Origin of the sequence: Rhizobium sp. NFACC06-2 (assembly GCF_900101425.1) — a bacterium.
GTDB lineage: Bacteria > Pseudomonadota > Alphaproteobacteria > Rhizobiales > Rhizobiaceae > Agrobacterium > Agrobacterium leguminum.
Genome location: NZ_FMVA01000025.1, coordinates 1 through 53,441 on the forward strand (window position 1 = coordinate 1; position 53,441 = coordinate 53,441).

Below are 53,441 nucleotides of genomic sequence, written 5' to 3' on the forward strand. Positions count from 1 at the left end.
GCAAAATCTCGTTCGCCTGACGAAGCTCCCGGTTCTCCCGCTCCAGTGCCTTCATCTTCTCGGCCACGTCGCTCGGCAGGCCAGCCCGCTTGCCGCTGTCGACCTCGGCCTTCTTCACCCATTCATGGAGGGTATGCGCCGAGCAGCCGATCTTGGCCGCTATCGATGATACCGCTGCCCAGCGGGAGCGATGTTCGGCTTCATGCTCCGTCACCATACGCACGGCACGGGCGCGGACTTCAGGGGAGAATTTGTTCGTCGTCTTGCTTGTCATAGACCCTACTTCTCACGAGTTGGGGTCTCCGGTAAATCCGGTGCGGTTCAGGCAAGCGCGTGCCTGCACTCCCGCTTAAGCCAATGCGATGTACATCTCCTCTCCGTCGTATATGGAATTTGGCGTAGGATGAAATGATGAGCAGATGGCCAAAGACGACGTCTAAGCGTTAGGAATTGCGGACAGGTGTTTGAGCCAGAGGATTGTTGCGGCCAGAGCGATCATGGCTCGATAGTTCCTTGCGGTTTTCTCTTATAGAGTGGCGATGCGGCGAAACTGTTTGAGTTTTGAGAGCAGCATTCGACCAAATGTCCTTGGGCGTAGAGTTGTGTCGTTTTACCTGAGACCCATCGTCCCTCCAATTTTCAGGAGAGTCTTGGGTTAACTTTAGATTTTTATGCGGTTTCTGGCACTTAACGTGAGAATTGGTGGTCGACAAAATCGATGGCGTTCTTTCAATGAGCGATCCATTTCCGATGACCTACGGGCGAAAACAATGATGGCTTTGAGAGCGTTTTCAACGATATCGCGGACCACGCAAGCCAATTGCGAATGTCTTCGTAATTGCACATAATTCGAGATTCTCGTCGTCAGGAATCTCAGATTATCTGCCAAACAAATTCGAAACAGCCGCATTCTTGCGTTTAAGTGCCAAACGACAACGTCGCCCCGACGTGGCCGATGGAGATTCTCTAGGCAGCTGCATGTACTCTATTTCGGGCCATTGGCCGAAATAAATTGACTTTTTGCGGAAATTGCGCGCAATGTTACCTTAATACAGGAAGGCCATAAATTATGTTGCTCGAATTCCGTGTCAATAACTACCGCTCAGTCCGTGACGAGGCATTGCTGAGCATGGCCGCGAGTCCCGACTCTACGTTAGAGAGCACGCATACCCGTGAAACCGGCCTGGAAAAGGTGAAGCGGGTGCTCAATACCGCGGCTATTTATGGAGCCAACGCCAGCGGCAAGACGAACATCATCCGTGCCCTGCAATTCATGCAGAGCATGGTGACAACGTCAAACCAGGTGCAACCCGACCAGCAAAACAACCTGACCCCATTCCGTATGCGGCCAGATCATGAAACTCACCCGACCTTATTCGAGGCGACGTTTCTTATTTCCGGAAAGCGCTTTCAATACGGTTTCGAGTTGACACGGGCCCATGTCCTAAGCGAATGGCTGCTGGTTTACGAAAGTGCGAAGCCGCAGGTCTGGTTCTCCCGCACGTACAATGAGAAGAAAAAGAGCCGCTACGACTATACCTACAGCGATTATTTCACCGGCTCGAAGAAGCTCTGGGAGAGCGCGACCCGAAAAGAAACGTTGTTCCTCACAACGGCCATCCAGCTAAACAACGAGCAGCTGAAGCCCCTCTACCAGAAGTTCGCCGAGGATATGGCCATCTTCCCGGATGGAGGGGGCATAGGTTACGGGTTCTCAGCCAACTATGCGGAAGAAAACTCCCGAAACCTGTCGAGCGTTGTGTCCCTGATCGCTGCTGCCGATACGGGCATTTGCCGAGTATCATTCACGAAACAGCCTGGTCGGCAATTTCATATTAATCTAGGCACAGGTGTACCGGAGGTTAAAGACACGGAAATCGACATTCCGCAGTTTGGCCACCTAGCCTTGGGCGAGGTGTACGAATTTGAGTATGGCGAGGAATCCGCTGGCACGCAGATCCTCTTTAGCCTCTCGGGGCCCATCTTGGATATTCTACAGCGCGGCCGCCTACTGATCGTCGATGAACTTGACCGGAGCCTTCATCCGCTGCTGGTGCAGAAGATCGTTGAGATGTTCAACAATCCGGAGCTGAACTCCAAGGGAGCGCAGCTGATCTTTACCACCCATGACGTGTCCCTGCTCGACGGCAAACTCCGGCGCGACCAAATCTGGTTCGCCGAAAAAGACGCAGCCCAAGTCTCGCATCTCTTCCCCTTGCTGGAGTTTTCGCCACGGAAGGGCGAAGCCTTGGAGAAAGGCTATTTGGGTGGTCGCTACGGCGGCATCCCAATCTTCGGTACGACGAAAGATTAAGATTTGGCCAAGAAGCACCGCTTTGAACGTACTGAAGCACGCCTGATACGCCGACCGGGTCGCAAGAGGTCCTATGACCGGACGCTGATCGTGTGCGAAGGCGAAAAGACAGAGGTCAATTATTTCGAGGCTATCCGCCGCGAAAAACGACTCCCTAACGCCGATATCCGTATTGTGCCGTCCAACTACGGAACCTCTCCGTTGAACATCGTCGAGTATGCGATCGACCTGTTCAACGAAACCAAGGCCTTTGATCGCGTCTACGTCGTCTTTGACCGGGACGACCATCCGAGCTACCACAATGCCCTCGCCAAAGCTGAGGCCACCGACAAAAAGCTGAAAAGCGACGAGGGGAAAGCGGTTCCGTTTACCGCCATCCCGTCGGTTCCTAATTTCGAGCTGTGGGTCCTTTTGCACTTCCGCGACGTTCTCTCTCCCATCCACCGGACCGAGGTCTATGCCGAGTTGCGAAAGCCGGCGCACTACCCGACCTATGCCAAGAACAGCAAGACAGTGTACGAAGACACCAAGGATCGGATTCCCGCCGCCACGGCCCGCGCGGTCAATCTTCGCGCGCAGTTTAACGCACATAGCGGCACGGATCCCTTCACGGACGCCGACGTGCTGACCGGCGAGATGATGAAGATTGCCGGTCGGTTCTCCTAGATCGGCGGGCTTGTAAAGGCGGCCGCGGCGTTTCGGGCCGCGATTGAACAGACGTCATCGGACGAGTTGCCGATCAGCCTTCAGTGGTTCTCCGGAGCGCCCTTAGCGATGAGAGTGACCTTCTAGGTTATTATCTGAAAACTCACGAGGATTCGGATCAGGACGGGCTTTTCCTATCATCTCCGTCTGTGTGACGCCAAACAGACGCTTCGCGCTCCCGTTCCAACTGGTGACAAGCCGTCCAGAGTCTGGCTCACACGTGCCCTTTACGGCACCTCAAAGAGGATCTGACCCCACCTTAAATCGAACACCTTGAACGGATGCGAACCTACGACCCAGTGCAAGACGTCTCACAGGATGGCTGGTGACGGCTTGGCACGTTACAACGATGACTGACGGAAGCTTCATTTCGCTCCTCCCAATTATCTGTTCGGCAGATTGAAGAGTTCTCTGATTCTGTTTGCCAGCGAAATCGCCGGCTTATGCGCGCTGTCTGGCGCTAGCAGCTTCCGCTCCGTCTCAAGTCGTTTTGCCAGAACGGCGCTGAGTTCGTCGGCGATCGCCGGTCGTTCCATCAGGATCGATGCGACATGCGACTGACTGATCTCGAAGGCGACAACCGCTGTCAGTGCCTTGATGGTTCCCGTCTCGGCCATCCCTGTCAGCAGCCCGCCCTCGCCGAACCAGTCACCCGGCGACAAGGTCAGCAGTTCCTTGCCGTCATGATCGATGGTGGCGATGCCGGAGCGTATAATGAAGATCGAATCCAAGATATCGCCCTCGCGGGCGATAATATCGCCTTTCCTAAACACGCGGCGCACCATGGCCTCGCTCAAAACTTCCTTCTCGTCGTCCGTCAGCGATTCTAGAAGCGGAAGTGCGTTCAGCAAGCGCCATGCCGTCCCAGGATGCGGTGTTTGCGGCTCTGCAGTCCTTTCGGCGCGTGCGGGAGCATCCCGTGCGTCCGCCAGCATGACACCGGCGGCCTTGGCGTGCCTGAATGTCAGGTCGAAGACTTCGTTTTGCGCCGAGACCGATTTATCAAGGCTGGACAGGCGGTATTTGAGCTCGAGTTCGATCCCTTGGGCATCGATGGAGGTCACCTTCACAGAAGGAGGCGGATGCCGGACTATGTGGTTTGCGGCCCTCAAGGCCGTTTCCATCAGCTCCACGGCTGCCGCCGGCGTCGTGGACAAAGCGAGCCTTACCTTCAACGAAGCAGCGTGTGACGAATCCGGCTTGCTGCGATTGACGAGTTTCGACTTTGCCAGAGAGCTGTTCGGTATCGTCACGAGATCGTTGTCACCGTTTATCAGATGCGTCGCGCGCCAGTTGGTCTCGACAACCCTGCCCTCACCCCCATCCTCAAGCGCCACCCAATCCCCGACGGAATAGGGGCGGCCGAGATTGAGAGCGATTCCGGAAAAGACGTCGCTCAGTGTGTTTTGCAGCGCCAGACCGAGGATGATGGCGAAGACGCCGGATGTTGCAACCAACGTGCCGACGGGAACACTGAACACGTAGGAAATGATCGAAAGGAAGGCGCCAACATAGATGATCGCGACGATGAGATCCTGAAGGAGCCTCGCCTCTCGCGGCTGCCGCTCGAATATCAGGAAAATCCTGACGAAACCCACTAGGCATGCCGACCCCACCAGCCACCATGCCGCCTTGGCGATCGAGAGGGAGATATCATCGACCTTGTTGGGCCCGAGTGTCGCCGGAGTGAACGGCGCATCGTTGTTCGCATACAGCATCGCACTCAGCAGGATGAAGAGCGCGATCCTGTTCAGCAGCCGGAGGTTCCGGCTGTTCCGAAAGACAATCCAGTTCGTCACTCCAAAGACGATTACCAGTACAACAAGCTGGACAGCAGCGTTGCTCGCGAGCTCCATGTTCAAGATCTCCGATAAGTGACGCTTAGGCACGTTGCTGCGTCCAATTTCGATGTTCGGAGAACGTCCCGGTCGCAGAATTCTGGTTTGCCTCGTCAGACCGTTTTACATCCCTAACGCATTCTGGGTCGCCACTCTCCGCGCCCACTTGACCACTAGGACAGATCCGACGACGGCAAGTTATGAGGGTCCAGTTGGTGCCCGAATGGTTCGAGGCGCGCGTACCTCCAAGGCTATTGCGAACGCGACATACACCGCCACAAGGCCCCCCAGGGTCAGAATCTCCGGCCTCACATCCGACAGCTCAGCGCCGAGTTGGCCGACATTGACAAGCGCGTTGATCGCGCTCGTGCTTGGCACCACAAGGGCAATCGACCGCAGCGGTTCGGGAATGGCATCCCCCGGCCAGGAAAACCCGGAGAGAAACAGAAATGGCATCCCGATCGCGGCGGAGACAAGTTGCACAACGATCGGGCTGCGAAAGAGCCTGGCGACCACCATTCCAAGTCCTGACACAGCGACCACGAAGGGAAGTGCCACGATAAAGATGGCAGCCGGAGAACCAAGCCTCGGAATGCCGTAGAGATAGGGAAGAACGATCAGATAGTAGGAAAAGACCACCGCCTCCAGGACAAGATAGGCAAGCAGCCTGCCGCCGACCCTGACAGCGGCGCTGGCCCTTTCGCAGACCTCCGCCTGATCCGGGTCGGGATACGTGCCGAGCAGGCCGACGCCGATCAGCAGCGTCTGCTGAAGAATGAGCACAAAGGCGGCGGGAAGGATATAGGTGGCATAGCCGCCCTGAGGATTGAACAGCGGGATCGCGGTCGTCGGCATCGGATCGGGGACGACGGCCGCGACTGCCGGATCGACCGAGGCGGCAGTCAGCCTGCCGGTCTCGACCTCCGCCCCGATGGTTTTCGCGAGCGTGTTCACTGCGCCGGAAATGCGGGAGTTGATCAGGAAATAGCTGGCGTCGCCGTAAAGCGCGATCGGAGCGGACCTGCCGTGCAGAAGGTCGCGCTCGAAATATTTCGGGATGACAAGCACGCCATAGACGTTTCGCGCGAAGACCTCCCGTTCCGCAGACGCCTGATCCGGCAGGAGCGCTGCGATGGACACGTCCGCGCTCGCATCGAGCCGCCGGGCGAACTGTCGGCTCATATCGGTCCCATCGAGATCGACGAGGGCGATCGGTACGTCCCGGAGCGCTTCCGTCCGGTATGGTTGCGGATAGAAGACGGAGTAGAGAACAATCGCCAGTACCATGACCGAAAACACCGGCCGCAGCAAAAAAATGCGCCGAAGCTCATGGCGGAAAACCCAGAGCAGTCCGCTCATGCGATCGCCTCCGATCCGCGGGTTGCCATGCGTTTCACACGATCTGCTCGCCTTCCGATGGTTTCAAGCCGCAACGCTGTCATCGAAGCGAAGAAGATCGCCATGAAAAGCAGCACGGCGATCGGACGGATAGAGAGATCAAGCGGCGTGCCGCGAACAGTCTGGTCGACACGGGCCATCAGATACCAGGTGCCCGGCAGGATTTGCCCCCAATGATAGGCGAAGGCGTTCATACCGATCCGCGGAAATCCAATGCCCATGAATCCGAAGGCGGGAGCTGTGATGAGCGTCGCGATGCTGACGGCGCTTTGCATCGGCTTGAGAACAAGACCGATAAACGCACCGAAGAACTGGTTGGCGAGAATGAACAGAGCTCCTGCAGCAAGCAGGAGAAAACGATCGCCTCGAAGAGGAAGTCCAAAGTGGATAAAGAGCAGAGCGTCAGCGACCCCCAGGACGAAGAGAAACACCAGGGTGTAGGGAAGCATTTTGGCGAGCATCGCCGGCCAAAGTCCGCCGCCCAGACGGCGCAACACACGAAGCCGATGGCGTGTCTCCGCATCCCGTCCGATGGAATAGGCCATGGTCGTCACGATTATCGTCTGCAGGATCGCCGGAAGCAATGCCGTCAGGAGGAAGTGGGTGTAGTTCAGGGTCGGATTGAACAGGGGATTCACTTGCACAGGGATCGGTGCAAGCGATGACTTCGCGACATCGACAGGCTGTCCGCGCGATGTCCTGAGCGACAGGCGGATCCCTGCCTCGACACCGGCAAGCGCCGCATTGACGCCTCGTAAGGTCAGATTGCCGGCCGTCATTCGCTGGGTGTTGTAGAAGAAGACCACCTCCGGCCTGCGGTCCGCGAAGACGTCGCGTTCGAGATTCTTTGGGATCATCAGCAGGCCGTGGACCTTCCCTGACAGGATCAACCGGCGACCCTCGCCGAGATCGCTGACGTGCATGACCACGGCGGCGTCCGGCGTCGCATCGACCGTGCGGATGATGGTGCGCGACAGGTCGCTCCCATCGAGGTTCAGGACAGCAATGGGAAGTCGCGTTGCGAGGCCCTCGCTGAACACGATCGACAATATGCCCATCAGCATCAGCGGTAGAACCACCGTCAAAAATGGGAGAAAGGGGCGCTTCCGAAATTGCGCGGCCTCTCTCAGGAAGACGAGGAAGAAACCCGACCTGATGCTGCGGGCGCCAGGCATCTCAACGGCCTCCCCTCGTCCATGAGGCGATGACACTCATTCCGGGACGCAATCCCTCGACCGGCGTTGTCGGCTCCGCGCGCACCTCGAAGGTCCTGAGATCGAAATCGCCCGTCGCCCGCGTTGCCCGCCAGGTGGCATATTGTCCCTGGGCGTTGATAACGGTCACTTTCACGTCCACGCGCAGATTGCCAAGCGCCGGGACGGTAACCGCAAACGTGTCACCGATCTTCAGCCCGTCGAGGAGATCTTCACGCAGATTGAAGGTGAACCACGGGTGACCGATGTCGATCAGCGAAAACAGCGGTGCTCCCGGGCTGAAGTTCTCGCCGAGTTCGGCGACACGGGTGGTTACCTGTCCGTCGATCGGCGCGCGTATGGTCAATTCCGCGATATCGGTCTTCTGCTGATCGAGTGTTGCACGGGCCTGGTCAACCTTCGTGGCGGCAAGCGCCTTTTCCTCCTTGCTGGAACCCGCAACGGCAAGCGCGAGGTTGGCCTGGGCGGCTTCGCGCTTGCGGATCGCAGCTTCGAGATTACGTCTGGCCTCATCGACGGTCGCCTGCGCGACGGCGGCCGTGCTCAAAAGTCTCTCCTGGCGCTGTTGATTGGTCTGGTAGAGGACGACGTCGGCCTCCGCCGCGTCGACCTCGGCCTGCCGCGCGGCAATGGTCTCCGGCCGGGTGCTGTTGACCCTCACAAGGTCGGCTTGTGCAACGCCAAGAGCCGCCTCCGTGGCGTGCATGGCGGCGACCAACTGCGGACTTTCGAGTTCGGCGATGATTTCGCCCCTCTTGACGGTGTCACCGACGTCGGCGTTCAGGACGCGAATGCGCCCCGAAACGCGCGGGCTGATGTCGACGCGATCGGTCGATACCTCTCCCTGCACCACAAGTGGCGGCGGAAGAGTTGCAAACCAAAGCGACACGCCGAGGGCGCCGAGGCATGCGAGCGCGATCAGCAGGCGAAGCACACGTCCCATCATGTCCGCCCCTTTTATGCGTCGCCGGAGTTCACGAAATCGACCCCTGTGACGGCGCTAGAGGACTTGGCGACATCGGGATCGACGCTGGCATGGCTTGGATTGGTCTGGGTGACCATCTCCTCAGCCCTCGCCCGGATGTAAGGTTCCATGTGCGCAGCATGGGTGAGGATCCAGAACTGCTTTGCGGCGATCGCCGCGAAGACCTGATCGGCGACCTCGGACGGTTCCATGGCATGGGAGGACTTCGTCGCGTCGGCATCCTCGGATTTGCCTGCCGTCTCGGACTTCATGATGTTGGTCTTCACCAGAGCGGGGCAGAGCACAGAGACCCCGACGCCAGAGCGGCTTGCAACGAGTTCACGATAAAGCGTCTCCGAAAGCCCGACGACAGCGTGCTTGCTTGCCACATAGGCGGAAGCCGCGGGAATGGTCACGAGGCCGGCGGCCGATGCCGTGTTGATGATGTGACCGGACTTTCTCTGGCGCAGGCCAGGCAGGAAGGCGAGCAGGCCGTTCACCACGCCGCCGACATTGATGTCGAACATCCGCTTCCAGTCGGCCTCGCTGTGGTCCCAGGTGAGCGACAGCTTCGTGATGCCGGCATTGTTGACGACCAGCCAGGGATCTCCCAGCGCTTGCACCGTCTGGTCGTGCAGTCGCTTGATATCGTCGAGTTTGCTGACATCGGTGACGACGGTGATCGTTTCCGCGCCTGCGGCCTCGACGATTTTCTGTGCTTCCGCAAGCCTCTCCTCACTGAGGTCGGCGAGCGCCACCTTCATACCCTGCCGCGCGGCCTCAACCGCAATTGCGAGGCCGATGCCGCTCGCACCGCCGGTAATGACGGCGACCTTGCCGTAAAGAGCCTCGCTCTGACCCTGCGCCATTTTCAACCACCCTGTCCTGTTCGGTAAAACAGAGGGTAAGGCTTAAGCATAGCGATGGAAGTTAGCCGAATGTGAGATGGACGCGACTAACAGTAGCTTCCCCGTTAGTTCGCCCCAGCCGCCCTCGAACGGCTCGTCGAAAACGTTTATTGACGCCGTTCGTAACACAGTGAGAAAATCCGCGAGAGACGCGGAGGGACGTTAATGGACCTGAAATCCGAACCTGCACCTTCTTTGATCCGCCGCCAGATGGAGGTGCTGCGCACCAGCCGCGCGTTCACGGGTTCGGACCGCCTGTTTGCGCTTCTGGAATTCGTGGTCGAGGAGACGCTTGCCGGACGCGGACGCGGCCTCAGGGAGGCGGTGATCGGAAACGCCGTCTACCAGCGCGATCCACCGTACGATCCACGGGTCGATTCCACCGTCCGCGTCGAAATTCGGCGTCTGCGCAAGAAGCTCGAAGAATACTTCTGCGAAGGTGGCGCCAACGATCCCGTTGTGATCACGATCCCGGTTGGCTCTTACATCCCGGTTTTCGGAAACGAGCCGTCTCCGTCCATGGCGTCGGAAGCCGGACAGGCGCGCAGGATATTCAAGCCGGGACAGGGAACCATCATCGTCGTCCTGCCGATAAGATCGTTTGCCGCAAGCGATGAACTGCGTGAATGCGCAGATCATCTCACTGAAGAATTGATCTATGCACTTGGATCCGAACCGGGCATCAGCGTACCCTCGAGAACGACTACCTACACATTTGCGGGCGACACCAAGACACTTGCGGAACTTGCAGCGGATTTTGGGGCGGACGCTGTTGTGCAGGGAACACTTGTCGAACACGCTGGCGCCATTCGCGTGACATTGGAAATTTCCGACAGCCGCGGCATTGTTGTGTCCTCGGATCGCTTCGAAGGCGACATCGAGGCGCGTACGACGCTCCCGGAACGGATCGCAACGACGCTGGTGAGCCGGGTCCGTTTCGACAGCACGAAAATGCGGATGCGCCAGATCAGTCCCGGTCCCTCCGCCGTAGACAGTCATTCGAAGATCTATCGTGCCCGCCAGTTGCTGGACAAACAAACCCCCGAGCATTTGCGGGAGGCGCTGGTGCTCTTCACCCAGGTCGCTGATGCCGCCCCGGACTACGCCCGTGGACATTCGGGCATGGCCGATTGCTATTGCGATTTGTTTCGGCTTGGGATCATCGACCACGACACGGCTCACAGGAATGCAAGAGACGCGGTCACGCATGCGCTGGAGATCGACCCGGAATCGGTCGAGGCGCACACAGCGCTGGCGACGATCCAGGCATGGCTCGAACGGGACCGAAAAGCGGCCGAAGAGAGCTTCCAGACGGCCCTTGCGCTGGGGCGCAGCGCGAGAGCGGCTTGTCTCTACGGCACCTACCTGACGATCATAGGATCCCCTGACGAGGCGGAGCGCATGTTCCGGGAAGCCCGACGCATCGAGCCATTTTCTCAGCAGCAGGACATTGGCGAGGCCGTGAGCCGTTTCCAGGCCCGACGCTTCGACCTGCTTTCTGAAGCCGAATCCGCGATCGACAGGCGTAACAAGCCCTTGGAGGCCGCCTTCTATCTGGCGCTTGGCAATCACTTCGCGGGCAAGCCAGATAGCGCACGGCAGTACGGCGGACCTCTGAACCATTTGCTCGCCACCAATCCGCAAATCGTATTCGCGGATGCCGAAATCGAGGCCTGGCTCGGCGAGCCGGAGCGCGCTCTACGCGTAATTCGGGCCGGCAACCCCAAAGCGAGCCACTTCGCCCACGCCTCACTTGCCTCCGCCGTCGGCGACGCCGAACTCGTCTACACGCACCTCAACCTGGCACTTGATCGACAGGAACTGCCAACCGTCTGGCTGCGCACCGACATCCGCTTCGATGCCTTCCGCTCGACCAGTGAGTTCAAGCAGATTCTCGCCCGGCTCGATGCCCTAAGACTGTCCTGATCCGCATCACTAACGAAGCTCACGGTTCTCTCCGGATACATCTCACTTCCGGCTCAAGCACCGCCATCCTATCGTCGCGGCCAGGATCAACGAAGGCGATGGGACGTGAGCCAGAACAGTCAGTACCGCAACGCGGACCTCATCGTCGACCGCATCCACGGCGTCCTCGGACATTACCCGGGCTATCGCACCCTCCACGCCGACGGCCGCCTCTACAAGGGAACGTTTCGGGCATACGAGGTGGCTCGACGCTTCACCCGCGCCGCACACCTTCAAGGCCAGAAACTTCCGGTCACCGTCCGGTTTTCGAAAGGCGGCGGCAATCCCTATGCGCCCTTCAACGCCACCGTCGGCATGGCAACGCGCTTCTATCTTGAAGACGGCCGGGTCACAAATCTCGTGATGCTGAGCCAGAAGCTCTTTTTCGCCAACACGATCGAGCAGTTTGTCGAATTGGTGAACGCGCTGCAGCCGACCGCTCCGGGCGCGGGTGTCAACAAACCGGGATTGGACGCCTTCCTGGCCAAGAACCCGAACGTGGCGAACGTCTTTAAGATGCGCGCCGCAACCCTCGCCCCCGTGAGCTTCGCCAACACGGAGTTCCACGCCATCCACGTCTTCCGGTATGTCAACGCAGCCGGTGACGTGACCCATGTCCGCTGTCACTGGATTCCCCTCGACGGCGTCAAAGGCCAGGACCCGGACGTCTTGACGCATGAAAGCGTCGACGTCCTGTTTGGCGAGGTTGAGACCCGGCTGAATTTCGGACCCGTAGAATTCGAACTCGAACTCGAACTGGGGCAGCCGGGCGATCCACTGAACGATGCAACCGCCCTGTGGCCGGAAGATCGTGAACGCATCCGGATCGGTCGCATGACCCTGGTTGCGGCGACAAGCGAAGAGGAGATCGGCGACCGTCTGATGAACCATGATCCGACGATGCTCGTCGACGGCATCGAAGCAACCGACGACCCGATCCTCCAGATCAGGCGGGGCGTCTATGAGGCGTCGGCCGCCCAGCGCAGCGGTGGTTGGCATGGAGCGCCGTCCAAATCCGGAGACTGAACCCATGGGCCGGCGAAATCTGGAATATCTTCGGTCGATCGACGCGGCGTGGAACCGCCGGCAATGGGACGATTACGCGGCTCTCCTCGACGATGATCTCGTCTCCTGGATGTCCGGGGATCAGGAGCCTCACCGAAAGGCCGAGCATGTGCTGAGAGCACAACGCTTCTGTGCGATGTTCCCCGACAGTCACGTCGAAGAGGATTACATCGATCTGATCCTCAGTCTCGACGGACACAAGACCTGCAGCGTGGCGGTGATGACCGGTACTGGGCCCAAAGGCGAGGCGCGCTTCCGTATCACCTTCGCCCTTATCTGCAAATGGCACAACGGCCGCATCGTCGAGCAGCGCGAATATATCGACCGGGAGCTGTTCGAAAAGCAGCTCGGTCATTCAACCCCTCACAGTGGAGAACAATGATGAGCGATACTATCGCACCCGTTGAAGAACGCATGGCAATGGCGCAGCCAATCACCGAACAGCCGGATGGACCGGGCAAACGTATCGGAAAGCGCGGCGAATTGACGTTGATCGGCAACGTCGTACCGGGCGGGGCAAAACTCTTTCGCGAGCGCCTGCCACAGTTTCAGGCTGAAGCCGGCTACTGGGAGAGCCGTGTCGGCACCGTTCAGGAATTCCGCGGGTTCCTCTTTGACAACGATACACGCTACATGCTGACAGTCGTCTATGATGGCGACTTTAAGCCTTATCTTACTGACATCGCCAGCCAGGCTCATCCATGGCTTGACACGTTGGCGACCGGTGTCCTTGAAGATTACCCGGGCATCAACACGCCCGAAGTTGCTAAATGGGTCGAGGACCGACTCGTTGCAGCAGAATTCTTTTATGTTAGCAATCCCGATGTCACGGCTCGCGACGTCACCAAAATGAAGAAGCTGTCGAAGGCCGTCAGCGACCTTCTCGACGCGGCATCGTGATGACCGTTGCACTGGAGCTTCACGATATCCAGGGGACGGTTCTGCGCAATCGTCCCATGCCGTATTTCGGCAGCTATCTGGTGTTCAGGATCCACGATCCTGCGCATGCTCGCGAGCTTCTGAGGCGGCTCGTGCCGCGCATCGCGTCGGCGGCCGACTGGGATAATCCGCCAGAGGATGCGTGGATCAACATCGTCTTCTCCTACTCCGGCCTTGCCAAGATGGTGCCAGATGCGAGCATCGTCGCGGGCTTTCCGCCGGAGTTCCGCCAGGGAATGGCCGCTCGTAGCGCATATCTGGGCGATGTCGGAAATTCGTCTCCCGACAACTGGGATCTGCCCCATGCAGGCAACGGCTTCGACGTCGGCCTCCTCGTGATGGCCGGCAGCATCGAGCTGAAGGATGAGAAGCTAGCGATCGGTCACGCCGCGCTCGCAGGCCTTGCGGGAGTCGAACTGTTGGCGCGGCTCGACGTCGCCGTTCCATCGACATTGCGCGAGCACTTCGGCTATGCCGATGGCATCAGCCGCCCCTTTATCGAAGGACAGGGCGGCGAGCCCCTCCCCGGACAGGACATTCTCAAGTCGGGAGAATTCGTTCTTGGATACGAGAACGAGCTGGGGGCGCGTGCCTCTCTCGATGCCCCGGAAGAACTCTGGCGCAACGGCACCTTCATTGCCATTCGCAAGCTGCGACAGGATGTTGCCGCATTCCGGCGTTTCCTGAAGGACTCGGCTCCGGATACGAAGGGGCAGGAGTTCCTCGCGGCCAAGATGATGGGCCGCTGGCGCAGCGGAGCGCCGCTGGCACTCTCGCCGGACAGCGACGACGCGGCACTTGCAATGGACCCGGTTCGCAATAACGACTTCCGCTACGCCGATGACGATCCGGACGGGAAGCTTACGCCCGCCGGAAGCCACATCCGACGGATCAACCCACGTGATGCCCTCAGGAACTCCTTGACCCAGACTCGGCTTCACCGGGTTATGAGGCGTGGCTTTTCCTACGGCCCCGAGCTGGAGGAAGGTTCTACAGACGATGATGGCGTCGATCGCGGCATCGTTCTGGCGATCATCAACGCCGATCCGGGCCGTCAGTTCGAGTTCGTCCAGGCACAATGGATCAATGACGGCGACTTCATCTCGCAGGGCGACCGATCGGACCCGATCGTCGGCAGACGCGACCGCGCCGACGACTATCAGTATCCCGCCTGTCCGGTCAGAAAGCGCGTCGGCGGACTGAAGGAGTTCACCGTGACTCGCGGCGGTGAGCATGTTTTCCTTCCGGGACTCGGCGGTCTTCGCTGGTTATCGAATCAGTAGTGAAGCTGCACAGGGAATGGTCATGGCTTTATATTCTCATAGTGCCTTGGCTTATTGAACTCTCCGCAATCGAAGGTGGTCGTGCAGTCGATGCTGTCCGATACGCGGAGCGCGCTTAGCACGTCTCAGGACCGATCTCGCGGCAGGCGAGTGCGCGCGACGAGGGCGCCGGTCAGAGCGATCGCCACCACAGCCGCAATCCACGCCTGGTAAAGGCCCACGCCGAGGACGAAACCCCGATGACGGGGCTGACTACGTCCGTGACCGCAACGAGCGACTGGATTGCTCCCATGACAACGCCCTGCCGCTCCTGAGGAACCCGAACGGAGAGGGCTGCCATGAAGGTCGGCCGTGCCAGCGCAACACCCGTACTGACGCAGACGACAGCGAAGGCCAGTGTCGGAATATGCGTTGCGAGGCCAGCCGCGATGTAGCCAAGCGAGAGAATACCAAAGATCACAACAACGAGATCCCGTTCACTGAAGACATCACTGATCCTCTTCAACAGGAAGAGCTGGACAACGATGTTGATGACGCCATCGGCGACGAGAAGGTAGCTCAGTTCCTTCGGGCCGAAGGCGTGTCCGTTCCACGTAAACGTGTCTCCCAGGAATACGGCGAGTTGCGAGGTGAAGAGGCCATAGGAGAAATAGTGGCAGAGAAGAACAATGATGAGCACGCGGATGGCCGGCGCTGCGGCGAGCGACGCGAACGACGCCCTTTCGTGGATCTCCGCGTTCCCGACCTCGCCGGTGAGCTGGTCGGGCGCGACACCCTTCACCCCAAAGGTGGTGATGACGATGCTGGTTGCCGTAAAGATCAAGGACAGCCAAATCGGGGCTGTGAGCGAAATATCCAAGACATAGCCTGAGATGCCCGGCCCGATGATACCGCCGAGACCAAGCCCGGCGCTGAGGATGCCGATCGTCTGGCGCCTGTTGGCCGGGGAGCTGTTGTCAGCGACGTAGGCGGCGGCTGCCGAAAAGTTCGCGGCGGTGAGGCCGAGCAGAACTCTGGCCAGCAGGACGATGGCGACGGCATTTGCAAGGGAAAGCAGTGACAGGCTCACCAACGCGCCGGCCTGGCTTCCAAGCAGCACCCTCTTCCGGCCAAACCGGTCTGAAAGCTGCCCGAGGATCGGAGCAGCAGCGAACTGGCTGAGCGCTTCGGCGCCGAGGACAAGGCCGAGAACGAGCGGCGTGGCGCCAAGCTCTCTGAGATAAAAGGGCAGGATTGGTAAAACTGCACCGGCACTTGCAGCGTCGAGGCTTACGATGACGAAGACAGGCAGCATCAACCGCCAGTCCAGCCGTGGCTGGCGGGAGGGCTCCTCTTCGGCACCGATCGTTTTCTGGCGATCGCACATCTCAGGCGCGACCGTGTTGATCGTTAGAATGGCGTGTAAAGGATGTGGAGCGGTCATCAAGGCCAACCCTTTTGAGATATTCCTCAAGAGCGCCGACGTTCTCGGCGGATACGATCGCGCCGACGTAACCGTCGGGGCGGATCAGCGCCCACGAACCAGGCGCCAAGGCGTAAGCCTGCCGCACATAATCCCCATCATCGATAATGTCCGACCCGATGACATGAACATGCAGCCCCCAGCGCGCCGCGATGAGAGTTCCTTCCACCTGATAGCCGAGCAACGTCCAGTGCGGCCCCCTGAATAGATCGAACAGTCGCCGCCCCTGCCCCGCGGCGCCTCGTATCGGCGCATCCGGCGCGCGATCTCCAGCCAACATGCCATGTTTGCGTTCCGGCATTTCCAGGGCGAGGCTTGTTTCGGGATAGCCGATATCGAGCTGGTGCACCTCGCGCCCACGCCGCATCTCGCCGCGCTTCATCGCGTCGAGCAGCCCGGTTGCGAGCCCCAGCATGGCCTGCGCCACGGGCCGGCGTTCCTCTTCATAGCTGTCCAGCAAGGCTTCAGGCGCGCCCGACAGGACTGCCGCCAGCTTCCAGCCGAGATTATAGCCGTCCTGCACGCTGGTGTTCAGCCCCTGACCACCAGTCGGCGGATGAGTGTGCGCGGCATCGCCGGCCAGAAAGACGCGACCCGACCGATAACGATCCGCCAGCCGGGCATTCATGGTGAAGGCCGACGCCCACGAGACGGTTTCGATAACGATGTCGCTGCGGCCGGTGCGCTCGGCAATCAATGCAGTGAGGCCGGCGGGCGACAGGTCGATGTCGCCTTCCATCGGGATAGGCCCCTGAAGCTGGAAGAGGTCAGTGCCCGCCAGCGGGCAAGCGGAGATCTGACGCTGCATGTCCCCCTCGCCGAAACGATGCCAGACATCCCGTGAGAGACCAGAAAGCGTCACATCCGCGACGATGGCGCGCAGGCCGAGCGTCCTTCCGGGAAATTCAATGCCGAGCGCGCGGCGGACGAAGCTGCGTCCGCCGTCTGTCCCGACGAGCCAGCGGACACGCACCGTTTCCTCGCCGGATCGGGCCGCGAGCCGCGCCGTCACACCGTCCCCATTCTGGTCGAAGCCGATGAGCTCCGTGCCGAACTCGGGACGATGGCCGAGTTCAGCCAGTCGTTCACGCATGACCCGCTCGGTCAAGAACTGCGGCACCAACAACGGCAGATGATAGGGTTCGGCGGATGTCGCCGGTTCGGCCTCGACTACGTCGGCATCGACAAAGCTGCCATCGTTCCGATATTCGCGCTGCTTCGGATAGAAGCCGCCGACTGCGACGATGCGGTCGAGAATGCCAAGGTCCTCGAACACTTCCTGCGTTCGCGGCTGAATACCCTTGCCGCGAGAGCCGCGAAACGGATCGTCGAGCTTTTCGATGAGCCTGAAGGAAACACCGCGCCGTGCGAGATCAATGGCGAGCGTCAAGCCAGCGGCTCCCGCGCCGCAGATGAGGACATCCGTTGCGAAATCATTTGTCATGTCGGCCTCCATATGTGTATTATGCACTTAAATGGAGATTGCCGATGCCGTCAAGAATTAATGTGCAAAATACACTCGATTCCGCATCATTACGCGAATTGCATGGAGCGCTAATCGATATCGTCAGTGTAATGAACCGCCCGCAACGCGATGAGTACATGGTCCAAGAGGCCGGCATCGCGCTGGATCGAGCGCTGTTTCCGCTGCTGGTCATGATCGAGCGAATAGGCCCGATCGGCATCGTCGATCTCGCTGACCGCGTCGGGCGCGACTACACCACCGTCAGCCGACAGGTCTCGAAGCTGGAGGAACTCGGTCTTGCCGAACGCCAGGAAAGCGCCACCGACCGCCGCATCCGTGAGGCGGTTATCACAGCCCGGGGCAAGGCTATGACCGACAAGGTTGATGACGCTCGGGACAAGATGGCTCGCGAGATTTTCGCGGATTGGGAGGAAGGCGAGGTCAAGGAACTCATCCGCCTTATGTGCCGCTTTGCAAACGCCGTGAACGGAGCGACTTGAAGGACCGGTCTCGGCGCTGGGTGGAGGGCTTGTGCACGGCGAAAGGGTTCTCGCAATTGGCACTCGCCGTTATTGTTGCGGTGCGGACAGTTCCGAGAAGGTAACTTGCCTTAATGGGATATGAACCGATATCACAGCGTAGCTAATCTTCAAAGGTGCAAAGAAATCAAACGTTTAGAAAAATTGGGCCGTCGCACAGCTCAATCAACATGCCACTACGCTGTGATGGCCTTGATAGGCGAAGTCTCCCTCCGCATATATTGCGGATATTTTTGTTGAGCTGCCTGTGGAAAGGGTTCAGCACATCAGTCTCAATGGCTATTGCGTCAGAACCGCAGTAGACAGCCTTGATCTGAAATTGTTGTGGCTACAGACTTCCACTATGCCAGCGGGATTACCCGATGTCTCAAGACTCTGACAGATCGACCACGTTGGTGTCATGACGCGGAACTCAGATACGATCACCTTTTAAATTTGGTCCTCTCAGCCTTAGGATACGAGAGCTATGTCACCTAGCTCTTTCTCAGCGACAGGCGCTCGGACTTTCGGCAAAGCAGTCAGGAAAACCGCTCTCGGTAGGTGGGTCGGCTCGTTATGCGACCTCTCAGATTGAAGCTATTCCGGCGACCGTCGGGTCGCCGGACCCTTTCTGAACGTCAGATTTAGCCGTGAGGCAGAAACACGCCGCGGAATCGCATTTTGCCGGAAGATAGCCGGTCATATGCTTCGGTGGCCTGATCGAGCGAAAAGGTCTCGACGATCGGTTTGACCTTCCCCTTGGCGGCGAGATCGAGGATTTCCGCCAGGTAGTGCTGTCCACCATGCGTGGAGCCGACAACACGTTGGCGCATCATGTGGAACGGCCTGCCGTCGGAGGGGATCGAGAACGGCTTGCTGAAGTCGAGCCCGCAAAGGACGATGCGCCCGTCAGGTCTTACCCCCGCCATCGCCTTTTCGGCGGTGTCAAAATCGTTGGTCGTGACCAGAAGAATGTCTGCGCCGCCGGCCTCAAGCAGCTCCTTGCCATCGGCGACGACGAGGTCAGCCCCAAGATCGGTGGCCAGCTTGTGCTTGTCCGGCGAATGCGTGATCGCGATGGTCTCAAATCCCAACGCTTTGGAGAACTGCACGGCGACGTGGCCCAGCCCGCCGATGCCCAGCACCGCGACCCGGTCACCGGGCTTGGGCTCCGCATCGCGCAGGCCGCTCCAGGTGGTATAGCCCGCGCACATCATAGGCGCGGCATCCGTGTAGTCGAGGCCGTCGGGCAACAGAACAGTGCCTTCGGCAGAGATCGCGATGTACTCTGCGTGGCCGCCCTGCGTCGCGAAACCGGTCGTTCTGGGTGAATCGCAGTACATAGCCGTCTGGCCGGTCAACGGGCGGTTCTGGCGGCAGTACGAGCATCGGCCGCAAGAGGACTGCACCCAGGTCGTGCCAACCCGGTCTCCCACCTTGCGTGTATGAACGCCCGGACCAACCTCGACGATCTCGCCGACCACCTCGTGACCGGGGGTCTGCGGATAGATATCGCCACCGGCGCCCTGAGTTGCCCAGACGTCTGTATAGCACATGCCAGAGGCGTGAATTTTCACAAGAACAAGCCCCGGCTCCGCCTTCGGAACGGGAACCTCTTGAACCTCCCAAGGCTTGTTCGCCCCGGTCATAACGACAGCTTTCATCTTCATCAAAATTTCCTCTCTTCGGCGGGTCGCTGGTGGGGTTGGCGGTCTGGGAGCCTCACAGCGACCTGGAGGTAGCGTGGACCCCGAGATGCTGCGCCCTGCGCTGATTTTATGACTCGTTGACTATCTAAACAATCTGATCAATTCTTGATGTCATGATGAAAGCAATTCACCAATCCAAGGGCAACGATCTGGCGGCCTTCGCCGCATTCCTTGCGGTCGCGACCCATCGCAGTTTTCGGAGTGCCGCTCAGGAGCTCAACATGACGCCCTCGGCGATCAGCCATTCGATCAAGGTTCTCGAAGAGCGGTTGAACGTCCGCCTGTTCAACCGAACGACTCGTAGCGTCTCGTTGACAGAGGCAGGAGAGCGCTTTGCCGCAAAACTCAGGCCGGCAATGGCCTCGATGGAAGAAGCCGTTCAGGATCTGGAGGGAAATGGTCCCGTCCCCAGTGGCACGGTGCGGATCAATGCCAGCGAAGGGGCTATTCGGCTGGTATTGCGGCCGGTGCTCGCACGCTTCCTGCGCGAGTATCCCCAGGTCCATCTCGACATAGTCAGCGATGGCAGGCTCAGCGATATCGTTGGCGATGGTTTCGACGCCGGCATTCGATTGGCGGAGGCCGTACCAAAAGACATGGTGGCCATCCCGGTGATGGGAGAGGTACGCTTTGCGGCTATTGCGTCACCCGAGTACTTCGAGCGCCGCGGATATCCAGCCGTCCCACAGGATCTAAATAGCCACGATTGCATCCGCTTCCGGTTTGAAAGTGGCGCGATCTATCGTTGGGAATTTGAACGCCTGGGCGTTGTGGAGAAAATCAATGTTTCCGGGTCTCTCACATTGAGTGACCAACCGCTGATGGTGGAGGCCGCAATCGATGGGATAGGCATCGCTTTCGTGCCCGACCATCTTGCGAAAGATGCACTGGAAGACGGCCGCCTCAAGCGAGTTCTGGAAGAATGGTGTCCAGCGTTTCCGGGACTGTGTCTTTATTACTCGGGGCGTCGCCACGTATCATCCGGCCTGAGAGCGTTAATCAAAGTACTTTCTGAAAGTCGTTCCGAAAACTGAGGACTAGGTTTTGTTGACAAGGGCAGTTGCCAGAGCGATCCTTTTGGTTTGGGGAGGCACGGCGACAGTTGGGATTTACGATCTCAGACAATACGTCCTGAAGCTCTTGAGCGGATTCGAACCACTAACCCGTAGCTTTAGATTGTAACCTCTGGAAAAAAGTTCTGTTACGTTGAGCGGTAGGTTAATGTAGCCATTGCCACCCACAGCGGCAAACGGGGCTACTTCTGTCTCAACTGGATTGCGCCGTACACCAGCCGTTGCGGCTACAAGCCGGCCTGATAAATTGATGCGATGACCCAGGATATTCCACCGCTCCTTCATATCGCCCGAAATGCTCACTGGTCTATAAACCATCGTGTCAACTCGACGCTTCCCGGCTATCTCATCATAGCGTCGACGAAAGCCACGAACGATTTAAGTGATCTTTCCGTCGAGGCGCTGAGCTCGATGGGGCGGGTCTTCGCGGTTGTTCAGCGTGCCTTGATGAGCCTAGTCATCTGAATCCGAAATTCGTGTCATAAGCTGTTGTCGACCTTCTGACAGAAGCGCTTGACGGATGCGAGAATGTCGTCTGCCGATTTGGTCCAGCGATATGGCTTGGGGTTTTCGTTGTGGCGCTCGATAAAGCCTTTGATGTCGGCTTCGAGTTGAGCTGTCGAAGTGTGGACGCCACGTCGTGGTTGCTTGCGGGTCAATTCCGCAAACCAGCGTTCGACCTGGTTGATCCAGGAGGCCGAGGTCGGCGTAAAGTGCACGTGGTAGCGTGGCCGCCGCATCAGCCAGTTCTTGATCGATGCAGTTTTATGCGTTGCATAGTTGTCCATCACGATATGCACGTCCAAATCGGGCGGCACGTTCGCATCGATCTGCTTCAGGAAGTCCAGGAACTCGGTGGCCCGATGCCGCTTGTAGCATTTGCCGATGACAAAGCCGGAGGCGACATCGAGTGCTGCAAACAACGTCGTCGTGCCGTGCCGAACATAAGAATGGGTACGCCGTTCAGGCACGCCAGGCATCATCGGCAGCACTGGCTGCTCGCGATCGAGCGCCTGGATTTGGCTCTTCTCGTCCACGCTGAGAACCAGCGCCCGATTGGGAGGCGACAGATAAAGACCAACGATGTCGCGGACCTTATCGACGAACAAAGGATCGCTGGACAGCTTGAACGTCTCAGTGCGATGGGGCTGCAGGCCGAAGGCGTTCCATATCCGGCGGATCGTCGTGTGCGAAAAACCGGCGGCTCCTGCCATCGAGCGGATCGACCAATGGGTCGCATCGGTGGGCGTAGAGCGAAGCGTGCGCTCGATCACAGCCGCAATCTGATCATCGCCGATCGTGCGGGGGCGGCCAGGGCGAACTTCGTCGAGCAGGCCATCAAGCCGATCTTTGAGAAAGCGCCGCCGCCATTTGCCAACCGTGTGTTCATGCACACCGAGTTCGCCGGCAACGACCTTGCTCGCAACTCCGTCGGCACAGCGAAGAATGATCCGGCACCGCTCAGACATGGATCGAGCAACGCGATGCTTACGCACCTGTCGCTCTAAATATTCCCGCTCCGCCTCGCTCAAAACCAATGGTGCCGTCGGTCGGCCAGTCGCATTCGCCATTGCTCAACCTCCCATGAAGAGGCTAAGCGTACAATGTAATGAACTTCAGTTCCAGATGACTAGCCAATAACTCCACGGCAGCTGGCTTGGTTCTGTTTATGGTCGTTAGCGATGGCCGCAGCGCGATGGTTATCCACTTTTCACATCTTCCGAATTACCTCACATTCTTCTCCAGGAAGTCGCGCATGGAGATGTGATGTCCATGCGCATACCCGAATTATCGGCAGGCGAAGCTTTCAGCCTTTTCGAGATCGCCGTGACCGTCATACATGGCTTCGGCAGGATAAAGGCAGAGCGGACGCGTCCTGCCCGGCCATTTGACGCCTGCATCGGCCCGTGCCCTCGCGACCAGTCGGGTTGGCGCCACGCCCTTTTCGACCCATTGTGTCAGGGCACCGAAGGCATCGAATTGATCCGTTCCATAGGCACCCCCCCTCGTATGCGCCATGCCTGGTACGAAGAAGACACGCGCAAAATCACGCGCGGCATCGGCTCCATAGCGTTCTTCAACCTTCTTGTAATAGGCCGCCACATCATACACGGAAAAAGCGAGGTCAGCTGTACCGTTGAAGATGATCAACTTTCCACCATTCGCACGAAATTTGTCCATATCGGGCGAAGCGGCGTTGGTGAAGTCGGTTCCGGCAACCTTGTACACACCGTCGGTCGTCGAGAGCTTCGCAAATTCGCTATCGATATCGGCAGACAGACCATAGCCCAGTAGGTCGGGTGTAATGGTCGGTGGCGTGGTGTAGATGTGCGAAGCCTCCCCGGCAAAGATGGGGTAAAAAGGGTTGCTTGGTTGTTCCGCCATACCGGGATCGAACGGCCACGGCGCATAAATCAGCTTGCCATCACGAGTAAAGGCGCCGGGAAAAAGCTTTTTGAGGTAAGCCGCTTTCGCCTCGGGCAGACAGTCTCGTGTTTCGCTTGGTTTGCAAGCCCAATCGGCAGGATCAGGATGGCAAGTGCTAAAGCGACTGACCATGCCGTCCATGGCACCGTCGAGCATGTCGCAGGCATCGAGGATTCGCTTGGCCACAACGGATTTCTCGTCGGGCGTCAGTGTTTTCGTAATGTCAGGACGTCCGTCCGGTCCCTTGGGAGCAACTGCAGCCGCGATCTGCGCCTGATAAAGAGCCTGAACCGAAGCTTCTGCCAGACGAAAACCCGGCGCACTTGCCAAGATGCCATTGAACAGATCCGGATATTGCTGAGCCGCGATCATAGCCTGTCGGCCGCCGTTCGACGAGCCGTAAAAATAGGAAAACTTCGGCGGTTCTCCATAAAACCGCTGAATGAGACCCTTTGCTGCCGCCGTGACCTGCGGGATCTGCATATTACCATATTCCAGCCTTGCCTGGGGATCCGCACCGAACAGGAAGCGGCCATTCGGCTTGTCAGCAACGGCCTGATGGCCAGAGTCGGTCGTAACGACAGCGTAACCATCGAGCAGCGCGTTTCTGAGATTACCGCCCCCGTTATAAGTGCCCAGGGCCGCGAACAGGACACCATCCACGCCGCTGCCACCCTGATAATAAAATCTCTGGTTCCATTTCGCCGGAAGACGAAGCTCGAATTGTAAGGCGTAGGGTTGCCCGTCAATCCCCGTGCGCTGGTTCATGGCGCCGCGCACAAGGCAATGATCCGGAACAGATTTCTCGGTAACAGGCGGGACGCTCGCCGGGGTGACCTCGGTCAGCGTGACCACACCACCCTTGACACTCGTTCCCTTTAAGGCCGAACAACGCGGTGCGAAATCGTCCGATTGTGCGGCTCGTGCTGTCTCCATCTGATAAGCGCTGGAAAGCATTAAAGCTGTCAGCATTGCAAAGACACTGCGTTTCATGTGTTCTCCTGTTTTAGCAAAAACTGCATAATAACGGGTCCGCAGGGCAGAGGCGCTCAGGATTGAACCGATGGGTCAACCACGCCTCGTCCATTGGCAGCTTCAAAGGGCGAGGTAGGTTTCCTTGAGATCGGCGCGGTTATCCAGTTCTGCGATTGTGCCGGAAAACTGGGTGACACCTTTTTCAAGAATGTAGCAACGATCGCTGATCAGCCGCGCGAAATGCAGGTTCTGTTCGGACAACAGCACTGAGACGCCTTCGCGTTTCAGCAGCATGATCGCTTCGGCCATCTGCTCAACGATCTTGGGTGCGATCCCTTCGGAGGGCTCGTCGAGCAACACAAGATAGGGATTGCCCATCAGGGTTCGACCGATGGTCAGCATCTGCTGCTCTCCGCCGCTCATGCGCCCGGCTGCCCGTTTGCGCATCTCGGCAAGATTGGGAAAAATCTCGTAGATCCGCTCCGGCATCCAGGCAGCGCTGCCGTCTCGTTTGGGTTGGCGCCCGACTTCCAGGTTTTCCTCGACGGTCAGTTCCGTAAAGATCCGGCGATCTTCCGGGACATAACCCAGCCCCTTGCGGGCGATTTCGAAAGGCGCAAGGGTCGAAATGTCGTCATCGCGGAAGACGAGCCTGCCTTCGCGACGGTTTACCAGCCCGAGGATGGACTTCATCGTCGTAGATTTTCCGGCACCATTGCGGCCCAGAAGTGCCACGACTTCGCCACTCATCACCTGGAGACTGACATCGAAAAGAATATGGGCAGGCCCATACCAGCTGTTCAATTTTTCAACATTCAGCATGTCTCAATGCTCCTGCTTGTAAAGAGCGCCGGAGCCCAGGTAAACCGCCTGGACATCCTGGTTCGCGCGCACTTCGGCAGGCGATCCTTCCGCGATCAACTTGCCGCGGTTTAGCACGATGATCCGGTCCGAATGTTCGAAGACAATATCCATGTCATGTTCCGTAAAAAGCACGGCCAGTTGACGTTGCTTGGCAATGCGGGAGGTCAATTGCATCAGCAACATGCGCTCCTTGGTGGCCATACCAGCTGCCGGCTCGTCCATCAGCAGCAGCTTGGGATCGCCTGCCAGGGCAATTGCCAATTCAAGCCGCTTGATATCTCCATAGGGAAGCTCCCGGCAGGATCGGTCCGCCTGATCCTTCAGGCCGATGAGGTCAAGCAGATCGTCTGCTTCCGTTGCGAAATTGCGCCTGAGATTGCCGAAGAAGGAAACAAGAGACAATGGACCGGTTCGAGAACACTGAACCGCAAGTTGAACGTTCTCCCGCACGCTCATCGATAGGAAAGTTTCGGCAACCTGGAACGTGCGACCGACACCAAGGCGCGAGATACGTTCCGGAGACAGTCCGGTTGTTTCCCTGCCGCAGATGCTGATACGACCGAGATCCGGACGAATCTGCCCGTTGAGCATATTGAAGCAACTGCTTTTGCCAGCGCCATTCGGGCCGATCATGGCCAGGAGTTCCCCTGGGGCGACCTCGAGCGATATACCCTGCACGGCCTTTACGCCTTGGTAGCTCTTCGTGAGATTTTCGACTTTCAAAAGAGCGTTGGTCATGCCGCGCCTCCGTTTTTGACCCGTGCACTGACAAGTGTTCTGAATTGCCAACGTCTGGCCTGCCAGGTCTCGATGACGCGGCGGCTGGTGCCGACAATGCCCTGCGGGAAAAGCACCACGAGAAGCACGATGACGGTACCCAGGATCAGTCGGGGGAAATCCATGTTGCTCATCAGCCAGATCGACACGATCTTGTAGACGACGGCACCGACCACGCTGCCCGAGATCGTGTTGAAGCCACCCAGAAGAACCATGATCAATCCATCGACCGAGGTCGCGATGCCCAAGGCATCCGGGAAGATGCTGCCTTTCTGAAAAGCGAACAACACACCCGCAAGCCCGGCAAAGAATGCGCTGACAACGAAGGCTACGTGCTGCACGTGGCGCTGCGAAATACCGATCGTTGCCGAACGCATCGGCGAATCCCGCAAAGCGCGCAGGCTGTAGCCGAAGGGAGAGAAGGTCAGATAGCGGAGAGCGCCAACAACCGCGATAGCAAAGGCGGCCGTCAGCCAATAATAGGCCCATGGGCTCGACGCCCACTCGGAAGGCCACACGCCGACAATCCCGTTGTCGCCTCCGGTGAGATCCACCCACTGGAAAACGATTGACCAAAGGATTTGTGCATAAGCAAGCGTCAGCATCGCAAAATAGACGTTGGACAGCCGGACGCAGAACCACCCCGCAATGACTGCGAAGGCAGCGGCGGTCAACGGCCCGACGATCAGCGCCAGCTCCATAGAGATGCCGAAATACTGGACGCATAATGCAGAACCGTAGGCACCGAGTCCCAGGCTTGCCGCATGGCCGAACGAATCGAGCCCCCCAACGGACATCAGGAATTGCAGGCTGATGGCGAAGATGATGGCTATCATTACCTCGGAGGCAACGCTGATGCCGTAATTGCCCAGAAAGAATGGGAGCAGGATCGCTGCCAGGATGGCGATAGCGCAGGTCATCCGGCCGGCAAGGCCAAAGGGTCTCCACGCGCCCCCCTCGGGCACGGCTGCGCTACGCGAGCGAACGACAGGCTTGCCGAGAAGCCCCCAGGGGCGCAGGATCAGCACGATTGCCATCACCGCGAACATGAGGACCAAAGAGATGCCTGGCAGGATCAGAATGCCGAACGCATTCAACTGCGACACGACAATCGCCGCCAGAAAGGCGCCGCCGATACTGCCGAGACCGCCGATCACCACGATGACAAATACTTCCGTGATGATGGAAAGGTCCATGAAATGCGTAACCGCGTCGCGAGGAATCTGCAATCCGCCCCCGAAGGCCGCCAGAAAGACGCCAAGCGCAAAGACACTGGTAAACAGCCATTTCTGATTGACGCCGAGCGCGTTGACCATTTCGCGGTCTTGAGTGGCAGCCCTAACCAGCAGACCCCAGCGGGATCGGTGCAGCAGGAGCCAGATCAGCGCCAGAACAACCGGCCCGAGAGCGATGAGGACGAAGTCGTAGCTCGGCACGGGACGGCCAAGGACGGAGACGGCGCCGGACAGACCCGCTGCGCGCGGTCCCACGAGATCTTCCGGTCCCCAGATCAGCCGCACCGCATCTTCGGCAATCAGCGTAAGGCCGAATGTTGCCAGTAGCTGCAGCAGTTCAGGTGCATGATAGATTCGTCGAAGCAGGAGGATTTCGACAAAAACACCGACAAGAGCCACGGCAGCGGCCGAAACCAGAAGCGCTGCCCAGAAGCCAAGGGGTGTCTGCCACCTGACCGTCAGACTATAAGCGATATAGGCCCCGATCATATAAAATGCGCCATGAGCGAAGTTGACGATGCGTGTGACCCCGAAAATCAGGGACAGACCGGAGGCAACAAGAAACAACGAGGCGGCATTTGCCAATCCCGTCAGAAATTGAACGACATAGAGTTCCATGGATATCCCCTCGTTCTCCGGCGCTCCTGCTGAAGAACACTCGATTTCACTGGCGGTTGCTCGCCGGGCAAGTGAAGACGAGCCGCAATCCTGCGGCTCGTTGCTAATCGTTTCAGGGACGAAGCTTGGCAGCCTCGGCTTCAGTCGGCAGGAAATCACTGCCGCTCTGGTATTTGAAATCGACCATGACGCCCTTGCCATCCTTCAATGCAGTCTTGCCGACATAAGCGCCGAGCGTGGATTGATGATCTGCCGCCCTGAAGGACGCCGGACCAAACGGCGTGTCGAAGGTCGCGCCCTTGGCGGCGGCAATCAGGTCGTTCACCTCAGTTGACTTGCCTCGCTCAAGGATGGCTGCCGCCGCCTTGATCAGGGAATAACCCACAACGGATCCAAGGCGAGGATAATCGTTGTAGCGCGCCTGATAGGCGTCGAGGAACTTCTTGTGGTCCGCCGTGTCGACCGACGACCACGGATAGCCGGTGACGATCCAGCCCTCGGGAGCGTCCGCCTGAAGCGGGTCGAGATATTCCGGCTCTCCGGTCAGAAAGGACACAACCGACCGACCCTTGAACAGCTCTCTGGTCGTCCCTTCCCGAACCAGCTTCACCAGGTCCGCACCAAAGGTCACGTTGAGGATCGCCTCGGGTTTTGCCGCCTCTATGGCCTGGGTTACAGAGCCTGCGTCGATCTTGCCCTGGGGTGGCCATTGCTCGGCAACGAACTCGATGTCCGGACGCGCTTTCAGCAACAGCTCCTTGAAGACGGCGACAGCGCTCTGGCCATATTCATAGTTCGGCGCGATCGTCGCCCAGCGCTTTGCCGGCAGTTTTGCCGCTTCCTGAGCCAGCATCGCTGCCTGCACATAGTTGGAAGGCCGAAGCCTGAACGTGTAATCGTTCCCCTTGGACCAGACAATGGCATCCGTCAGAGGCTCACCGGCCAAATAAAACACCTTCTTCTGCTTGGCGAAATCGGCAACCGCAAGACCGACATTCGAGAAGAACGAGCCGGTCACCATGACGACGCCTTCTTTCGAGACCAGTTCATTGGCGGCGGTGAGCGCGTCGCCCGGCTTGCCACCATCGTCTTTCGACACCACGACAAGCCTGTTGCCCTGGATGCCACCTGCGGCGTTGACCTCTTCGACGGCCAGTTCCCATCCCTTCCTATAGGGTTCGGTAAACGCCGGGAGACTGGAATAGCTGTTGATTTCGCCAATTTTGATATCGGCTGCCAGGCTCGCCCCGGCCGATGCCATGGCAAGTAAAATTCCGGAAATTCTGATGAATTTTTTCATTTGTCATTCCCTCAGGAGTTTGCCGCTTCAGAGACGGCTTTTGTTTCGGTTTGGAAATCGTGATGACAGTGTTGTTGTTTCAGGCCAGCATACATTACCTGGATGCTGGTCGGGCAAAGACGGGGACCGGAGACCCGTTGGCTTGGATCGTTCGGGTTAATCAGAACGACGCAAGCCACTCCGCAATGTCGGCGGAGTCGGTAACGTCAGCATATTTTTGATGCATGTCGTATAGGTTGGCGTCGTGCGGCGCCTTTGCCCTGTCTGCGCAACAGTCGGCGGGGACCAGCACATTGAAGCCGGACTGTACCGCGTCGACAACCGTCGCACGAACGCAGCCGGAGGTCGTGGCACCTGCCACGATCAAGGTATCGACACCGGCGCCGGCAAGAAGTGCAGCCAGCGCGGTTCCGTGAAAGGCGGATGCCCCTTTCTTGGCAATCACAGGATCGCCGGGCTGAATACCGGTGGCAGCATCGATCTCGACAAGGCGGCTACCTTCAAGCAGAGCTGCCATCCCGCTTGCCTTTCGAAGCCAGGGTAGCAGGGTCACCTCCCCTGGATGATAGGCGATCGTGGTATAAACGACCACAATACCCTTGGCTCTTGCGAGATCTGTCAGTCGGCGCGTGGCGGCAATCTCGGCGCCCATAATGGCCGCCGTGGGATAAAGCGTGTCGGTGAAGCCGTAGGTGAAATCGACAACGACGATTCCGGGACGCGCGCCGCGCGGAACGGGTTGTCCGAAGCCTGCGGACTGGTAAACTTCCTGCTGCGACATGTTTTTCGTCCTTTCCGCGGTAAGAGCGTTGTTCAGCCACGCACCATCTGGATGTCTTTCACAACGATATCGCCATCAATGACAACGGGCTCGTCGTCCAGGAAGAGCGAGCATCCACGCATGGGAATATCGAGATGGCAGGCGGTGTCATTGGGACCACCCAACTCGTTGTTGGGGCCGGTGGAGAACATAACATTGCCGTAGAAGCTGCGCGGTTCCATGCCCATGCCGCCGGGGAAAGCGCCGGGAACAAGATTGTGCCATTTGGCATGCGGGTTCATACCCCAGCCGACATGGCTCATGCCCATGCCGCGCGGATCATTGAAGTCGTCCATGTAGGACTTGACCAGTTGCGCATCAAGCCCGCCACGGATGTCGGTAACCCAGCCCTTTTCAATGGTGTAGATGATCGGCTCACGCACATAGACGTTTTGCGGCAGCAGGATGTCGCCCGGAGCCACCACGATCTGCCCATCGACGCCGTCGTCATCGCCACCGGTGAAAACGAAGCCGGAGGGCCAATGGTCCCAACGACCTGGCTCGTCCGTGCAGGCATACTCCGTGACGGTCGGGTAGGTGTTGAGCTTATAGATGACGTCGGTTCCATGCGGGGAGGTGATCCGCATTACCTTAGCTTTCGACAACATCCCGCCGGCGATCTCGACCTTTTCGCGGATCTCCCTGGTCGGCAGCATGCGTGCCAGCAATTCCGGCGGCTCGACAGCTGTCAGAATGCGTGTGCCGGCGGCCTGTATTGCCATCTGCTCCGGCGAGAACAGCAGGAAGATGCAGTCGATCAACATATCACAGGCTTTCAGCGCCTCCACGGCGTCAGGCATGGCGGCAAGCCCGGTGACGCCGACATTCCAGCCGCCTGTCGGCAAAGGCGACGGAAGCCGCATGTGATACATCAAGGCGCCGAGCCGCTGGCCAGCCGCCATGAAAGCGTCGGCATAATCCAGCCGCTGGTTGCCCTCGGTAAGAACAATGAGTTTCTCACCCTCGCGCACGCCGGACATTTTCAGCTGATGCAGGCAAATTTCGGAAAAGCTTGCGTGGTCCATTTCGATATCCTCTCAATTGGCGGGGCCGTCTGGCCGAAAGTCCAAGGTAGCAGCGAGAAATCCGTCTAGATCATCCCAAGGGATCATATGGCCAGCCTTCTCGACGATCCGCACCTCGACGACCGGCGCGAGCGTTTTGATTTCATCGATATCCTCCGCGCCGATCACCGGGGCACCTCCGGCGACAACTAGGCGCATCGGAAGGGCAAGATGGGGTAGGTCGGCATGGATATCGTCAGTGTGGAAACCGTCATAAGCGATGCGGATGGCGTCCAGCTGACAGGTGTGGAGCCACTCTGCGCGGAGCGCATTCTGCTCGTCCGTCCAGGTCGGACAGAAGCGGCGCATATCGTCCCCGGAACAACCCTTTTGGGCCATCAGGATCGAGTCTTCGTACCAGTTCCAGGCCGAGGGATAAGCACGCCTGCCCGGACCGGAGACCGGAGGATCGACGAGAATAAGGCCTGAAAAGACATCCGGCGCCTGGCGGGCAGCACGAATGGCCGTGCGTGCCCCCATTGAATGACCGAGTACGACGGGCTTCACGAAACCTGCTGCCTTTGCAAGGGCAACCACATCGGCCGCCATGGCATCCAGCGTGTAATCGAGATCACCGCCCTGGCTGAGGCCGCGACCGCGCACGTCTAGCACGTGCACGTCAAAGGCCGTCGCCAAACGTTCGGCAACGAAACCCCAGGTGGTTGCGGGAGAAGTGATGCCTGGCACCAGCAGCATCGGCGGGCCATCACCTTGAAAATGCAGCAAATGATGGCGGATGCCATTTGCCTGAAGATTATATCCCTTTGCCATGACTTCCCCTCCTTAATATGCGCCGGACAAGAGGGTACCGCCGCCGGGCACGCGGGTGCCAAGGTCAAGCGCCCGCAGCATCTGCCATGTCGTCGCGATTGCCGCCGTCAGCACGGGCTTTCCGGTGATTGCTTCCGCCATTGGAACGGCCGGCAGCGAAGGCATCTGAACACAGGCCGAAAGAACGACCGCATCGACATCGTCCGTATTCATGCCTCTGACGATCTCCGGAAGGTTCATCGGGTCATGGGCCGCCACCGCCAGGTTGTCGGGGATCTCAAGCGCCCGCCAGTCGCAAACCTCGATCCCTTCATTGCGAATATAGGCTACGACCAGCTCGGTCAGCGGCTTCATGTAAGGGGCAACGAGCGCGATCCGCCTGGCGCCGATTGCCCGCAAGCCTTCGACCAATGCCCCGGCGGACGTCACGACCGGCGTCGGATTGCCATTCGTCACGGTCATGCCCTGCAGGCGCGACTGGCTCTGGCAGTGGTAGCCCATTCCCATGGCCATAATGGCAACCAGGCAAGCGTAACCCATGACATCGACGCGCGCGTCGGAAAGCTCCAGCGCGCACCGGTCGCTGTCGGCGTCCATGGCGGCCAGCTCCTCCTTCGTCACATGCTTCATCCGCATGCGTGAGGAGTGGAAGGTGAAACGTTCGGGCGAGACCTGTTCGCGGGCCCGCAGAAGCGCCGGAATCTCGGTTTCCATCGTGACGTTCGAACTGGGGACAATCTGGCCAATACGGAAGGTTCTCATGCGTGCTCCATCAAGCTGATGAAGCGAGATTAATTATTCATTTGAAGAATTACAAGATCATTCTTTCGGCATGCGTCATAATTAGGCAATCCACACGTGCACCCAAAAAAACGACGAGCAAAATCCGCCGCTTGCCAGCCAAAACAATTTAAAATAAGGGCTGAACAGGGACGCAGAGAGTGCCCTCTGCCCCCCGGACTCTCAAGCCGGAGCGCGCAGACCCGCAGAAAGAAAGCGCACCAGCTGGTCCAACATTTCATCCTTGCCGAAGGCCGTCAGATGCCCCTCGGTAAGATCCCCGATCCGACCCAGATCATTCAGCATGAAGAGATAGGCACCGACGAGAAACGCCATGCGGACGCTGATAATATCCTTGGGTACATCCGGAAGCACGCGGGACAAGGCAACGATGTAACGCTTGACGGAGGCATCGTACACCTCGCGCCTCAGGCGGAGAGCATGCTCCTCCGGCTCAGCGTGCAACCGCGCCTGCATTGCCACGAAGGCGGCACCATTCGGTCCGGAATATTTCATGTCCCACTGCGGCTTCAGATAGGCATACAGAAGATCTTCGACACTCGGGTTCTCTGTAATTTCAAACAGCCGGTCCAGATTGACATGCCGGTGACCCGCCAGAAGGCCGCCACGCCGCCTGAAGCACTCATCGAAAAGATCGACCTTCGAGCCGAAGTAGTAGCGAATCAGCCCCTGATTGACGCCCGCCTGCGCCGCAATTTCACGCAGGTTGGCACCTTCGAAGCCCAGATCCGCAAAAACCAGTTCGGCATGATCCAGGATCTTGCCTCGCAGATCCAGCTCGGCTCCGGGCGCATTGCCTTTCGAGGGACGACCAGGGGCCCGGCTGTTTTTTTTGCGCTCAACCACTGTATCCTCGCCACTCAATGTCTGCACCCATAACCAAGGCACGAAAGCTGATAATTATTGTTATGTATAATTTTAAATCAGCCGCTTCAACATCTGCAGAAACTGATTGCGCTCTTGTGGCGCAAGCGGTGCTAGGGTCACCTCACTGATATCCTGCACGGCGGGCATCACGGCATCGAGCAACCGGCGTCCGACTTCGGTGATGTAAAGCGTGTAGCGCCGGCGGTCCTCCGTGTCCTTCTCGACGCGAATCAGATCCCGAGACAACAGGCGCGCGACAACGCCCTTGGTCGTTGCCGCATCCATCCCCACCAAGCGGCCAAGGGCGTTCTGGGAAATCGGGTCAGACGCTTCACGCAAGCGATAGAGCGTTGAAAACTGCGTTGGCGTCAGGCCGCCCGCCGTTCGCTCCATGAAGAGCGCCATATGCCGCTGCGTCGCAAGGCGAAGCAGGAAGCCGACCTGCTCATCCAGTACGTAAGGCTCATTCCGGTCGCTCATCGACTAATCCCAAGACTTCTGATTCTGCTAAAGGAACTGCAGCATCCGGTCACCGCGCGTCAAGCCGGGAATCGAAGAGCGATGCTGTCTGTTCCCACCCTGCCTAAAAATACCGCAAAAACAGACACTGCCTCCATCGTGCGCAAAATTTTCGGCGGCCGCCGTCAAATTCATTTGCATACAAACGATTTTTCTGCTGAATTCTCGACAAGGGTCAAGAAAAGCCCAGAGGGAACCATGACAAACACGATCGAGCTGACCGTGAACGAGTCAGCGCGCCTTATTTCAGACGCGGGTGATCGAACGCTTCTTGATGTTCTGAGGGACGAATTGCGTCTCAAGGGACCCAAATATGGATGTGGCAAGGCGCAATGCGGAGCTTGCACCGTGCTCGTCGATGGGCTGCCGGCGCGCGCATGCGTGCTGCGCGCCACACGAGTTATCGGTCGTAACATCACGACCCTGGAAGGACTTGCCGATCCCTCCAGCGGTGAACTTTCGCCCGTGCAGCAGGGCTTTCTCGAGCGCGAAGGTGCGCAATGCGGCTATTGCCTGAACGGGATGGTGATGATAGCAACCGCATTGCTCAGCGCCAACGCTTCGCCGACGCGCGACGACATTCGCAATGCGCTGCGCCACAACCTGTGCCGGTGCGGCAGTCATCTGGAGATCATCGCTTCGGTCGAACGTGCCGCAGAACTGATGCGGGAGCGCCAGCATGGATGACACTTCGCAACCCGGCCTGCTGTCTGTCTATGATGATCTGCCCGAAGGCGCCTCCGTCTTCCTGCAATTGGACCATCACGGAACGGTCACAGGCTACAACGGCCATGTCGATCTCGGCACAGGAATCGAGACTGCCCTTGCGCAGATCGTTGCCGAGGAACTTGATCTTCCCTTAGCCGCCGTACAAATGGTACTCGGCGACACGGCGCGGGTGCCGGACCAGGGACCGACCATTGCGTCCGAAACCATCCAGATCGCCGCGATCCCCTTGCGCATCGCCGCAGCACAGGCCCGTCTTTTTCTGGTCAGCGAAGCGGCCCTTCGCTTCAACGCCCCGGCCGATGGCATCGTCACCGAGAACGGCCGCGCCTGTTGGATGGAAAAGTCTTGTAGCTATGGCGACCTCGTCGCCGGCGAGACGATATCTCTCAAGCTCGACCGACGAACGATCGTGAAGGCCCCTGCGGACTACCGCATCGTCGGGCAAAGAGCAGTCCGGCGGGACCTTCCCGACAAATTGCGCGGGGCCCATCCCTATATTCACGACGTGGATGTACCGGGCATGGTACACGGCCATGTCATTCGTCCGCCCTACGAAGGGCGCGATAGCGGAGTTTTCATCGGGCACAGTCTCATCAGCTACGATGAGGGCGCCGTCCAAGACATGCCGGGCTTCATTGCCATCGTTCGGCAAGCAGACTTCCTCGGCGTGGTTGCCGATCGCGCCGATCAGGCCTGGGCGATCGCGGAGGCCTTGCCGACGCAGTGGCACATGCCGCCCGAAATCCCTGATATGTCCAACCTGCGGCAGGCGCTGAAGGATCATCCCTCCACACCCCGCCTCCTTGATCGATCAGGCGATTTTGCAAGGGCGATCAGCCAATGCGATGTTTCACGCCTGCGTACGTATGTCTGGCCCTATCACGAGCACGGCTCGATCGGCCCCTCCTGTGCGGTGGCGAACTGGAACAATGGTAGGCCAATCGTCTGGGCAGGCACCCAGAACCCGCATATGCTGCGTGGCGATCTGGCTGTTCTGGCGGACATTGCCGCAGAAGATATCGAAATCCGCCGCTACCAGGCAGCGGGCTGCTATGGCCGCAACTGCGCTGATGATGTCTGCGGCGATGCCCTGCTTCTGTCGCGCGCCACCGGTCGACCTGTCCGTGTACAACTGACGCGGGCGCAGGAACATTTATGGGAACCCAAGGGCGCGGCGCAGTTGATGGAGGTGCGGGGTGGACTGAAGTCCGGCGTACTCCATGCCTATGCCCTCGATAGCTGGTACCCGTCGAACCGTGGGCCGAACCTGGCGCTGCTCCTCACGGGCCGGATCAGCCCGGAACCTCGCGCAAGCGACATGGGCGACCGCACGATCATCCCGCCCTATCGTGTGCCCAACAAGCGCATCACTGTTCACGACATGGCGCCCATCGTCCGGGCGTCCTGGATGCGCGGCGTGTCAGCACTTCCCAACACGTTCGCACATGAAAGCTTCATCGACGAGATGGCTTTCGAGGCGGGAGAGGATCCTGTCGCTTTCCGGCTTCGCCATCTCGACGATCCCCGCGAGGCGGAGCTTGTCCGGCGCACTGCAGAGCAGGCGGAATGGCAGGAGCATGGGCGACCACGCCTTCGCCGTGAAGGGAGGATGGCCTTTGGCCAGGGATTTGCCTTCGCGACCTATGTTCATGGCAGCTTTCCAGGCACGGCCGCAGCATCAGCCGCCTGGGTGGTCGATGTCGCCGTCGACACCGAAACCGGCGAGATAACGCTGTCGCGCATCTTCATCGGACAGGATCAGGGATTGGTCGTCAATCCCGACGGCGTGCGTCAGCAGATCCATGGCAATGCCATCCAAACAGCCAGCCGAGTGCTGGTTGAAGAAGTCACCTTCAGTGAGGTTACCCCGACCCCGCAGAGTTGGGCCGCCTATCCGATCCAGACCTTCCCGGCGGTCCCCGACATCCAGACAATGTTGATCGAGCGTCCGGGCGACCCGCCACTTGGCGTCGGTGAAAGTGCAGCGGTGCCGAGCGCCGCAGCCATCGCCAATGCCGTCTTCGACGCAACAGGTGTACGGATGCGCGACGTCCCGTTTACGCCGGAGAAGATGCGGGCAGCGCTGGCATCTAGCGGACTTGCCACCGCCCTGCTGGCAGACACTGCGACCAGACAGGAGAGGAAGCCGAAGGCGCTGCTCAAAAAACTGCTGGGCCTCGGAACCGCGCTTGGCGGCCTATTGACCCTTGGCGCTGTGTCGATCCCGCTTCACCGCGCCATTGCTCCCTCGGCGCCTCCCTCAGCGGAGACCTTTTCACAGGCAACCCTGGAGCGTGGACGGCAGGTCTTCGCACTTGGCAACTGTGCAAGTTGCCACACGACGACCGGCGGCAAAGCCAATGCCGGTGACCGGGCGATAGAAACGCCCTTCGGTACTGTCTGGAGTACCAATTTGACACCGGACCCCGAGACCGGCCTTGGCCAATGGAGCTTCGAGGCCTTCGAGCGAGCCATGCGCCACGGCATCAGCCGCGATGGGCACAATCTCTATCCGGCTTTCCCCTATACCTCTTTTGGGAAAATCAGCGGCGAAGATATGTTGGCACTCTATGCCTACCTCCAAACGCTGACACCGGTGCGGCAGGAGACGCAGAAGGCACAGATGATGGCGCCGGCAAACCTGCGTCCCGCCTTGGCTGCCTGGAACCTTCTTTATCACGATGCCTCGCCTCTCACCGCCAATCCGGTGCGGGATGACGCCTGGAACCGGGGTAAGTACCTTGTCGAAGCTGCCGGGCACTGTTCGGCCTGCCACGCTCCGCGCAATGTGGCAGGTGCCGAGCTGCCGCAATTGTCTGGTGCTATGATCAAGGGCTGGTATGCTCCGGCACTTGCTGGGTCTGAAGCCGGTGCCCGCGGCTGGAATGCCGACACGCTTTTTGACTATCTGCGGCATGGCCATTCCGAAGCGGCAACCGCATCGGGGCCTATGGCAGAGGTGGCAGCCAGCCTGACCGCTCTGCCGGACGAGGATATCCGCGCCATGGCGCACTATCTGGCCTCGCAGATAGATACGCCGGCTCAGGCAACAACGACCAGGCAAGCAGCCTCTCCCCTGCCCGCACCAAGCCTCGCGAGCCGCATGTACGAGAGTGCCTGCGCAGTGTGCCATGAGCCTGCCATCGCCGGGACAGTTACGGCCGCACGCGGATCGCTCGCACAGGCGGCAGCCCTGCGCGCGCCGCGACCGGAGGCACTATTGACCGTTCTCGACGAGGGTCTTCGTGCGCCGGATTTACTGGACCTGCGCGACATGCCCTCCTTCAGGGACGAATTCACCACCGCCGAAAAGCAGGCGCTTGCACGCTACCTGCGGCAACGCTTCGCGCCGGACCTGCCGCCCTGGTGATCAACAAAACCTTCCATTGACCGGAAACTCCACCCGGGGCCTCCGGAAACCCATGACCAATATCATTCGCACACAAATAAATTGAGCTGAAAGGACAGACGATGAGCACTCCTATCGAAAAAGTCGAAATCGCCGTTATCGGCACCGGACTAGGCGGTGCAGCAGCAGCAGCACTACTCACCCAAGCGGGCTTTGACGTGCACTCCTTTGAACAGGCATCCGCCTTCTCCCGGATCGGGGCGGGTATTCACATCGGTCCCAATGTCATGAAGATCTTCCGCAAGATCGGGCTGGAGAAGCGCTTGGAGGAAATCGGCGCTCACCCGGACTTCTGGTTTTCGCGCGATGGAAATACTGGCGAATATTTCTCCCGCATTCCTCTCGGCGATTATGGCCGTCGGGAATATGGCGCCTCCTATATTACCATCCACCGGGGCGACATGCATGCCGAGCAGATCTCGCTCCTCGACAAGGACCGCCTGCACTTCGATCATCGCCTGACGGCGATCGAAGAACGCGATACCGATGTTCTCCTGACCTTCGACAATGGGCGCCAGATTTCAGCGAGCCTGGTCGTTGGTGCCGACGGCATCAACTCGATGATCCGCGAAATGCTGCTCGGCCCGGAGAAGCCCCGCTTCTCGGGCTGGGTGGGCCACCGAGCCGTGCTTAACATGGACCGGCTGCGGACATCGGGACTGGAATTTGAAACCTGTGTCAAATGGTGGTGGGAAGCCTCGCGCCACATCATGGCCTACGCTACCAAGGGGAACGGAGACGAATACTATTACGTGACCGGCGTGCCCGTGGACGGTTGGGAACATGACAGCGGCTTCGTCGACAGCTCGCGCGAAGAGATGGAAGCGATCTTCGGCGGTTCACATCCCGTGGTCCAGGCCCTGATCGATGCCACCGAAACCGTCACTAAGTGGCCCTTCTGGAACCGCGACCCTCTCAATTTGTGGAGCCGAGGCCGTCTGGTGATGCTCGGCGACGCCTGCCATCCCATGCGTCCACACATGGCGCAGGGCGCCTGCATGGCCATTGAGGATGCTGCTATCCTGGCAAGATGCTTGGAAGAATACGGGCTTGCGGGTTACGCGGGCGCCTTCTCGCTGTACGAGGTTACGCGACGCGAGCGGGCAACCAAGGTGCAAACCATCTCAAACGCCAACACCTGGCTGAAGCAGCCGGAAGACCCAGCCTGGGTTTACGGATATGATCCAACGACCGCGCCGCTCGGCTGATTCGGCAGAGGCGGCGCACCGATCCGGCGTATTGAAAGCAAACGGCCTCGTTGCAAGTTTTCGGGTGAACTGCATGTTGGCCGTGGGAAAAGATTTGCGCTTCGAACATCCCGGGGCGCCGTTGCTGTCCCAGCGTAGTTTCGGGCTCTGCTCCAAAAATACGGTTGGTTAGGGAGGTGCCGTTTTCTTCGCCGTCAAGCGGTCTGACCTTGGAAATATGGTGAACAAGGCGAGCGCTTCCGTAAGAGCGCTCGGTCCATTGCCGAAGGCTCGTTCGACAATACGCCTCTCCAGGCTCGGGAAAACCTATGTGTGAATCAGCACCAAAGGCTGACCCACTGCATTTGACCTACCGCCTGTTTACGACGTCATCATCCTTCAGCGCCTTTTCACGGGCGGTTGAATCAATCCGGACCATCGACCTGTTGGTCCCTTTCCGCGCTTTAGGATTTACCTGTGCGCTATTCGATCCAGTCGCGGATTCAGGAAAAAATGATTATTCCACGCGCCGACACTCGCACACGGTACGCGACACGGGACGACACATCAAGAAATGCGATTGGGCGGGTTAGATCTGATCCTCAACCTAACTGCCGCCTTCACCACTTATAGCTCAGCTGTGCCAGGACAGTACGGCGAGCACCGTACTGGCAAAAAAGCGTACTTGCGCATTGGCCGACATAAGTCTTGTCAAAGAGGTTGGATGCGTTGACGCTTAAATTCAATCCTGTTGAATTTCAGCAGGATTTGATCCTCTTTTCCGCCTCACCTTAAACCGGTGAGTTGGATGTACCGGTTTGACCATTATAAGGTTTCTGGCCTCAGCTTGGTCTCGCGGAAATGGAAAAGTGGCTCAAATTCATCCGATAATAGACAATGATCGCGAACGGAGGGCCAATGGCAGTACATAAGAACGTTTCATTCGGTGACGAGATCAAGCGAGCCGCGCAGGCATTGGAGACCGATAAACAGGGCCTCGCCCGGCATCTTGGCCTTCCTGTCGGAACCTTACGGTCGTGGGAAGCCCGCGGAGCTCCGGCTTATGCGCGTCTTGCCCTTGCAGCTCTCGTGGTCAATCTGAATCCCGATGATGTTCTAAACACGTCGGTAAAGTCCGGAAAGTGAAATCCTGCAAGGCAGCGGCCTCCTCGCCGGCTTGGATCATCCACTGAGGCAGCGTCTCTTTGCTGACGGTTTTGTTGGTTTAGGCTGAACCGCGACGTTCGATGCAATCCGACCGGCCCCATTTGTGGCGGCAGTTTATTTGAAACACTTCGCCAGTGTCCAGTTACGGGGCTTGTCATGGCTCCGTGGCAAAACCATAGCAATCTCGATGCGGTAACCGAGCCACCGCTCTGGTCAGATACATGAACGCCAATGGCAGAGATGGTTTGGCGGTCGGCGGATGACCGGGAAACCGTGTAAGAAAGGTGACGTGTTCGAGCGCGGTGTGTCTCAGTCTTTTCCAAAAGCCGTCGGGTGACAGATGCTGATGCTGGCTTCGGTGGGCCTATTTTGGGCCGCGTACATCTCCCTCGGTGCAGGGCGGGGTCAGCCGGCCAGTCGGCTTTCCGTGACACTATCCCGCACTGTGCCAAGCTAATTCGCAAAAAGCCTTCAGGCACTTGCCACGCCAGAAAAGAAGCCGCATCTATCGGTAAGCAAATAGATTTCCGGTCAGCTCTTACAACAATGTCGGAGAGGATTTCGATTACCGCTCCGCGGAACAGATGCAATGCGCATCCGGACATCCCGACCGGCGTAAAGGCCTCAAGTATGAGGCCTCTTCATTCATAGCCGCATGAGCCGGTTCTGGTTGATGAGTTAACGGACGATGGGCTCACCATGGTACCGCCGCTTTGACGGTTTCGAAACGCCGAAGCCCACCTCCATCATAAGGCGCGGGGTTGTCTTTGCCGGAGTTCCCATATGAAATCCGAAAGGATCTTCAACGAAGCCGGTTCCGGCTTTACCTGTCAATTCGACAACATTCTCTGAGCCGTAGTACTCCAGAATCTCTTCTGCAGGATGACCAACAAGAAGCGTGAGCTGATGTTTCAAACGACGGCGATTATGGCTGCCGCGAATATAGACGTGAGGGCCGCTGTCCCTGTCCACGTCCGACAGATAAAAAAAGAACTTCAGCATACGCCAGTCATCAAGATCGAAATGATATTTGAAGGACGCACGGCTCAGGTCTGCCTCGGATGCTGATTTCGTTGGAAAGCTCCACCAGGTCCGTGTGGTAATCAGTTTCGCTTCCCCGCCAAGATAGTGTCTGGCGATCGCGATGAGCAATGGATCCTCCTGGACAGCCAATGCGGCATTGCACCCCATCACTCTTTCGAAATGATGCCCGCTCAGAATCGTACGTCCGAAACGCCGTTCAGCCTCAGTATGTTCTGCGGGAAGGAACTCAAGTTTTCGTTCAAAATTTCCGAAGCAAGGCGTTTCACGACCAAAACTGGACAGTTCCCGTTGAATATCGGGTGGCAGGCACAAGCCGTTAAAAATGCCCGTTCGGCGCAATTCGTCAGCGATGATTTCCGGTCTTAGTTTCCCGAACATCGAGGAAGTCGTTTCCGTTGAACCAGGTACAGTACGGGCTGTGAGCCAATGGGCCTTGCGAAACGGCATCGTGCGGGCCAGCATGAACATGGGTAACCAGGCTGGATTCTCCCGGAAATCAGTTAGATATGTCGGTATACGCGCCGCCATACGCTGAAATTTGCCACCACGGCGGGCAACGGCTTCCAGATCGGGAGTAGTCGGCATCGAAAATCCTCGTAACTATTGACGCAAATTACCTCCCAAGCGTCATCAAATTAGTCACGCGCCCATGATGCTGCAAAGCAGCAAAAATAACCGATGACAACATATAGCCTTCCTGATGGAGCATAAATCCGCGCGTTTCCGTTTCACGGTTCAGACGGGTGATGAGGACCTGCAATCCACGGCAAGCCGTCATCGGTGCCCAAAGTCCTGTTGTCGGCTGATCATGAGCACTTCGAAGATGGCGCCGCTCAAGCTAGGAAATGCCTGCATAGCCTCGAAGGTTCGATGCCGTATCGGTGGAGGCTAAAAGCAGCGCGCGAGCCGCCTCGGGCGAAAGAGGTCGTGAAAGCAGGAAGCCCTGGAGATAGTGACAGCCCATATTCATCAAAATGTGGCGCTGCTCGTTTGTTTCCACACCCTCGGCCGTGATCTTCAAGCCTTTGGCTCGCGCGATATTGATCATCGCGAGGACGAGGGCCCTGCTATCGCTTCTGTGCATCTCCTCGATGAAAGATTTGTCAATCTTGATGCGATCCACCTCAATTTTCTGAACCCGCGAGAAAGACGAGTATCCCGTTCCAAAATCATCGATGGCAAATCTAACGCCAGCTGCGCGCAGAGCTCCGATATTCCGCTCCGATCGACCGTCCTCACCCGTGGCAACGCTTTCCGTTATCTCGATTTCCAAGCGGTGAGCCGGTATTTGCCATTTTTCGAGCGCCGCTATTACGGTCAGCGGATAGGCAGGCGAACATAGCTCCAGAACGGAAGCGTTGAGCGCGATGTCGACATTGGGAAATTCAGCCATCATCGCACAGGCATCTTCCAATATAGCGCCACCGATTTCGTGGATCAGGCCGCACTCCTCCGCCAGCGGAATGAATTGCTCAGGACTTATGTACCCGAACTCTGGATGGTTCCAACGTGCCAGTGCTTCGAAAGAACAGAGCATACCCTCCCCTGCGGAAAAAACAGGTTGATAAAATGTTTCTATCTGCGCGCCGTCATTGACCGCTCTTCGCAGGTCAGCCTCCAAAGCCCTCCTCTTGCAAAGCAGCTCATCCATATGGTCGCCGAATATCGCGTATGTATTTCTGCCGGCAGCTTTCGCATGATACAGTGCAATGTCAGCCTGCCGGATAGCTTCGTTTGCGTCGAAGACGCCTTGCTTCAGGGCGAGACCTACGCTTGCGCCGATGGCGATATGTGTGCCATCGATTTCGAAAGGCGTTCGAAGTTCTTCCACGATGGTCTTTGCGACCTGCTCTGCCTCGGGGAACTCGTTCAGCTTGACAAAGACGGTGAATTCATCGCCACCGATCCGCGCAACGAGCGCGTCGGGCAAAAGGCCCGTCAGTCTCGCAGCAACAAGGGAGATCAATTTATCCCCTGCGGGATGGCCGAGTGAATCGTTCACCTCCTTGAACCTGTCGAGATCGGTGAACAGCACGGCATGCACCTCGCCTTCCCTCGCATTTTGCGCGGCCACCGCAACTCGCGCGTGGAATTCGGAACGATTGGCAAGACCCGTGAGACCGTCATGTGTCGCCTGGTATTGCAACTGCTCACGGCTTGCCTGAAGACGGTTCGATCGTCTCCAGAATGCATTTCCCCCGAAGCTTGCTGCACTGAATATAGCAAGAAATGCCACCGCAATTGCGGGAATGGTGGCCGCGAGAACTTTGTGTCCGGGTTTGAATGGTTGCCACTCGAAATAGCCTACCACATGTCCGGATCTCGACTGCAACGTCAGATATGAAAAACGAGGGTCCGTCGGATGATGAAGCGTGAAGCGCAGATTGCGGAACTGGTACTCCTGGCCCACGGTTGCCGCGAGATCTCCATCCAGAAAGCGAACGGCGACATGCAGATTTTGTTGTCCCGGCTGCTGCTCGATATCTCCCGTGTCGGAAACGATCGGTTTAACGCTGACGATTGCCGGACGTGAGCCAACGTAAACGATGTCCGCTTCGCCAATGGACAAGACCTTGCTGCTCGTTCCCTCCTCATCGCCTGCAACAAGCCGCTCCTTCAACCTCTTTGCCAATGGCAGATAGGCGGCCGATAAACCACCGCTGATCCGGGCATCATTGGGATCGACAACAAATTGATAGATTGGATTGACATCCGCTGTCAGTACGATTGCTGCATCGTGCCCGAAATAGGTATTCATCCATACGCCGAGATTGGTGTCCATCCAGTCGCGATTTCGAGCGATGGAGTTGCTGACCGCATCATCCCAAACGGTGACACTTTCCTGATCATGAGCGATTGATGACTTCAATTTGGAAACCGTCAGAGCGACGACATCGCGTTGTCTCGCCACTGCGATCGCGTCGCTTGCGGCCGCTGCCCAATAGAGCGATAAGAGGAGAAGGCCACATACCGCCATCGATACCATGACGGGCAGGCTAAATCTCCAAAACCATTTCGACTGCAGCAGGGTTAGCATTCGTTCATATCCGCCTCTGTTTTGTCCACCCTATGTGAATGAAACTTAAAACTGCTGGAACCAATATAGTTAACTATGGCTAAGAAGGCGCTCGTACGGCGCCGTACAGAGCGATCTGCTGCCTTGCATAAAAGTGTATTGATTCAGCGAAGAACATAGCAGCCCGAGTCCTGATCGAGACTGTTGAGCGCAGCAGCGCCACGGCGGGGAGAGACGCTGGATATGTCACACGCCATGGCAGCCTGCGACATCGCATCGACAGAGGACCGGTCCGGTAAATGATCTTTGACATTTCATCCTCCGAAGGTTGGACGGATGGCACTGAGTGCCGAAGAAGTACCTTCGATGGTACGTCGGATACATTCGGTCGGGAAATGCGCGAAGCCCGCAAAGGCAATTTAAGAAAGATCTCCTGCCGCCACCGCGGGGCCAAAGGGAAAGGATGTAGTGTCAGATCGTAAGTTTCGGCCTTGCTGTTCCGCAAGGAGCCCTACTCAAAGGCTGGACAAGAAGATTCCCCTCGCCGGTGTTACGCACCCCATGTGGCCGCCCATATGATATCACCGGATCAAGCCCGCGGCGGGCGGCTTGATCCGGCGATAATGCCGGTTATGACTCCGGCAACGGGTTGGCGTCTGTCGGCGCCAGACTGGTAAATGACAGTTCAAAAAATCGCCGTCATGGACGTGGTGACTGAATCTAACCCCCTCATCGCGGAAGGGGCAGTACCTCAAGGTTGCCGCAGCACTATCGGCTGGTATCTCAGTTCTGGGCTTCCTCTTCGAGAGCCTCGCGAACCTCCGCGATTTTGCCTGTGTCTGTTCCAGCGCCCAGAATGCTCTTCGCCTCCGCGATCTCCTCGCTGGTCACCGGTCTGTTTGCCAACTGTTCCAACGCCGAAACCAGCGCAGTCTCGCTAAGCGCGGGATCCGTCGGCACGGCCGTTACCCCATACTGAATTTCGAATTCAGCATAAGCCTTCACATAAGCTGCAAGCGCTGCCATCTTGGGATCGTTGGAATTCAGATAGGCATGAAAATTTCTCTTCATCGAATTCAGGCTGCCAGTGCCCGACTTTGCGCTTTGCGTTTTCGATTTCTCGCCGTGTGTTTTTGAGGGCTTGTCTGAATGATGCGATTTCAACGATGCCGAAGAGCCCTTGTTCGCGGATGAGTTGGAGGAAGCCCGATTTTCGCCGGCATCGGATTTCCCTCCACCATGGCCTCCCCCGTTGCCACCGCCGTTCCCACCACCGTTGCCACCGCCATTACCACCGCCGTTTCCGTCCTTGGCAAAAGCAGCATAAGTGAAGCCGACGGTATCTCCTGCCATCGGGGCAACGGCGAGGACAAGACTAAGGCTTGCGGTACCGATCACAGAGCGGATTTTCATGAGCAGGTCCTTCATAAAGTTGGGCACCGCCCCTGTCAGAGAGCCGCGGTCCCAGCAAATCGTTACGCACTACAATATTGCCGAAATTTCAGGTTTCTACTCCGCTCGGACCTATGCCTTGAGCATTCCGACCATAGTCCGATTGATCGCGCCCAATGGTCCCTGATTGTATGGACCGGAGAACTGGCTCATCTTCGGGACAAACCGTTGCCTCCTTCGGGAGACAACGGTTGACACTCCGCTTTGGCGGGATAGCTATAAAGGTTGGGGGAGATGAGTGCTGATCATGCGTGTTCTGCCGACAAGCCGTGAGTACAAAGTGCCTCTGGCAAGTCTGGTCGCACGCTGGAATTCTCAATCCCTCGCAAGGCAGTTCCTCTTTGCGGGTGGTGTTGTCGCGATCTGTGCGATGGTTGTCGTGGGTTACTTCGTTTCCAGCCTGATCGAAAACGCCGTGACGCGTAATTCCGCGGCGACGACGGCGCTTTATGTGGATAGCGTGATCGCCCCTCTTCTGCCTGATATGCAAACCACCCAGGCTCTGGACGATTCGATAACGCGGGCCCTGGACGAGACACTTGGCCAGGGCGCACTTGGAAAGCGCCTGTTTTCATTCCGGCTCTGGCGCAGCGATGGAACAATTCTCTATTCCAGCGACAAGAACCTTTCCGGCAAGCAGTTCCCGCTTTCTGATGACCTCAGAACGGCCTTTACCGGCCGAATGGCAGCAAGGTTCAATCGGATAGACGACGTCGAGAGCGAGGCCGAACGCGACAGTGACAAGCCACTTCTGCAAATCTACAATCCGGTCCTGCAGCCCTGGTCTGGCAAAGTCGTCGCCGTCTCTGAATTTTTCGAGGTGGCCCATGATTTCGAATGGAGCCTTAATCGGGCCCGGCTGTTGAGTTGGGTAATGGTTGCTACATTTACGATGACATTTTTCGCCCTCTTGTCGATCATAGTCCTGCGTGGAAGCCGTACGATCGACAGCCAGCGCAAGGCACTCAGTGACCGCATCGGGGAACTGTCCGCACTGCTGCGACAGAACGAAGCGTTACGCGCACGTGTTCAGCGCGCCACCCAAAGGGCAACCTCCCTCAACGAGAGCTATTTGCGTCGCATCGGTGCTGACCTGCACGACGGTCCCGCACAATTGGTCGCCTACGCCTCTTTACGACTTGACAGCCAGACACTCACCGACCCTCGAACTCCCGCCGAAGAACGTGAAGCGTCCTTGACAAAAATCAAGGTCAGTCTTGACGACGCCATGGCGGAAATCCGGGGCATTTGTAGTGGATTGATGTTGCCACACATAGAAACGGATAGCCTTGCTGACCTGCTGAAACGTGCGGTCCTCGCGCATGAGCAGCGCACAGGCGTCTCCGTCGAACTCTCGTTGAACAAGAGGCCTGCGAGCCTTTCCACCTCGGCAAAGATATGCATCTATCGTTTTGTACAGGAGGCTCTGAACAACGGATATCGCCATGCTGGCGGCATCGGGCAAAAGGTTGCGCAAACATCTGAAAACGGACTGATTATCATCGAAGTTATGGATAAAGGGCACGGCTTCAGCATGAGCGATGTTTCGCCCCAGAAACTCGGCCTTGCCGGCCTCAGGGACCGCGTGGAAAGCCTGGGAGGCGTCTTCCATCTTCGTTCATCAAGCCGGGGAACCATCGTGCGGATGTCGCTTAATATCGCGGAAATGGAGCAGGCATGACGGCGCAACAAATAAGCCTGGCAGTTGTGGACGATCACCCCCTCTTCAGGGAAGGCGTCATCCGAAGCCTGACGGAAATGGACGGATTCAATGTCGTCGGAGAGGGCAGCAGCAAGGAAGACGCTCTGCGCATAGCGGCAGAGCACCAACCCGACATCCTGCTGCTTGATATCTCCATGCCTGGGGGTGGGCTCGAAGCTATCTCGCTTATACTTGATCGGGTGCCCGGTCAGAAGATCGTGATGCTGACGGTTTCCGAGGCAGGCGATGACGTCATGGCGGCGCTGAAGAGTGGAGCGAAGGGCTACGTCCTGAAAGGGGTTGGATCACGCGCACTTGCCGATATCATTCGAAGCGTCGCGGCAGGTGACAGTTACGTTGCGCCTACCTTGTCCGCACGCCTGATTTCGGGAAGCGGATCAGGCGCCCGGGCCAATCCCTTTACCGCATTGACGGATCGGGAGCAGGAGGTGCTGGAGCTTGCATCTGCCGGATTAAGCAACAAACATATCGGTCTCAAACTGGACCTCCACGAAAAGACGATCAAACACCATATGACACAGATTTTCACCAAGCTTGGCGTAAGCAACCGGACGGAAGCCGCGATGGCGTTTCGCGACGAGATTGACAGGCGCCGTTAACGAAGGAAGGATCTGAGCCGCTGCTCGTCTGCAACCGTTGCATCGCGGTTGACGATTGTACGGCCCTTTGAGTCCTTCATCACGTATCGCCCCCGCTGCACAGTTTCACTGATGCCGTCCTTATGGCGAACGGTCAGGGCGCCGCCGGCTTCATTCGTTGCGTCATCGGCATCAGTCTGGCTTTTTGCAGCACTTCCAGTGCTCGACGACTGGCCGCTATTGTTTGCCTTGCCACCCGAATTGCCGTTGCCGTTGCCGCCACTGTTACCGTTGCCTCCTCCGTTGCCGCTTCCCCCTCCGTTTCCGCCACCTCCGCTACCTCCGCCGCCGCCGTTCCCGTTGCCACCGCCGTTGCCGCTTCTGGCCTCAGCCACTTGCTCGGCAAATGTCGCAGAAACACCGTGAATTTTTATTGTATAAGGGAGAGCCGTGTTGAAGAGAGTCAACAGCAGGTACGGGAAAACGGCGATCAGTTTGCGGCGCAATAACACATCTGGCTCCTGAGGTACCGATTGGATCCGGCAACGGGTAGCACGCGAGAACCGGTCGGCAAGGTTTTGAACGCCTTACAAATCGTCGCGACACCGCAAGTGGTCAAGCCCTGGCCTGAAGAGAAAACCTCCTTTGGACTTCAGCAATCGCCTAAGAGACTTTTGCACCTGAATAACATTAGACCAAAGTCGGAAGCGACATGGGCAGAAGCCTCATTGCCTGTTGGTTTCCACGCAGAACTGAGCCGGTTACCCGGCAACGATTGCTCTCTCTATAACGGAGATAATGTCGACGGGGTCATGCCTCTGAGAACAATCCCTACCGCGCTAGTGAAACACTCACAAGGGTTGCGGTAGGTCCGACGTCCTGAGGCACCCAAACCCACAACTCGCGGCGGAGGTCACGAGACGGGGAACCGTCATAGGGCAGCGAATTCGTCGCCGAGGGCGTCGTGATCTCCGCCTTCTTCATAGAACGGATCCCGAGCGCGATACGCGTCGATGACAGTTCTCAAGTGTCGGGAAATTTTCACGCGGAGAAATACCCGGATGCGATCAGTATCGTAGGCTTTGTCCGCCAGCACGATTGTTCCAGGTCCATCGTGGTCGAGCAGATGGTCGGCGGCTTGTCCGTCATGTTCTTGCCTGCCGCCATCGACGCACGGCACCCCCCGTGGCTTGTTGGGTAGCAGCGACTTAATCGCGCGCCATTCAAAGTCTGTCGGGTCATGTCGGCTCATAGGGACCGCTGAACCAGAAATCGGCGCGACGTGACAGCGTAAAAGCAGAACACGACCTCGCATTGGAGGCAGCTCAATGCTATCGTTCGTGCAATAGAAAACGGGGGCAAAACAATCATGGATTTGGCAATTCCCAGCGCAACGAATCTTAGCCTGTTCGTCAGCGCCACGCTTGTGCTGCTTCTTGTGCCGGGCCCGGCAGTCCTTTACATCTTTGCGCGCTCGGTCGAGCAGGGTCGTTCTGCCGGCCTCGTTTCAATCCTTGGCATTCATACCGCCACACTTGTTCACGTCGTCGCCGCCGCTGTTGGGCTCTTGGCGCTTTTGGCATCCTCCGCGCTTGCCTTCAGCGTGGTGAAATATGCGGGCGCGGCCTACCTGATCTGGCTTGGCCTCAAGAAGCTCCTCGGGTCGTCGGACATTCCCGACGTCGAGGGCGGTTTGCCGAAGCGAAGCAGCATGCGCATCTTTCGTGAGGGCTTCATCGTCAATCTCCTCAATCCGAAGACCGCATTGTTCTTTCTGGCTTTCCTGCCGCAGTTCGTTGAGGTCGATCGTGGCCATATGGCAATGCAGATCGCCTTTCTCGGAATTCTCTACACGGTGATTGGTGTTCTGACGGATTGCACCTACGCACTTGCTGCCGGCACGGCCGGCAACTGGCTGAAGCGCAGTCCCGCCTATCTGAAGGCCGAACGCTGGGTTAGCGGCTTCGTTTACATCGGCCTTGGCCTGACGGCCGCTTTTGCTGGCAATCAAAAGAAATAGACCACCTGTCATACCTGTTGGACATTCTCGGACTCGGTGTGTCGCCGCCTGAACCTAGCTGGGGAAGTATGCTCGTCGCTCAAAGTCAGTCATGGGGTGCGCAAGTGGCATCCGCACTCAGCTTCTTGATGATTGCGATCTTCGCCTTCAGTTCCAGCGATATTATCTCGCGAAAAACCTGAAACCTTTTACGTCTCGCATTTTGGGGCGGTCTGTCGGGTTGCGTGACAATTTACCTGCGGCTATACGCCACGACCTCACCGACTTGAGCCGATATTGATGACGGCGGACGAACCTACCTGAACAAAAGAATACTCGACCGCACCTCGTTTCCACCAGGCTGTCGTACTTTCGATCGCGTCATTCTTGTCCAGATTATCCGGTGCGCCAAGCCTCTCCGATAACGCATCCAGGAAACCGGCAGGTCTTGGCGTGGAATATGCGCATGCTTTGTGTCCGTTCGGACCAGTAGCAAGCCAAAAAGACAATGACTCGACTCCGCCTGCCTTCTCTTGCCGCCAGCCCACAAGGTCCACCGAACCGCCATTATAGGCGACGAAACTACGACGCCATTCCTCTGTTTCCGCATCGGTCAGCCGCGGCCAGCCAAGTTCGTCACCCTTGATCATCGCGGTCCGCACGGTAGGCGCTTCACAGATAGTGAGAAGACGCTCCGCCGTCATGTCCGCCGGCATCGCCGTGGCCACCCCGAAACTCAAAAATGCAGCGCAGAAGCTGCCAATGGTCAATATCTCAAGATACCGAAGCGGACTTGCTCGCTCTGCGCTCCTCATTTTCTTCTCCGGTTCGTCATCGTCCATGGGATCAGACCGCCGCGTCCGAAAGTAAACGTGCGGGATGGATGCAGCCAGTTGAGGATCATGCCCCGGCGTTCACACCGGGCGCAACAGGCTTCCTGTCGTTCGCAAACCCTCTTCCAGCAATTCCACAAGCTGCTCCTCGCGAATACGACCATGCCCCAAGCCCAGCTTCATGGCCAACTCGCGCCAACCATATGTCGGCCACCGCCGCTCATCTTCTACTCCTCCTTGGCTGGAATTAACTCGCTGTCGCGCTGTAGGATGCCACATGTCATGAAACCCTCCACCTATTGAATTACAAACGGGAGATGAAATTGGCCTTGCAAACCGAATTCCAGGTACGGCTGACATTTTTGAAGCGCCCTTATCGCTGCCTTACCAATGACCTCGCTTGCTTCGCCACCACCCTGCTCGATAACCACCGGCGTTCCTTCGAGAGCGCCCGCCTCGTTAATTTTGAATGAAACAACGGCCTTTCCCCCTACTCCTGCGGGCACGTTGAGGCAGGATTGTACCTTTTTTGCCAAGCGCGGCAGACCCTTTAGATTTACTCTTACGGGGCGGCTGTTTTCAGCCTGTAATTGTGCGGCCAGCTGCTTTGCCGTGTCAAACTTGGCTTCATCAATCGTGTTTTCAAAAGCGAGCACCCAGATGAGGATGGGGGATGTTTCGATCATCGTGTAAATCGAAATGCCGCCTCCCATTTCCTTGCCGGATTTGTCAAATTTTCGGATGCCGTAATACACGCCGTTTTCGTCGCTGCCGAGTAATGCGAAAACGTCGGCTGTCTCTTTCCGCGACCCAAAAAACGGCTTTGCGTCCTTATAACGCGGCGCGTCCCTCGCTACCAAAGCCGACACCAAATCTTTCAGATTGTATGGGATGGGAGGTGTCTGGTCTTTTGTACGCGGAATCACTGCGAGAAAAATCACATTCGTTGGCATTTTACCCGAAAAATCACCTTTCCGCGCCTGTTCCAGCGGAAGGCAATCGACAAACAATGTATGTGTCAATTCGGCCGTCTTTTTATCAGGAAGACTAGTCCAAAGGTATTGGTCTGCTTTCGAGCGTGACGGATCGACCTGACAAAGACCCTTCGGTGGCGTGAACTGTAAATCTATCCCCTGTTCAATACTCGAAGCACCTATAGCAGGTGCAGCCAGTCCAGATAGCGCCACAACACTGGCCACGACGAGCCCTAATACAATCTGCATTTTTGGCATCATCGTCTCGCGCCTTTGTTAGAACTCAGTTTTGTCAATTCATGCCCAATCATTCACAGACTTCTGCGCTCGCCTCGGCCTCGAAGTGGCCGAGGCTATAAGCGAGATATCCTTGTGCGAAATTTCCATCGGGCAGCTACAACACAGGAAACCAATGCGGCATTTCCCTTATTTTGCTGCATGGTTGGTAGAGGGCATCGATACGACCGAAAGCGTAGAATTACTTCGTCGTCCGCTCATCGTCGCTGGGCGCGGAGGGGATTGGGTACGGCAAGAACCGCATGCGATACAGCCATTATCGATTTTCTGATCATGTAAACTCCAACACCGATTAAGTTAGAACCGGAGAGTTTTTTCTCCGATTTGTCCGTCTCTCACAATCACGCCGGGTGTCCAAAAGTTCAAGTCCGGACTTCAGCTTACGATCCGGCGCACTTTGGTTCACGGATAAACGACTCTCATCCAATTAGCTCTTGAACACTATCGAACCGGCGACCCCGTTATTCGCAGGACGGTGCGAGTGAGCTGAACTTCCGACGGGTGGCGCAAATGATCAGAGCGCAAGCTTCGCTGAAAACGTTCCGCGCGTGATAAGGACATAACAGGTCGTCAATGCCAGATCCGTGGCAGCCGATATCTTTCCACATTGAGCCGCACTTGCTGCAGGACTAGAACGAAGGGGCCTGCCGCGGAATGAGCAGCGGTCGGCGTCTTCAGGGGTGATCATTTCGTGGATGTCGGCCGGGTTGGAACCGGCTACGGTGCCAAAACGGTCGATACAATCTTGCCAAGGCTCCGCAAGATCGAAGCCGCTAAATCACCGTTCGCGGGCATCGGCGCGCCGAAGAAGGTTTCCAACATCGTCTGGGTCAAACCCGAACTGGCCCGCCGAGATCCAGTTCGCCGGCTGGACGGCGGACGGACTGGTGCGTCAGGCGGCGTTCAACGGGCTGCGCGAAGACAAGCCTGTAGCCGAAGTCGAGGCAGAAAAGCCGGCGTCGCCGGCAATGACCGGATGGCTATGGCGGTCACGCCGTTGTCGCCGCGTGCGCGGCCGGGAGCTACCGTATCGATGCCGCTGACCTGGACCCAGGTGAAGACCGATCTCGATCCGAAACGCTTCACCGCACAGTGCCGGCGCTCCTCCAAAATACGAGCGCCTGACTGGATTATTGCGATGGCCAGCTTTCGTCATCAAGCGGCTGGCGAAGTCG

General features: G+C 58.0%; 43 protein-coding genes and 4 pseudogenes. 17 read left to right on the forward strand and 30 right to left on the reverse strand.

The features are described from left to right. Positions 1–274: transposase (locus F3H58_RS25615; protein WP_149744232.1), on the reverse strand; the 274-nt coding region annotated here is incomplete at its 3' end. A gap of 162 nt (positions 275–436) precedes the next feature. Further along, positions 437–603 (reverse strand): annotated as a pseudogene (locus tag F3H58_RS27850) (IS5/IS1182 family transposase); the annotation flags it as partial. A gap of 466 nt (positions 604–1,069) precedes the next feature. Here F3H58_RS27850 and F3H58_RS25625 point away from each other — a divergent pair. Continuing rightward, entirely contained in the window at positions 1,070–2,314 is a 1,245-nt protein-coding gene (locus tag F3H58_RS25625) for an AAA family ATPase (RefSeq protein WP_149744233.1), read from the forward strand. 3 nt (positions 2,315–2,317) lie between these two features. Continuing rightward, positions 2,318–2,980: an RloB family protein gene (locus F3H58_RS25630; protein ID WP_149744234.1), complete on the forward strand. Its 663-nt coding sequence runs from the start codon at positions 2,318–2,320 to the stop codon at positions 2,978–2,980. Between the two features lie 422 nt (positions 2,981–3,402). On the opposite strand, the gene F3H58_RS25635 is transcribed toward F3H58_RS25630, so the two are convergent. The 5 genes from F3H58_RS25635 to F3H58_RS25655 all read right to left on the reverse strand — a co-directional run bounded on the left by F3H58_RS25635 (position 3,403) and on the right by F3H58_RS25655 (position 9,302). Beyond that, positions 3,403–4,875 (reverse strand): cyclic nucleotide-binding domain-containing protein, encoded by a 1,473-nt coding sequence (locus tag F3H58_RS25635; RefSeq protein WP_149744235.1) that lies wholly within the window; start codon positions 4,873–4,875, stop codon positions 3,403–3,405. A gap of 180 nt (positions 4,876–5,055) precedes the next feature. Then, positions 5,056–6,216 carry an ABC transporter permease gene (locus F3H58_RS25640; protein ID WP_149744236.1) on the reverse strand — a complete coding sequence of 387 codons (1,161 nt, stop codon included), beginning with the start codon at positions 6,214–6,216 and terminating at the stop codon, positions 5,056–5,058. Then, complete coding sequence (locus F3H58_RS25645) at positions 6,213–7,430, reverse strand: ABC transporter permease (protein ID WP_149744237.1); 1,218 nt, start codon at positions 7,428–7,430, stop codon at positions 6,213–6,215. The genes F3H58_RS25640 and F3H58_RS25645 overlap by 4 nt, the downstream gene beginning before the upstream one ends. Before the next feature lies 1 nt (position 7,431). Then, positions 7,432–8,412: an HlyD family secretion protein gene (locus tag F3H58_RS25650; protein WP_149744266.1), complete on the reverse strand. Its 981-nt coding sequence runs from the start codon at positions 8,410–8,412 to the stop codon at positions 7,432–7,434. A gap of 14 nt (positions 8,413–8,426) precedes the next feature. Beyond that, on the reverse strand, positions 8,427–9,302 hold the full coding sequence (locus F3H58_RS25655) for an SDR family NAD(P)-dependent oxidoreductase (RefSeq protein ID WP_149744238.1): 876 nt from the start codon (positions 9,300–9,302) through the stop codon (positions 8,427–8,429). A gap of 204 nt (positions 9,303–9,506) precedes the next feature. Between F3H58_RS25655 and F3H58_RS25660 the strand changes: the two genes are divergently transcribed. From F3H58_RS25660 to F3H58_RS25680, 5 genes are all read left to right on the forward strand, one after another. After that, positions 9,507–11,267 carry a hypothetical protein gene (locus tag F3H58_RS25660; protein WP_149744239.1) on the forward strand — a complete coding sequence of 587 codons (1,761 nt, stop codon included), beginning with the start codon at positions 9,507–9,509 and terminating at the stop codon, positions 11,265–11,267. A gap of 105 nt (positions 11,268–11,372) precedes the next feature. Then, positions 11,373–12,332, forward strand: a complete 960-nt coding sequence (locus tag F3H58_RS25665) for a catalase (protein WP_149744240.1) — start codon at positions 11,373–11,375, stop codon at positions 12,330–12,332. Positions 12,333–12,336: 4 nt separating this feature from the next. After that, positions 12,337–12,753: an ester cyclase gene (locus F3H58_RS25670; protein WP_188129071.1), complete on the forward strand. Its 417-nt coding sequence runs from the start codon at positions 12,337–12,339 to the stop codon at positions 12,751–12,753. Beyond that, on the forward strand, positions 12,753–13,271 hold the full coding sequence (locus F3H58_RS25675) for a hypothetical protein (protein WP_149744242.1): 519 nt from the start codon (positions 12,753–12,755) through the stop codon (positions 13,269–13,271). The genes F3H58_RS25670 and F3H58_RS25675 overlap by 1 nt, the downstream gene beginning before the upstream one ends. Further along, a complete protein-coding gene (locus tag F3H58_RS25680; protein WP_149744243.1) occupies positions 13,271–14,593 on the forward strand; it encodes a Dyp-type peroxidase in 1,323 nt (440 codons plus the stop codon). The genes F3H58_RS25675 and F3H58_RS25680 overlap by 1 nt, the downstream gene beginning before the upstream one ends. A gap of 172 nt (positions 14,594–14,765) precedes the next feature. Here F3H58_RS25680 and F3H58_RS25685 read toward each other — a convergent pair whose 3' ends face one another. Beyond that, positions 14,766–16,016 (reverse strand): MFS transporter, encoded by a 1,251-nt coding sequence (locus tag F3H58_RS25685; protein ID WP_286170113.1) that lies wholly within the window; start codon positions 16,014–16,016, stop codon positions 14,766–14,768. Then, positions 15,961–17,499: an FAD-dependent oxidoreductase gene (locus tag F3H58_RS25690; RefSeq protein ID WP_149744244.1), complete on the reverse strand. Its 1,539-nt coding sequence runs from the start codon at positions 17,497–17,499 to the stop codon at positions 15,961–15,963. Before F3H58_RS25690 ends, F3H58_RS25685 begins: the two co-directional genes overlap by 56 nt. A gap of 44 nt (positions 17,500–17,543) precedes the next feature. Here F3H58_RS25690 and F3H58_RS25695 point away from each other — a divergent pair, with 44 nt between their 5' ends. Continuing rightward, the gene (locus tag F3H58_RS25695; RefSeq protein WP_149744245.1) at positions 17,544–18,020 is read left to right on the forward strand and encodes a MarR family winged helix-turn-helix transcriptional regulator; all 477 of its coding nucleotides are present in this window, start codon (positions 17,544–17,546) and stop codon (positions 18,018–18,020) included. A gap of 662 nt (positions 18,021–18,682) precedes the next feature. On the opposite strand, the gene F3H58_RS25700 is transcribed toward F3H58_RS25695, so the two are convergent. Continuing rightward, positions 18,683–19,708 (reverse strand): alcohol dehydrogenase catalytic domain-containing protein, encoded by a 1,026-nt coding sequence (locus tag F3H58_RS25700; protein ID WP_286170114.1) that lies wholly within the window; start codon positions 19,706–19,708, stop codon positions 18,683–18,685. Positions 19,709–19,860: 152 nt separating this feature from the next. Between F3H58_RS25700 and F3H58_RS25705 the strand changes: the two genes are divergently transcribed. Further along, complete coding sequence (locus F3H58_RS25705; protein ID WP_149744246.1) at positions 19,861–20,781, forward strand: LysR family transcriptional regulator; 921 nt, start codon at positions 19,861–19,863, stop codon at positions 20,779–20,781. Between the two features lie 518 nt (positions 20,782–21,299). Here F3H58_RS25705 and F3H58_RS25710 read toward each other — a convergent pair. The 12 genes from F3H58_RS25710 to F3H58_RS25765 all read right to left on the reverse strand — a co-directional run bounded on the left by F3H58_RS25710 (position 21,300) and on the right by F3H58_RS25765 (position 33,819). After that, complete coding sequence (locus tag F3H58_RS25710) at positions 21,300–22,391, reverse strand: IS630 family transposase (RefSeq protein ID WP_149744247.1); 1,092 nt, start codon at positions 22,389–22,391, stop codon at positions 21,300–21,302. A 217-nt stretch (positions 22,392–22,608) separates the two neighbouring features. Further along, entirely contained in the window at positions 22,609–24,240 is a 1,632-nt protein-coding gene (locus F3H58_RS25715) for a tannase/feruloyl esterase family alpha/beta hydrolase (protein ID WP_149744248.1), read from the reverse strand. Between the two features lie 102 nt (positions 24,241–24,342). Further along, positions 24,343–25,044: an ABC transporter ATP-binding protein gene (locus F3H58_RS25720; RefSeq protein ID WP_149744249.1), complete on the reverse strand. Its 702-nt coding sequence runs from the start codon at positions 25,042–25,044 to the stop codon at positions 24,343–24,345. A gap of 3 nt (positions 25,045–25,047) precedes the next feature. After that, positions 25,048–25,824: an ABC transporter ATP-binding protein gene (locus F3H58_RS25725; RefSeq protein ID WP_149744250.1), complete on the reverse strand. Its 777-nt coding sequence runs from the start codon at positions 25,822–25,824 to the stop codon at positions 25,048–25,050. Then, the gene (locus F3H58_RS25730; protein ID WP_149744251.1) at positions 25,821–27,716 is read right to left on the reverse strand and encodes an ABC transporter permease; all 1,896 of its coding nucleotides are present in this window, start codon (positions 27,714–27,716) and stop codon (positions 25,821–25,823) included. Before F3H58_RS25730 ends, F3H58_RS25725 begins: the two co-directional genes overlap by 4 nt. Positions 27,717–27,828: 112 nt before the next feature. After that, positions 27,829–28,977 (reverse strand): ABC transporter substrate-binding protein, encoded by a 1,149-nt coding sequence (locus F3H58_RS25735; protein WP_502706433.1) that lies wholly within the window; start codon positions 28,975–28,977, stop codon positions 27,829–27,831. 199 nt (positions 28,978–29,176) lie between these two features. After that, positions 29,177–29,797 carry an isochorismatase family protein gene (locus F3H58_RS25740; RefSeq protein WP_149744253.1) on the reverse strand — a complete coding sequence of 207 codons (621 nt, stop codon included), beginning with the start codon at positions 29,795–29,797 and terminating at the stop codon, positions 29,177–29,179. A 32-nt stretch (positions 29,798–29,829) separates the two neighbouring features. Beyond that, positions 29,830–30,861 (reverse strand): 2,5-dihydroxypyridine 5,6-dioxygenase NicX family protein, encoded by a 1,032-nt coding sequence (locus F3H58_RS25745; RefSeq protein ID WP_149744254.1) that lies wholly within the window; start codon positions 30,859–30,861, stop codon positions 29,830–29,832. 12 nt (positions 30,862–30,873) lie between these two features. Beyond that, entirely contained in the window at positions 30,874–31,671 is a 798-nt protein-coding gene (locus F3H58_RS25750) for an alpha/beta fold hydrolase (protein ID WP_149744255.1), read from the reverse strand. 12 nt (positions 31,672–31,683) lie between these two features. Then, positions 31,684–32,433, reverse strand: coding sequence for a maleate cis-trans isomerase family protein (locus tag F3H58_RS25755; RefSeq protein ID WP_502706432.1), 750 nt, complete (start codon positions 32,431–32,433; stop codon positions 31,684–31,686). A 201-nt stretch (positions 32,434–32,634) separates the two neighbouring features. After that, positions 32,635–33,318, reverse strand: coding sequence for a TetR/AcrR family transcriptional regulator (locus F3H58_RS25760; RefSeq protein WP_286170122.1), 684 nt, complete (start codon positions 33,316–33,318; stop codon positions 32,635–32,637). Positions 33,319–33,390: 72 nt separating this feature from the next. Continuing rightward, positions 33,391–33,819, reverse strand: coding sequence for a MarR family winged helix-turn-helix transcriptional regulator (locus F3H58_RS25765; RefSeq protein ID WP_149744257.1), 429 nt, complete (start codon positions 33,817–33,819; stop codon positions 33,391–33,393). Positions 33,820–34,056: 237 nt separating this feature from the next. Between F3H58_RS25765 and F3H58_RS25770 the strand changes: the two genes are divergently transcribed. From F3H58_RS25770 to F3H58_RS25780, 3 genes are all read left to right on the forward strand, one after another. Next, positions 34,057–34,545 carry a (2Fe-2S)-binding protein gene (locus F3H58_RS25770; RefSeq protein ID WP_149744270.1) on the forward strand — a complete coding sequence of 163 codons (489 nt, stop codon included), beginning with the start codon at positions 34,057–34,059 and terminating at the stop codon, positions 34,543–34,545. Then, positions 34,538–37,957 (forward strand): molybdopterin cofactor-binding domain-containing protein, encoded by a 3,420-nt coding sequence (locus F3H58_RS25775; RefSeq protein ID WP_149744258.1) that lies wholly within the window; start codon positions 34,538–34,540, stop codon positions 37,955–37,957. The genes F3H58_RS25770 and F3H58_RS25775 overlap by 8 nt, the downstream gene beginning before the upstream one ends. Before the next feature lie 101 nt (positions 37,958–38,058). Then, positions 38,059–39,204, forward strand: a complete 1,146-nt coding sequence (locus tag F3H58_RS25780; RefSeq protein ID WP_149744259.1) for an FAD-dependent monooxygenase — start codon at positions 38,059–38,061, stop codon at positions 39,202–39,204. 1,824 nt (positions 39,205–41,028) lie between these two features. On the opposite strand, the gene F3H58_RS25790 is transcribed toward F3H58_RS25780, so the two are convergent. From F3H58_RS25790 to F3H58_RS27350, 3 genes are all read right to left on the reverse strand, one after another. Beyond that, the gene (locus F3H58_RS25790) at positions 41,029–41,979 is read right to left on the reverse strand and encodes a phytanoyl-CoA dioxygenase family protein (RefSeq protein WP_149744261.1); all 951 of its coding nucleotides are present in this window, start codon (positions 41,977–41,979) and stop codon (positions 41,029–41,031) included. A 253-nt stretch (positions 41,980–42,232) separates the two neighbouring features. Continuing rightward, positions 42,233–44,431: a bifunctional diguanylate cyclase/phosphodiesterase gene (locus F3H58_RS25795; RefSeq protein ID WP_149744262.1), complete on the reverse strand. Its 2,199-nt coding sequence runs from the start codon at positions 44,429–44,431 to the stop codon at positions 42,233–42,235. Positions 44,432–45,193: 762 nt separating this feature from the next. After that, positions 45,194–45,823: a hypothetical protein gene (locus F3H58_RS27350; protein WP_286170126.1), complete on the reverse strand. Its 630-nt coding sequence runs from the start codon at positions 45,821–45,823 to the stop codon at positions 45,194–45,196. A 286-nt stretch (positions 45,824–46,109) separates the two neighbouring features. Between F3H58_RS27350 and F3H58_RS25805 the strand changes: the two genes are divergently transcribed. Both F3H58_RS25805 and F3H58_RS25810 read left to right on the forward strand, forming a co-directional pair. Then, positions 46,110–47,543: a sensor histidine kinase gene (locus F3H58_RS25805; RefSeq protein ID WP_149744272.1), complete on the forward strand. Its 1,434-nt coding sequence runs from the start codon at positions 46,110–46,112 to the stop codon at positions 47,541–47,543. Next, positions 47,540–48,184, forward strand: coding sequence for a response regulator (locus F3H58_RS25810; RefSeq protein WP_149744263.1), 645 nt, complete (start codon positions 47,540–47,542; stop codon positions 48,182–48,184). The genes F3H58_RS25805 and F3H58_RS25810 overlap by 4 nt, the downstream gene beginning before the upstream one ends. Here F3H58_RS25810 and F3H58_RS27355 read toward each other — a convergent pair. The 3 genes and pseudogenes from F3H58_RS27355 to F3H58_RS27860 form a co-directional block, all read right to left on the reverse strand. Then, positions 48,181–48,675, reverse strand: a complete 495-nt coding sequence (locus tag F3H58_RS27355) for a hypothetical protein (RefSeq protein WP_286170127.1) — start codon at positions 48,673–48,675, stop codon at positions 48,181–48,183. The two genes, F3H58_RS25810 and F3H58_RS27355, sit on opposite strands and share 4 nt — an antisense overlap. Before the next feature lie 527 nt (positions 48,676–49,202). Beyond that, positions 49,203–49,319, reverse strand: a pseudogene (locus F3H58_RS27855) (IS5/IS1182 family transposase); the annotation flags it as partial. Continuing rightward, positions 49,320–49,415 (reverse strand): annotated as a pseudogene (locus F3H58_RS27860) (IS5/IS1182 family transposase); the annotation flags it as partial. A 117-nt stretch (positions 49,416–49,532) separates the two neighbouring features. Between F3H58_RS27860 and F3H58_RS25825 the strand changes: the two are divergent. Beyond that, entirely contained in the window at positions 49,533–50,183 is a 651-nt protein-coding gene (locus F3H58_RS25825) for a LysE family translocator (RefSeq protein WP_149744264.1), read from the forward strand. Positions 50,184–50,440: 257 nt separating this feature from the next. On the opposite strand, the gene F3H58_RS25830 is transcribed toward F3H58_RS25825, so the two are convergent. Then, entirely contained in the window at positions 50,441–51,004 is a 564-nt protein-coding gene (locus F3H58_RS25830) for a hypothetical protein (RefSeq protein ID WP_188129073.1), read from the reverse strand. 287 nt (positions 51,005–51,291) lie between these two features. After that, complete coding sequence (locus F3H58_RS25835; protein ID WP_149744265.1) at positions 51,292–52,230, reverse strand: energy transducer TonB; 939 nt, start codon at positions 52,228–52,230, stop codon at positions 51,292–51,294. Positions 52,231–52,930: 700 nt separating this feature from the next. Here F3H58_RS25835 and F3H58_RS25840 point away from each other — a divergent pair. Then, a pseudogene (locus F3H58_RS25840) lies at positions 52,931–53,240 on the forward strand (ATP dependent DNA ligase); the annotation flags it as partial. An 8-nt stretch (positions 53,241–53,248) separates the two neighbouring features. Continuing rightward, positions 53,249–53,441, forward strand: a 193-nt coding sequence (gene ligD / locus F3H58_RS27760) for a non-homologous end-joining DNA ligase LigD (RefSeq protein WP_353619451.1), incomplete at its 3' end; no start/stop codon positions are given.

Coding starts and splice junctions, on each gene's coding strand:
- F3H58_RS25625 (WP_149744233.1), top strand. CDS start 1,070: ATGTTGCTCGAATTCCGTGTCAATAACTACCGCTCAGTCCGTGACGAG.
- F3H58_RS27350 (WP_286170126.1), bottom strand. CDS start 45,823: ATGAAAATCCGCTCTGTGATCGGTACCGCAAGCCTTAGTCTTGTCCTC.
- F3H58_RS25790 (WP_149744261.1), bottom strand. CDS start 41,979: ATGCCGACTACTCCCGATCTGGAAGCCGTTGCCCGCCGTGGTGGCAAA.
- F3H58_RS25675 (WP_149744242.1), top strand. CDS start 12,753: ATGAGCGATACTATCGCACCCGTTGAAGAACGCATGGCAATGGCGCAG.
- F3H58_RS25770 (WP_149744270.1), top strand. CDS start 34,057: ATGACAAACACGATCGAGCTGACCGTGAACGAGTCAGCGCGCCTTATT.
- F3H58_RS25765 (WP_149744257.1), bottom strand. CDS start 33,819: ATGAGCGACCGGAATGAGCCTTACGTACTGGATGAGCAGGTCGGCTTC.
- F3H58_RS25745 (WP_149744254.1), bottom strand. CDS start 30,861: ATGGACCACGCAAGCTTTTCCGAAATTTGCCTGCATCAGCTGAAAATG.
- F3H58_RS25655 (WP_149744238.1), bottom strand. CDS start 9,302: ATGGCGCAGGGTCAGAGCGAGGCTCTTTACGGCAAGGTCGCCGTCATT.
- F3H58_RS25750 (WP_149744255.1), bottom strand. CDS start 31,671: ATGGCAAAGGGATATAATCTTCAGGCAAATGGCATCCGCCATCATTTG.
- F3H58_RS25710 (WP_149744247.1), bottom strand. CDS start 22,391: ATGGCGAATGCGACTGGCCGACCGACGGCACCATTGGTTTTGAGCGAG.
- F3H58_RS25775 (WP_149744258.1), top strand. CDS start 34,538: ATGGATGACACTTCGCAACCCGGCCTGCTGTCTGTCTATGATGATCTG.
- F3H58_RS25660 (WP_149744239.1), top strand. CDS start 9,507: ATGGACCTGAAATCCGAACCTGCACCTTCTTTGATCCGCCGCCAGATG.
- F3H58_RS25720 (WP_149744249.1), bottom strand. CDS start 25,044: ATGCTGAATGTTGAAAAATTGAACAGCTGGTATGGGCCTGCCCATATT.
- F3H58_RS25810 (WP_149744263.1), top strand. CDS start 47,540: ATGACGGCGCAACAAATAAGCCTGGCAGTTGTGGACGATCACCCCCTC.
- F3H58_RS25780 (WP_149744259.1), top strand. CDS start 38,059: ATGAGCACTCCTATCGAAAAAGTCGAAATCGCCGTTATCGGCACCGGA.
- F3H58_RS25705 (WP_149744246.1), top strand. CDS start 19,861: ATGATGAAAGCAATTCACCAATCCAAGGGCAACGATCTGGCGGCCTTC.
- F3H58_RS25835 (WP_149744265.1), bottom strand. CDS start 52,230: ATGATGCCAAAAATGCAGATTGTATTAGGGCTCGTCGTGGCCAGTGTT.
- F3H58_RS25650 (WP_149744266.1), bottom strand. CDS start 8,412: ATGGGACGTGTGCTTCGCCTGCTGATCGCGCTCGCATGCCTCGGCGCC.
- F3H58_RS25735 (WP_502706433.1), bottom strand. CDS start 28,977: ATGGCATCGGCCGGGGCGAGCCTGGCAGCCGATATCAAAATTGGCGAA.
- F3H58_RS25740 (WP_149744253.1), bottom strand. CDS start 29,797: ATGTCGCAGCAGGAAGTTTACCAGTCCGCAGGCTTCGGACAACCCGTT.
- F3H58_RS25805 (WP_149744272.1), top strand. CDS start 46,110: ATGCGTGTTCTGCCGACAAGCCGTGAGTACAAAGTGCCTCTGGCAAGT.
- F3H58_RS25830 (WP_188129073.1), bottom strand. CDS start 51,004: ATGGACGATGACGAACCGGAGAAGAAAATGAGGAGCGCAGAGCGAGCA.
- F3H58_RS25730 (WP_149744251.1), bottom strand. CDS start 27,716: ATGGAACTCTATGTCGTTCAATTTCTGACGGGATTGGCAAATGCCGCC.
- F3H58_RS25795 (WP_149744262.1), bottom strand. CDS start 44,431: ATGCTAACCCTGCTGCAGTCGAAATGGTTTTGGAGATTTAGCCTGCCC.
- F3H58_RS25670 (WP_188129071.1), top strand. CDS start 12,337: ATGGGCCGGCGAAATCTGGAATATCTTCGGTCGATCGACGCGGCGTGG.
- F3H58_RS25755 (WP_502706432.1), bottom strand. CDS start 32,433: ATGAGAACCTTCCGTATTGGCCAGATTGTCCCCAGTTCGAACGTCACG.
- F3H58_RS25680 (WP_149744243.1), top strand. CDS start 13,271: ATGACCGTTGCACTGGAGCTTCACGATATCCAGGGGACGGTTCTGCGC.
- F3H58_RS25690 (WP_149744244.1), bottom strand. CDS start 17,499: ATGACAAATGATTTCGCAACGGATGTCCTCATCTGCGGCGCGGGAGCC.
- F3H58_RS25695 (WP_149744245.1), top strand. CDS start 17,544: ATGCCGTCAAGAATTAATGTGCAAAATACACTCGATTCCGCATCATTA.
- F3H58_RS25635 (WP_149744235.1), bottom strand. CDS start 4,875: ATGGAGCTCGCGAGCAACGCTGCTGTCCAGCTTGTTGTACTGGTAATC.
- F3H58_RS25700 (WP_286170114.1), bottom strand. CDS start 19,708: ATGAAGATGAAAGCTGTCGTTATGACCGGGGCGAACAAGCCTTGGGAG.
- F3H58_RS25715 (WP_149744248.1), bottom strand. CDS start 24,240: ATGAAACGCAGTGTCTTTGCAATGCTGACAGCTTTAATGCTTTCCAGC.
- F3H58_RS25645 (WP_149744237.1), bottom strand. CDS start 7,430: ATGCCTGGCGCCCGCAGCATCAGGTCGGGTTTCTTCCTCGTCTTCCTG.
- F3H58_RS25825 (WP_149744264.1), top strand. CDS start 49,533: ATGGATTTGGCAATTCCCAGCGCAACGAATCTTAGCCTGTTCGTCAGC.
- F3H58_RS25685 (WP_286170113.1), bottom strand. CDS start 16,016: ATGACCGCTCCACATCCTTTACACGCCATTCTAACGATCAACACGGTC.
- F3H58_RS25640 (WP_149744236.1), bottom strand. CDS start 6,216: ATGAGCGGACTGCTCTGGGTTTTCCGCCATGAGCTTCGGCGCATTTTT.
- F3H58_RS25725 (WP_149744250.1), bottom strand. CDS start 25,824: ATGACCAACGCTCTTTTGAAAGTCGAAAATCTCACGAAGAGCTACCAA.